Source organism: Mobilisporobacter senegalensis, from assembly GCF_003752155.1.
In the GTDB taxonomy this organism is placed as follows: domain Bacteria; phylum Bacillota; class Clostridia; order Lachnospirales; family Lachnospiraceae; genus Mobilisporobacter; species Mobilisporobacter senegalensis.
Genome location: NZ_RJVG01000006.1, coordinates 230686 through 288356, shown reverse-complemented (window position 1 = coordinate 288356; position 57671 = coordinate 230686). Strand labels below are relative to the sequence as shown.

General features: G+C 34.9%; 36 protein-coding genes and 1 riboswitch (2 of these 37 only partly in view). Of the genes, 31 read left to right on the top strand and 5 right to left on the bottom strand.

The genetic code is table 11. From position 1 onward, the window contains the following. The 5 genes from EDD66_RS11720 to mutY all read left to right on the top strand — a co-directional run. A protein-coding gene (locus EDD66_RS11720; RefSeq protein WP_123609771.1) for an LCP family protein crosses the window boundary here: on the top strand, positions 1 to 20 show its 3' portion. Its footprint begins 1135 nt before the window's first position; 20 of the gene's 1155 nt are visible here — the last part of the coding sequence; the start codon falls outside the window, past its left edge; the stop codon is at positions 18 to 20. A gap of 258 nt (positions 21 to 278) precedes the next feature. Next, a complete protein-coding gene (ilvN, locus tag EDD66_RS11715) occupies positions 279 to 782 on the top strand; it encodes an acetolactate synthase small subunit (RefSeq protein ID WP_123609770.1) in 504 nt (167 codons plus the stop codon). Between the two features lie 89 nt (positions 783 to 871). After that, positions 872 to 1882 carry a ketol-acid reductoisomerase gene (ilvC, locus tag EDD66_RS11710; protein WP_123609769.1) on the top strand — a complete coding sequence of 337 codons (1011 nt, stop codon included), beginning with the start codon at positions 872 to 874 and terminating at the stop codon, positions 1880 to 1882. Between the two features lie 316 nt (positions 1883 to 2198). Further along, positions 2199 to 3983: a methyl-accepting chemotaxis protein gene (locus tag EDD66_RS11705; RefSeq protein ID WP_123609768.1), complete on the top strand. Its 1785-nt coding sequence runs from the start codon at positions 2199 to 2201 to the stop codon at positions 3981 to 3983. A gap of 118 nt (positions 3984 to 4101) precedes the next feature. Further along, positions 4102 to 5145, top strand: a complete 1044-nt coding sequence (gene mutY / locus EDD66_RS11700) for an A/G-specific adenine glycosylase (RefSeq protein ID WP_123609767.1) — start codon at positions 4102 to 4104, stop codon at positions 5143 to 5145. Between the two features lie 90 nt (positions 5146 to 5235). Here the strand turns inward: mutY and EDD66_RS11695 are convergent, their stop codons facing one another. Next, positions 5236 to 5838 (bottom strand): TetR/AcrR family transcriptional regulator, encoded by a 603-nt coding sequence (locus tag EDD66_RS11695; protein ID WP_123609766.1) that lies wholly within the window; start codon positions 5836 to 5838, stop codon positions 5236 to 5238. A gap of 156 nt (positions 5839 to 5994) precedes the next feature. On the opposite strand from EDD66_RS11695, the gene EDD66_RS11690 reads away from it, so the two are divergent. Both EDD66_RS11690 and EDD66_RS11685 read left to right on the top strand, forming a co-directional pair. After that, a complete protein-coding gene (locus EDD66_RS11690; RefSeq protein WP_123609765.1) occupies positions 5995 to 6897 on the top strand; it encodes an ABC transporter ATP-binding protein in 903 nt (300 codons plus the stop codon). A 2-nt stretch (positions 6898 to 6899) separates the two neighbouring features. After that, positions 6900 to 8507: an ABC transporter permease gene (locus EDD66_RS11685; protein ID WP_123609764.1), complete on the top strand. Its 1608-nt coding sequence runs from the start codon at positions 6900 to 6902 to the stop codon at positions 8505 to 8507. Between the two features lie 134 nt (positions 8508 to 8641). Here EDD66_RS11685 and EDD66_RS11680 read toward each other — a convergent pair whose 3' ends face one another. Beyond that, positions 8642 to 9544: a LysR family transcriptional regulator gene (locus EDD66_RS11680; RefSeq protein WP_123609763.1), complete on the bottom strand. Its 903-nt coding sequence runs from the start codon at positions 9542 to 9544 to the stop codon at positions 8642 to 8644. 137 nt (positions 9545 to 9681) lie between these two features. Here EDD66_RS11680 and leuC point away from each other — a divergent pair, with 137 nt between their 5' ends. The 6 genes from leuC (at position 9682) to EDD66_RS11650 (ending at position 16141) form a co-directional block, all read left to right on the top strand. After that, positions 9682 to 10947 carry a 3-isopropylmalate dehydratase large subunit gene (leuC, locus tag EDD66_RS11675; protein ID WP_123609762.1) on the top strand — a complete coding sequence of 422 codons (1266 nt, stop codon included), beginning with the start codon at positions 9682 to 9684 and terminating at the stop codon, positions 10945 to 10947. A gap of 45 nt (positions 10948 to 10992) precedes the next feature. Continuing rightward, complete coding sequence (gene leuD, locus EDD66_RS11670) at positions 10993 to 11481, top strand: 3-isopropylmalate dehydratase small subunit (RefSeq protein ID WP_123609761.1); 489 nt, start codon at positions 10993 to 10995, stop codon at positions 11479 to 11481. A 392-nt stretch (positions 11482 to 11873) separates the two neighbouring features. Continuing rightward, on the top strand, positions 11874 to 12266 hold the full coding sequence (locus tag EDD66_RS11665; protein ID WP_123609760.1) for a hypothetical protein: 393 nt from the start codon (positions 11874 to 11876) through the stop codon (positions 12264 to 12266). 24 nt (positions 12267 to 12290) lie between these two features. Continuing rightward, complete coding sequence (locus EDD66_RS11660; protein WP_123609789.1) at positions 12291 to 12632, top strand: MmcQ/YjbR family DNA-binding protein; 342 nt, start codon at positions 12291 to 12293, stop codon at positions 12630 to 12632. 219 nt (positions 12633 to 12851) lie between these two features. Continuing rightward, complete coding sequence (locus tag EDD66_RS11655; protein WP_123609759.1) at positions 12852 to 14072, top strand: response regulator transcription factor; 1221 nt, start codon at positions 12852 to 12854, stop codon at positions 14070 to 14072. Between the two features lie 62 nt (positions 14073 to 14134). Continuing rightward, complete coding sequence (locus EDD66_RS11650; RefSeq protein ID WP_123609758.1) at positions 14135 to 16141, top strand: methyl-accepting chemotaxis protein; 2007 nt, start codon at positions 14135 to 14137, stop codon at positions 16139 to 16141. A 68-nt stretch (positions 16142 to 16209) separates the two neighbouring features. On the opposite strand, the gene EDD66_RS11645 is transcribed toward EDD66_RS11650, so the two are convergent. Then, positions 16210 to 16818, bottom strand: coding sequence for a uracil-DNA glycosylase family protein (locus EDD66_RS11645; protein ID WP_243115347.1), 609 nt, complete (start codon positions 16816 to 16818; stop codon positions 16210 to 16212). Between the two features lie 373 nt (positions 16819 to 17191). On the opposite strand from EDD66_RS11645, the gene EDD66_RS11640 reads away from it, so the two are divergent. The 8 genes from EDD66_RS11640 (at position 17192) to EDD66_RS11605 (ending at position 40082) form a co-directional block, all read left to right on the top strand. Next, positions 17192 to 18223 carry an ABC transporter substrate-binding protein gene (locus EDD66_RS11640; RefSeq protein WP_123609757.1) on the top strand — a complete coding sequence of 344 codons (1032 nt, stop codon included), beginning with the start codon at positions 17192 to 17194 and terminating at the stop codon, positions 18221 to 18223. A 233-nt stretch (positions 18224 to 18456) separates the two neighbouring features. Then, positions 18457 to 19977, top strand: a complete 1521-nt coding sequence (locus tag EDD66_RS11635; RefSeq protein ID WP_123609756.1) for a sugar ABC transporter ATP-binding protein — start codon at positions 18457 to 18459, stop codon at positions 19975 to 19977. After that, complete coding sequence (locus EDD66_RS11630) at positions 19970 to 20998, top strand: ABC transporter permease (RefSeq protein ID WP_123609755.1); 1029 nt, start codon at positions 19970 to 19972, stop codon at positions 20996 to 20998. The genes EDD66_RS11635 and EDD66_RS11630 overlap by 8 nt, the downstream gene beginning before the upstream one ends. After that, positions 20995 to 21981, top strand: a complete 987-nt coding sequence (gene yjfF / locus EDD66_RS11625) for a galactofuranose ABC transporter, permease protein YjfF (protein ID WP_123609754.1) — start codon at positions 20995 to 20997, stop codon at positions 21979 to 21981. Before EDD66_RS11630 ends, yjfF begins: the two co-directional genes overlap by 4 nt. 125 nt (positions 21982 to 22106) lie before the next feature. After that, the gene (locus EDD66_RS11620) at positions 22107 to 23930 is read left to right on the top strand and encodes a sensor histidine kinase (protein ID WP_123609753.1); all 1824 of its coding nucleotides are present in this window, start codon (positions 22107 to 22109) and stop codon (positions 23928 to 23930) included. Further along, positions 23920 to 25779 carry a substrate-binding domain-containing protein gene (locus EDD66_RS11615; RefSeq protein ID WP_123609752.1) on the top strand — a complete coding sequence of 620 codons (1860 nt, stop codon included), beginning with the start codon at positions 23920 to 23922 and terminating at the stop codon, positions 25777 to 25779. The genes EDD66_RS11620 and EDD66_RS11615 overlap by 11 nt, the downstream gene beginning before the upstream one ends. 174 nt (positions 25780 to 25953) lie before the next feature. After that, a complete protein-coding gene (locus EDD66_RS11610; RefSeq protein WP_123609751.1) occupies positions 25954 to 31614 on the top strand; it encodes a PA14 domain-containing protein in 5661 nt (1886 codons plus the stop codon). Between the two features lie 230 nt (positions 31615 to 31844). Then, positions 31845 to 40082: a PA14 domain-containing protein gene (locus tag EDD66_RS11605; protein ID WP_123609750.1), complete on the top strand. Its 8238-nt coding sequence runs from the start codon at positions 31845 to 31847 to the stop codon at positions 40080 to 40082. Between the two features lie 156 nt (positions 40083 to 40238). Here the strand turns inward: EDD66_RS11605 and EDD66_RS11600 are convergent, their stop codons facing one another. Further along, on the bottom strand, positions 40239 to 40745 hold the full coding sequence (locus EDD66_RS11600; protein WP_123609749.1) for a hypothetical protein: 507 nt from the start codon (positions 40743 to 40745) through the stop codon (positions 40239 to 40241). A gap of 90 nt (positions 40746 to 40835) precedes the next feature. Then, a riboswitch (cyclic di-GMP riboswitch) is annotated at positions 40836 to 40945 on the bottom strand. A gap of 949 nt (positions 40946 to 41894) precedes the next feature. Between EDD66_RS11600 and EDD66_RS11595 the strand changes: the two genes are divergently transcribed. After that, entirely contained in the window at positions 41895 to 42365 is a 471-nt protein-coding gene (locus tag EDD66_RS11595) for a hypothetical protein (protein WP_123609748.1), read from the top strand. Between the two features lie 155 nt (positions 42366 to 42520). On the opposite strand, the gene catA is transcribed toward EDD66_RS11595, so the two are convergent. Further along, entirely contained in the window at positions 42521 to 43180 is a 660-nt protein-coding gene (gene catA / locus EDD66_RS11590; protein WP_123609747.1) for a type A chloramphenicol O-acetyltransferase, read from the bottom strand. 281 nt (positions 43181 to 43461) lie between these two features. Between catA and EDD66_RS11585 the strand changes: the two genes are divergently transcribed. From EDD66_RS11585 to EDD66_RS11545, 9 genes are all read left to right on the top strand, one after another. Next, positions 43462 to 45852, top strand: coding sequence for a GH36-type glycosyl hydrolase domain-containing protein (locus EDD66_RS11585; protein WP_123609746.1), 2391 nt, complete (start codon positions 43462 to 43464; stop codon positions 45850 to 45852). A gap of 25 nt (positions 45853 to 45877) precedes the next feature. Then, complete coding sequence (locus tag EDD66_RS11580) at positions 45878 to 47293, top strand: phosphoglucomutase/phosphomannomutase family protein (protein WP_123609745.1); 1416 nt, start codon at positions 45878 to 45880, stop codon at positions 47291 to 47293. Positions 47294 to 47600: 307 nt separating this feature from the next. Continuing rightward, positions 47601 to 50021: a glycosyl hydrolase family 18 protein gene (locus EDD66_RS11575; protein ID WP_123609744.1), complete on the top strand. Its 2421-nt coding sequence runs from the start codon at positions 47601 to 47603 to the stop codon at positions 50019 to 50021. A gap of 185 nt (positions 50022 to 50206) precedes the next feature. Then, a complete protein-coding gene (locus tag EDD66_RS11570) occupies positions 50207 to 52069 on the top strand; it encodes a sensor histidine kinase (protein WP_123609743.1) in 1863 nt (620 codons plus the stop codon). A gap of 179 nt (positions 52070 to 52248) precedes the next feature. Next, positions 52249 to 53577, top strand: a complete 1329-nt coding sequence (locus EDD66_RS11565; protein ID WP_123609742.1) for an ABC transporter substrate-binding protein — start codon at positions 52249 to 52251, stop codon at positions 53575 to 53577. Positions 53578 to 53783: 206 nt separating this feature from the next. After that, the gene (locus EDD66_RS11560) at positions 53784 to 54665 is read left to right on the top strand and encodes a carbohydrate ABC transporter permease (protein WP_123609741.1); all 882 of its coding nucleotides are present in this window, start codon (positions 53784 to 53786) and stop codon (positions 54663 to 54665) included. 11 nt (positions 54666 to 54676) lie between these two features. Further along, positions 54677 to 55525: a carbohydrate ABC transporter permease gene (locus EDD66_RS11555; protein ID WP_123609740.1), complete on the top strand. Its 849-nt coding sequence runs from the start codon at positions 54677 to 54679 to the stop codon at positions 55523 to 55525. A 33-nt stretch (positions 55526 to 55558) separates the two neighbouring features. Next, the gene (locus tag EDD66_RS11550) at positions 55559 to 56344 is read left to right on the top strand and encodes a response regulator transcription factor (RefSeq protein WP_123609739.1); all 786 of its coding nucleotides are present in this window, start codon (positions 55559 to 55561) and stop codon (positions 56342 to 56344) included. Between the two features lie 52 nt (positions 56345 to 56396). Then, positions 56397 to 57671, top strand: partial view of a methyl-accepting chemotaxis protein gene (locus EDD66_RS11545; protein ID WP_123609738.1) — the 5' portion only. Its footprint extends 852 nt past the window's final position; only the first 1275 of its 2127 coding nucleotides appear in the window; it begins with the start codon at positions 56397 to 56399; its stop codon lies off the right edge, out of view.

Genomic DNA, 57671 nt, shown 5'->3' with positions numbered 1-57671 from the left:
ATAGTAATTTAAATCAATAACAAGAGATTATATTAGATATGACAAATTAGTATAGCTTATAATAAAGTAGATAAAATATGAAAAAATGAGGTAAAATAAAGGTTTACCTCATTTTTTTATTGTTTACTCCTTGTACTTAAGCACTTTAATTTGCTAAATCGCAGCTTGACAAAAGAAATGTATATTGATACAATACAAACAATCAATTGCCCCATTACAGGGAACTGTAGTGAAGGGCTTTTTGCATATGGATCATAGTCTTGAAAGGAGAGTAAACCATGAGAAAGATGGTATTATCTATATTAGTTGACAATACTTCAGGTGTTTTAAGTCGAGTTGCGGGTTTATTTAGCAGAAGAGGATATAATATTGACAGTTTAACAGTTGGTGAAACACAGGATCCGTCTCTTTCAAGAATGACAGTAGTCGTAAATGGTGATGATCAGATTCTGGAGCAGATTGAAAAACAACTTAATAAATTAGAAGATGTACAAGAGATTAAGGAACTGGTGGAAGGTGAATCTGTCTGCAGGGAACTTGTATTAGTAAAAGTAGAGGCAGATGTAGCACAAAGACAATCAGTCATTGCAGTGGCAGATATTTTCAGAGCAAAGATTGTAGATGTTGCAAAAGATTCCCTGATGGTGGAATTAACCGGTAATCAGGCTAAGATTGATGCATTCATTAATCTATTAGATGGTTTAGTAATTAAAGAATTGGTGAGAACAGGAATCACAGGCCTCACAAGAGGATCTGGGGATATTTCAGACTACATAGATTAGTTTTACTTTACACGAATGGAAGAAATTAAAATAAATATTTCTTTCGATTAGTCAATAGTATATAAAAATTATTTTAGGAGGAAACAAAAATGGCAAAGATTTTTTATCAGGAAGATTGTAACCTATCATTATTAGAAGGTAAGACAGTAGCTGTCATTGGTTATGGTAGCCAGGGGCATGCACATGCACTTAATGCAAAGGAGTCAGGTGTTCATGTTATCATAGGTCTTTACGAAGGAAGTAATTCATGGAGTAAAGCTGAGAAAGCTGGATTTGAAGTATATACAGCAGCAGAAGCTGCAAAGAGAGCAGACGTCATTATGATTCTTATTAATGATGAAAAGCAGGCAAAGTTGTATAATGAATCTATAGCTCCAAACCTGGAAGCAGGTAATGTATTAATGTTCGCACATGGTTTTGCGATTCATTTTGGTCAGATTATACCTCCTAAAGATGTAGATGTAATTATGATCGCTCCAAAAGGACCAGGACATACAGTTAGAAGTCAATATTTAGAAGGTCAAGGTGTTCCTTGCCTTATAGCAGTTCATCAGGATGCTTCTGGTAAAGCTCATGACATTGGACTTGCATATTCTCTGGCAATCGGCGGTGCAAGAGCAGGTGTTTTACAGACTACATTCAGAGAAGAAACAGAAACAGACCTTTTTGGTGAACAAGCAGTTCTTTGTGGTGGTGTAACCCAACTTATGAAGACTGGTTTTGAAGTATTAGTAGAAGCTGGATATGAACCAGAAAGTGCATATTTTGAATGTATTCATGAAATGAAACTCATTGTAGACTTAATTAATGAAAGTGGTTTTGCAGGAATGAGATATTCTATTTCTAATACAGCAGAATACGGTGATTATATCACCGGACCAAAAATTATTACGGAAGATACAAAGAATGCCATGAGACAAGTATTAAAAGATATCCAGGAAGGTGTATTTGCCCGTAACTGGTTATTGGAAAATCAAGTGGGTTGTCCAAATTTCTTAGCAAAGAGAAGAAAAGAATCAGAACATCAACTGGAAACTGTAGGCGCAGAACTTCGTAAGATGATGAGCTGGACAAATAAAGATAAATTAATTAATAATTAATTGTATTAAGGGGACTGTCCCATTAACGATTGAAAAATCGTAGATGGGACAGTATTTTTTTGTCTATTTTTATAGTTTTTGTGAATAGCTCAGGTTACTAATGTAAAAAATGTGAAAAAAGTATGAATTAATATCAGAACTAAACGTATTATTATACAAGGAATTATGGAAAAATTTTGTATATTGTATAAAATTATACATAATTCCCCATAAAATTGTAGAAAATTTTGTATTTTTGTATATATTTGTTGATAATTGGCGAATATTCTGATAATATATACGTATAAATATTACGTAACATTAGGAGGAGATAGTTATGCTCAACAATTTGAAGGTTCGCAGTAAAATCTTTGTTCTAGTTATTCTATCATTTGCTTCAATTATTTTTCTTTCAATTTTTGCACTTATTTTAATTAATAATACAAATGAGTTTGCCATGAAAGAGATTGAAACAACGGTTAGAAGTGATTACGATGAATCTATAAAAGAACAGGTTACAAATGTAATTTCATTGCTGGATACAATATATGCTAAGTATGAAAATGGAGAATATACATTAGAAGAAGCTAAATTGATCAGTGCAGATATTATTCGTGAACTGCGTTATAAAGAAGGCGGATATTTTTGGATAGACACTGTAGAAGGTGATAATGTAGTATTGCTTGGGAACGATACAGAAGGGACAAACCGTTTAGAAGCTAAGGATGCTAACGGTAAACCAATGATAAAAGAATTAATTGCAGCAGCTAAAAATCCAGAAGGTGGTTATGTAGACTATGCTTTCCCAAAAGAAGGAGAAACAGAGGCATCACCAAAACGTGGTTACACAAAACTATTTGAACCATATGGATGGGTGGTTGGTACGGGAAATTATACAGATGATATTGATAATTTAATCTCTGATATGGCATCCCAGCAATCAGCTCAGCTTGCCAAATTTATAATGACATTGATTGCAGTACTTATAATTATTTTAGCTTTAATGATTATTTTATCAATTATTATATCAAGAAATATAGTAGTAGGATTGAATAGTGCTATGGGTGTACTTAAAAAAGTTGAGGTTGGTGATTTAACCAGTGAGATCAGCGAGAAAGACCTTAAGAGAAAAGACGATTTTGGTATATTGGCAAATGCTTTAAACAATATGCAATTATCAGTAGGGATGTTAATCAAGAAGGTTCAGGAAGAATCCAAAGTGATGCAGAATATAGTTTCAGACATAACAAAGAGTTATAATGAATTAAACAGTACTATTGAAAGTGTATCTGCAACCACAGAAGAGATAGCAGCGGGAATGGAAGAGACTGCTGCATCATCCGAAGAGATCAGTGCCACAGCACAGGAAATTGAATCTGCAGCAAGAAATATTGCAGTAAGAGCAGGCGAGGGGACAAATCAGGTAGTTGAGATAAGGCAAAGAGCCAGTGATACGAAAGATATGGCAGATCAATCACAGGTCAGAGCGAACCAAATAAAGAAAGAGATCGGGAGCAAGCTGGGGAATGCTTTAGAAAAAGCAAAAGTCGTGGAAGAAATCAATGTACTATCCGACTCTATTATGGATATCACTACCCAGACTAATTTATTGGCTCTCAATGCTGCAATTGAAGCAGCCAGAGCAGGAGAAGCAGGAAAAGGTTTTAGTGTTGTTGCTGATGAGATCCGTAATCTTGCAGAACAATCAAAAGGTAGTGTTTTAAAAATACAGGACGTTACAGAAGTTGTTGTAGGAGCAGTTAAGAATCTGGCAGATAGCGCAAAAGATTTATTAGAATATGTATCAGGAGAAGTAACGGAAGATTATAATAAACTTCGGGAAGTTGCAGATTCTTATAGCAGCGATTCTAATAATGTGGATGAGATGATCACTGAATTTAGTGCTACTTCAGAAGAATTGCTGGCATCTGTAAATAATGTACTTCAGGCAATTCATGAAGTTGCAAGAGCTTCTAATGAGGGAGCCCAGGGAACGACAGATATTGCGGAAAAGAGTATGGATATAACGAATCAATCCAATAATATTATGAGTCTGATTGAGCAGTCTAAAGAATCGTCAGATATGTTATATGAGGAAACTCAAAAATTTACTGTCAGATAGCTGAGAGAAGATTATTATATATTAAATAATTGATGGATTGAGGAAGATGGGGGCTTTCAATTACAAGTTATTATGTTAAAATTGGCTTACGAAGAAATATTAGAAATGAGAGAATGTAATGAGTTATAATTATTCAGAGATTACCAGTTACTTACTTGACTGGTATGATTTAAATGCAAGGATCTTACCTTGGAGAGACAACCCAAAGCCTTATTATGTATGGATATCAGAAATCATGCTTCAACAGACCAGAGTAGAAGCGGTGAAGCCGTATTTTGATCGATTTATTACTAATTTGCCGGATATTAAAGCTTTAGCCATGGCAGAAGAGGATAAACTTTTAAAACTGTGGGAAGGATTAGGATATTATAACCGGGTCCGAAATCTTCAAACGGCGGCTATCACCATAATGAACGAGTATGATGGTGTTCTGCCCCCATCTTATAATGAACTTTTAAAATTGAAAGGAATTGGTCCATATACAGCTGGAGCAATAGCCTCTATTGCATATCAGATTCCGGTTCCCGCCATTGATGGTAATGTATACAGGGTCACAAAAAGAATTGCAGGAAGTTTTGATGATATAACAAAAGCCAGTGTACAGAAAGAATTGGAAAAAGATCTGCTTGTAATTATTCCAAAAGACAGGCCGGGTGACTTTAATCAGGCATTAATGGAGCTGGGAGCGACTATATGTATTCCCAATGGAAAACCACTTTGTGAGAAATGCCCGGTGATGCATTTATGCAGGGGATTTCGGAATGGAACTATGTGCAGTATTCCTATCAAACCAGAGAAGAAAAAGAGAAAGCTGGAAGACAGAACAATTCTGGTAATAGAATATCAGGATAAGATTGCAATCAGGAGAAGAGAAAATAAAGGCTTACTTGCAGGATTATGGGAACTTCCAAGTGTAGATGGGAAATTAAACATCATAGAAGGAGAAGAGTATTCGTCAAAATATATTGGCAACATAAAAAGTTTAGAATCCCTTGGAGAAGAAAAGCACATATTTTCTCACATTGAATGGAGAATGGTTGGCTATCGTATACGTCTTAACAAGATAATGGAAGATAATAATCTTATATGGGTAACGAGAGAAGAGATAGAAGAGAAATATACATTACCCTCCGCATTTGAAGCATATATAAAGAAAATATAAATAAAAGAAAAGCAGCCTGTAAAAGTTGCTTTTCTTTTATTTATATGAAGTTATAAAAGCCTAAAAGGGTTTAAATATTTTTTGAAAAAATTATACCTTATCCTGAATAGGAGTTCCCGCTAATCCATATAGCATTAAATCATATAATTCTTTTAATAAATTTTTATTTCTATTCTTCAATATTTCAGGCTGCTGAACAACATCCTGATACATTTTTAGATAAATAGTAGCAGCTTCAATAGAAAGATCCCTGCGTATATAGCCGTCTTTATGTCCTTTTTCAATAAATTTTTCTACGATATAAGGATATCTGCGTTTATAAATATCATCTATCAATTTCTTAATTTCAGGATCAGTATTTAACAAAGCTTGTAGAAGAAGGTCCAGATTAGTATGTTCAATAAAATCATCCTGCATGGATATGGCACGTTTCATTAGCTCAGGAAAAGGCCGGTCAGACTCCCATAATTCCTTTTTGGCTTTCAAGCTGCTTTCCAACAGGTTTATGATGATATCTTTTACCATTTCTTCCTTACTCCCAAAATAGTTATAAATACTGGCAGGTGCAACTCCTGCCTTTTGGGCGATTTCATTAATACTTGTTTTATCTGTGCCATACGCACAAAAAAGTTCCAATGCAGCACTGCGTATTTTATCTTTTTTTAACTCTGTTCTGCGTTCATATCCGTTCATGTATTTCACCTCATTGTAATGATATCAAAAGTTTTATAATGAGTCAATATAAAACATATAAAACTTGTTGACAAAAGTTTTTCAATAGAATATTATAGAGATATTATAACATATTATTATAAAACATATAAAATATATAAAACAGGAGGAATGAATATGGATATAATTGATATTCAAAAGCTGACTAAATCTTTTGGTACGACACAGGCATTAAAGGGAATCAATCTTACAGTTAAGCAAGGAGAAGTACATGGATTTATTGGTCCTAACGGCGCTGGTAAATCAACAACTATCAGGATCTTACTAGGCATTTTGCGAAAAACATCAGGAAAAATCACACTGCTTGGCAAAGATCCGTGGAAGGATGCAGTAGAACTCCATCGTCAGCTCATCTATGTTCCAGGAGATGTAACACTATGGCCGGATTTGTCCGGAGGGGAAGTGATTGACCTGCTTGGACGCATACATGGAGGGCTTAATGTTTCAAGGAAAAAACAGCTGTTGGAACGATATCAGCTTGATCCTACTAAAAAAAGCAGAACTTACTCGAAAGGAAACCGCCAGAAAGTAGCTTTGGTAGCAGCCTTTTCCTGTGATGCCCAATTATACCTTCTGGATGAACCGACCTCAGGACTTGATCCGCTGATGGAAGCAATCTTTCAGGAATGTGTGGCTGAAGTAAAAAAAGCCGGTAAAACAGTATTATTGTCAAGTCATATTTTATCAGAAGTGGAGACACTTTGTGATAGGGTAAGTATTATCCGCAAAGGTCAGATTGTAGAATCAGGAACCTTATCCGGGCTTCGTCATCTGACCCGGACTACCATTAATGTTGAGACAAAAACCTCTGTCCCAGGGCTTGAAAAAATCCATGGGATATATGATGTATCAAAAAATGGTCTGAAGTATTGCTTTTCTGTGGATTCTACTGCAATGGCAGAAGTGATGGAAGTATTGGTGCCCCGGGGAATCCAATTTTTGACTGCCGAGCCTCCTAGTTTGGAAGAACTGTTCATGCGCCATTATGGCGATGATATTAGTGAAAAAGGAGGGATTTAAAGATGCGGGCCAGTGATTTTACAGGTACTAAAACATTGTTTAAATTATTTCTGCGCAGGGATCAGTTCTTACTTCCAATATGGATATTGGTTCCATCCATTCTTGTTTTTATAACTGCAGGAACTTTCGCTGCCATGGCTACTCAGGGACTTGACAGTGTTCTGACTGAATTCAATAAAGACCCTTTGATTTCTGCACTTCTTGGCCCTGCGATTTCTATTGATCTTTCAGGAGCCATTGTATGGAGAGGAACCTCCCAAATTGCCCTTGTCCTGGGGATTGGCAGCCTGCTCACTGTAATTCGGCACACTCGTACAGATGAAGAGACAGGCCGCAGTGAATTGATCCGTGCATATGTAATAGGTCCTTTTGCCAATTTGACGGCTGCAGTGGGGTTGACCGTTATTGGAAATCTGATAGCAGGGATACTCATTGGGTTAAGTATTATTATTCTTGGCGGTGAACCCGCAGGCTCTTTTTTGTACGGAGCAACTATGGCAACGGTTGGTTTCTTTTTTTCCGGATTAGGTGCTTTAGGAGTTCAGCTCAGGGAAAATAGTGGAACAGCCAGAGGGATTGGGATAACAGCCCTTGGGCTTGGGCTGGCAATGGCGATTTTGAATAATTTCAGAGGTGGGGATACTTTCTTAAAATGGATCAATCCCATGGCATGGCAGCGCCTTACCCAGCCATTTGCCGGAAATTATGGCTGGAATCTATTATACTTTATTGCCATTGGAATGATATTTACAGTGATTGCTTATATACTTTCCATTCACAGAGATTTAGGAGCAGGTATTCTGACCGCACGTTCTGGTCCTTTTGAAGCACCGCCCCATTTTTCCGGTCCACTGGCATTGGCTTGGAGGCTTCATAAGAAAAGTTTCATAGGCTGGATAGTGGGGACAGTATTATATATCGCTGCATTTTCGGCTATTTCACCAGGGTTATCCAGTACGGGGGGAATGAGCGACTGGCTATCGAGTCTGGGAGGAACAAACTGGTCTAATGAGGTAGGTCTGGGATACGTCTTTATTAGCATCAGTATCTATCTGATATCACTTTTTGTGTCTTTTTATGCTATGAGTGCCGTATTACAGTTAAAAAAAGAAGAAAATGAAGGCAGAGTAGAAATGTTGGTAGATAAACAGATTGGCAGGATTCGATGGATGGGCAGTCATTTAATCATAGCATATCTTGGTTCTGCCTTATTGATGGTTATCATGGGTGTTGCAGGGGGATTTACTTATGGAATGATTGCAGGGAATTTAAGGAATGAATTCTGGCATATTTTTGGTATGTGCATTTCAAAAATACCGCCTGTGTGGATACTGTTAGGGGTAACAGCCTTATTGTATGGAGCATGTCCTAAAATAACAGCCTTAGGGTGGGGAATCTGGTTGTCATTTACCATCTTGGAATTTGCATGGGAAGGGCAGATTATTGATTGGTCAATAATGTGCATTTCTCCTTTCTCCTATGTCCATTATACTATTAATATTTTAGAGCTGCCACTAATGCCTCTGTTTTGGATGATCTGTATTTCAGTTATATTAACAGGTATTGGATTACTTGGATTTAGAAATAGAGATATTTTGACAAAAGCATAGCCGAATATATCAAACTAAGATATAAGGAGCTGGCCTACTAAATTGTAGGTCGTCTACATAGAAATAGAATGTTTATCACATCAATATCTAAAATGTGATAAACGTCACTAACGTAGAAAGGGCGCCGCACAATTTTAGTGCGTCAGCCCTTTTTTATAAAATTGAATAAATTTTTCCATGGAATTGGAGAGAACGGCTTTATTGGAATAAGCAAATCCGATTTCTCTTTTCTGAATAGGAAAATCTAATGGAATCTCTATTAAGGTACCTGACGCCAGGTCTTTTTTGACAAAGTCTTTAATGACACAGGCAATGCCGAGGCCAATTCTTGCAAATTCAATCAACAGATCCATATTACTGATTTCCAGGGCATTATTTATCTGGATATTATTTCGATAGAAATAGTCATCAATATAGTGTCTGGTAATGTTTTCTTCATCTAACAGAAGAATATTAGCTGTCTGAAAAATATCAGCATGATCATTTAATTCTCTTAATTTTAGATTCTCAACATATGTCTTTGTGGCAACAAAAACATCTTCGATCTCATCAATGGAATAAAAATCAAGTTCTTTTAAATTATCAGGTTTGCCTATTAATCCAATATCAATTTTATTCTCTTCCAGGAGTTTCATTGTGTGAAATGTGGATTGGCAGCTGATACTTATTTTTATATGTGGATTATCCTTGATAAATTTCTTAAGATACGGCAAAAGAATATATTTACATAAAGTTGTGCTCACACCAATGCGTATATGGCCAATTTCTAATTCATTAATCTTTCGGATGGTATCTTCCCCTTTTATGAGGGAATCAAATGCTTTTCTTGTATGTTCATATAGAACTTTTCCCTCATCAGTCAACTTTACCCCTCTGGAGTTTCTTATGAAAAGAGGAATATCGAGATTTTGTTCGAGTTTACTAATTGCTTTACTAATAGCAGGCTGGCTTATATAAAGTTCTTTTGCTGCTTTTGAAATATTACCTGTCTCTGCAACTGTATTAAAGATATGATATAGAGATAAATTCTGTTCCATAGTAAACTCCTTTGAGCTGATGATTATCAGCTTTCACTTTATAACCTGAATTCATAGTAATCATTCATTATATGTATTTCTATTATAACAAAGAATATGCTATAATATCAACATAAAGTTTCTAGGAGGAATAATCTATGGGAATGACCATGACACAGAAGATATTGGCTGCTCATGCAGGTTTAGACCAAGTGCATGCCGGGCAATTAATCGAAGCCGATTTAGATTTAGTTTTAGGAAATGATGTTACTGCTCCAGTGGCAATCCGTGAGATGGAAAAGATGAATACAAAAGGTGTATTTCATAAAGATAAGATTGCATTAGTTCCTGATCATTTTACTCCCAATAAAGATATAAAATCAGCAGAACATTGTAAGTGCGTACGTGAATTCGCAAAAGATCATGATATTACAAATTACTTTGAAATTGGTGAGATGGGGATAGAACATGCTTTGTTACCAGAAAAAGGATTGGTTGTTGCTGGAGATGTAGTGATCGGTGCAGATTCCCATACTTGTACTTATGGAGCTCTTGGAGCATTTTCAACCGGAGTGGGAAGTACGGATATGGCAGCAGGTATGGCAATAGGAAAAGCATGGTTTAAAGTACCTAGTGCCATCAAGTTTATTCTTACTGGGAAACCGGCTGAATGGGTAAGCGGTAAAGATGTGATCTTACATATTATTGGAATGATAGGTGTGGATGGTGCACTCTATAAATCCATGGAGTTTGTTGGAGATGGAATTAAAAATCTATCTATGGATGACCGTTTTTCTATGGCTAATATGGCAATCGAAGCCGGTGCCAAGAATGGAATCTTTCCAGTAGATGAGCAGGTAATAGAATATATGAAAGAACATTCAACCAAAGAATGCACAGCATATGAAGCGGATGAAAATGCAGTGTATGATGAAACTTATACCATCGACTTATCCCAGTTAAGACCGACCATTGCATTTCCCCATCTTCCTGAAAATACAAGATCCATTGATGAAGTAGGAGAGATTGAAATTGACCAGGTTGTAATTGGCTCTTGTACCAATGGACGTATTGATGATTTGAGAATTGCGGCGAAAGTATTAAAGGGACGGAAGGTTGCAAAAGGGATGAGAGTTATTATATTCCCGGCAACACAAGCAATTTACCTCCAAGCTATGGAAGAAGGGTTATTAGCAACTTTCATTAAAGCAGGAGCAGTTGTGAGTACTCCAACTTGTGGACCGTGCCTGGGAGGGCATATGGGAATTCTAGCCGCAGGAGAACGGGCAGTTGCAACTACCAACCGTAATTTTGTAGGTAGAATGGGTCATGTAGATTCAGAAGTTTATCTTGCCAGCCCGGCTGTAGCGGCAGCCAGTGCGGTAACCGGTAAGATTTCAGGTCCAGAGGAATTAGGTCTATAGATTTGGAAAGAACAGCCTTACAGAATATATATTAGGAGGTCATATATGAAAGCACGAGGTATAGTACACAAATATGGTGATAATGTGGATACGGATGTAATCATACCAGCTAGATATTTGAATTCATCAGATCCGGCAGAACTTGCGAAGAAATGTATGGAAGACATCGATAAAGATTTTGTAAATAGAGTAAAACCAGGTGATATCATGGTTGCCAATAAAAACTTTGGTTGCGGTTCATCAAGAGAACATGCTCCAATTGCTATTAAAGCAGCAGGGATCAGCTGTGTTATTGCCGAAACATTTGCAAGGATCTTTTATCGCAATGCAATCAATATTGGTCTTCCCATTATCGAATGTCCGGAAGCTGCCAGAGACATTGAAGCTGGAGATGAAGTTGAAGTCGATTTTGATAGTGGTATCATCTATGATAAAACCAAAGGAACAGAGTATACAGGTCAGGCATTTCCGGAATTTATGCAAAAGATAATTAAAGCAGAAGGACTGATTAATTATATTAATGAGAAGAATTAATGTAGAAATTGTCTTTAGTGTATAATTTGGTAGCTAAATATATTATAAATTACAGTTCAGCCATAAGCTCGATTTTGCTACGCTGCATCTCGTTTAGGCAGAGCGCCATATAGAAATCAACTTAGAAATTACCCTTAGTGTGCGATTTAGTAGCTAAATATATTATAAATTACAGTTCAGCCATAAGCTCGATTTCGCTTTGCTGCATCTCGCTTAGGCAGAGCGCCATATAGAAATCAACTTAGAAATTACCCTTAGTGTGCAAGCACCCACGGGCTATTTCTAAGTTGATTTCTGCATGGCTGAACTGTATCAAAATATAATAGATTGTTTATAGTTTTTTTATGGAATAAATCCTCAGAATATTGTATATTGGACATGAGGTGAAGAAAATGAATCGGTTTAGACAGTTTATGTCTGGTAGATATGGTTTTGATCAGTTTTCCCAAGGGTTAGTAATTCTTTCATTGGTAATTTCTCTTATTGGAACTCTGACTCGTAGCAACATATTAATTACAGTTTCTTATATTCCTTTTATATATGCCATTTATCGTATTTTATCCAAAGATATTAATAAGCGTATGAAAGAGAATTATCAGTATACTATGTTTATAAATACTGTAAAGGGCAAATTTCTAAAGGGTAAACGAAATGTGACCGGAACGAAAACTCATAAATATTACACTTGTCCGAAATGTAAGACAACCATACGCGTACCCAGAGGCAAAGGTAAGATCTGTATTACTTGTCCAAAGTGCAGAACAGAATTTATAAAGAGGACATAATCAAAAGTGTTAGTAGGTGTAAGTATGAATACCAGAGAGGATATAATTAAATATTGTCTTTCTTTTCCTGGCACTTATGAGGATTATCCATTCCACGATAGTAATGTAACGGTGATGCGCTGCTTTGGAAATAAAAAGACATTTGCCATGGTTTTTAACAGGTCTGATTATTTATGGATTAATATAAAATGCGATCCGGAATGGATTGATTTTTGGAGAAATGCTTATTCATCTATTATCCCAGGCTATCATATGAATAAAAAATACTGGAATACCATAATCATGGATGGTTCAGTTCCAGATAAGGATATAGAAAGATTATTGTTGGAAAGTTATGATTTAGTCAAGCCAAAGAAGAAAAAATAAATATATCTCATTGTGAAGGGAGTCATTCAGACTTCCTTTTTTGTATATAATTAAAATGGTTAAGCAAATATTTAAACACTAAAGTTAAAATTTTGCAAAGCCTTTATACTGAAATCAATGATATAATTAATGTGTTAAATATGGGCAGATCAAGATTCACTAGCAATACTAAAGTATTAATTAAGTATTGGCATGTATTAGGGTTAGGGGGATTGCACAATGACTTATAGAGCATTAGTGGCTGATGACGAAGATATTATTCGCAGAGGAATTATAAGGCTATTGAAAAAATATGACACAATAGAAGTAGTAGCTGAAGCTGAAGATGGAGAAATTGCATTGGAAATAGCAGAAAAAACACAGTTAGATGTATTATTTGTGGATATTAATATGCCATTTCTGAATGGATTCCAATTTATCGAGAAATTAAAAGAAATTCAACCCAATGCTGTAGTGATCATAATAACCGGATATGATGATTTCGAATATGCCAGGCAGGCTTTAAGGCTCGGTGTGAATGAATATCTACTAAAGCCCCTTATGGAGGAGACTTTTAATTATTCACTTGATAAAGTGATCAAAATAATAGAAGAGAAGAATTCCGGGCAAAAGTATATTGATCAGGCTAAAAAATTATTGAATGACAATAGTACAAAGATTATTACAGATACCATCAATAAATGGTTAAAAGGACATTACAGTAATATAGATTTTTTAGAAAAGGCAGACTATTTATCCATTAAATTACCGAATCCATTTCTTATCACTTTAATTCATTTAGAATATATGGAAAATGGAGAGGTGGAGGATAAATGGGATAACGATTTATTATATTACGCAGCGGAAAACATAGCAAAAGAAGTTTTTGAAGAATTATCACCTATTTATTCATTCCGGGATAGTAATAACAATCTGGTATTAATATCAGAAAGTATAAATAGAAGTAATTTAAATGAGATAAATAATAAATACTATGAAACAGTTTCTGCATATTTACCGGCGAAGATCATAATGCTTCAGGAAGTCGGGGGAGAATACCAGGAAATTCTAAGTCATTACAGAGTTCTTACCAGAAATATGAATGAAATTGTAAAATGTCCAAATCCAATTAAAATTGCGAAAGAGTATATTGAGAAAAATTATAATAAGGAGGACTTTTCTTTATTAGATATGGCAGATTATATGAATCTGTCACCACAGCATCTAAGCAGGCTCTTTAAAAAAGAAGTGGGAATTACATTTGTTGATTATCTTACAAGAGTCCGCACCCGTAAATCCATTGAATTACTATGCCAACATGACATGAAAATATATGAAATTGCAGAAAAAGTAGGATATTCTTCCCAACATTATTTCAGCAGCGTTTTTAAAAAGGAAACGGGAATGTCACCAGTTGATTATAGAAAAAATGTATTAGATAAAAATATAAATTATAATTAAAAAATTATAGACCAAATACTCAAAAGATAATTGATAAATAATACAAACGAGGAGGATATAATTTGAAACGGTTACTAAAAGATAAAAAGAACAGCAGGAAAGATCTAAAGAGTATTAGAACAATCATACGAAAGAATACAATTTCTATATTAACAATAGCAATTCTCTTAATTAGCGGCTGTGCAATTATGGCTAACTATTTTGGTACGATTAATCTGCTTGAAAAGAATATGACAGTGACAGCCCAGATTGCAGCTGATGACGTATCCAGCAAACTTGAAGGGTATCTCAATATGATTTCTGAATTGGCATATGATAGTACTTTTGATACGGATTATGTGAATGCAGAAGATATTATATGCAGGAACCGTTTAGAGAGATTTGTAAAGCGGAATGGATTTATTTCTGCCACTTATTGTGATGCAAACGGTTTATGCAGTAACGGCAGTGATGTCTCAAAGGAACAATATTTTATAGATTCTAAAACTAATTTAAAGCCAGAAGTGGCAGATCTTATCATCTCAAAAGAAACTGGAGAATTATCAACGGTTTTTACTGCACCCATTGTAAAAGACGATTTGTTTAAAGGGATGATAATTGTAGTAGGGGATGCGACAATATTAAGTGATTTAGTAAAACAAATCAATATTGGGAAGACAGGCAGTGGTTATATCATTAATAAAAATGGTGATATTATAGCCCACAATGACATAGAGAAGGTTCTGGAGCAACATAACCCCATTGAATTATCAAAAAAGAATCCTTCCTATAAGAAAATAGCATCTATTCAGCAAAAGATGATTCGGGGCGAAAAAGGTTTTGAACAATATTATTCAGATGGAAAGAGAAAAATAGAATCTTATGCACCAATTTTGAACTCAAATGGATGGAGCATAGGTGTATCTGCTTCTTCCTTTGAATTTACTCAAAGTATATATTTAACAGTATTTATCATTATATTAATAACGTTAGCAATATTGTATCTTGTGAATTTGGCAGTCAGGAAGATGGCTGGTATCATTACTGCACCAATTACTTTATGTACTGATCGTATTAAATTGTTATCTGGTGGAGATCTGACAACAGAGATCCCAACCATTACGTCACAGGAAGAAGGAGCAATACTTGCGGCACAGATCGCTAAAACAATTGAAGAACTACATAATGTGATCACAGATATTAAATATTGTTTAAAAAGAATGTCAGAAGGTAATTTTGATATCAGTATCACAAGGGAATATAGTGGGGATTTTGCACCAATTAAGATTGCAATTTTAGATATTGTGAATGAGCTGAATAATACACTGCGGCAAATACAAAATTCTTCTGAATCAGTCGCAAAGAATTCAAATCAGGTATTAGAAGGAGCACAATTTCTATCTGAAGGAGCAACTGGGCAGGCAATCTCCGTATCAAAGGTTAATAATACCATTAATAATATCACGTTGCAGATTGAGAGTAACTCAAAAAGTGCCCAGAATGCAACAGAAATGGTAAACAATGCACGAGAAGTTATTGAGCAGGGGAAAACCCAGATGATGGAAGTTGTCCAATATATGCATCAGATAGATGAAGCTTCCACAAAAATAAGTTATATTATAAAAGAGATTGAGGAAATTGCTGATCAAACAAACTTGCTTGCTTTAAATGCTGCCATAGAAGCAGCAAGAGCCGGAGAAGCAGGAAAAGGATTTACGGTTATTGCAGAGAATGTGGGGCAGCTTGCCGCGAAGAGCGCGCAGGCAACAAAAACGACAACAGAATTAATCAGTAATACCATCTATTTATCACAGAATGGAAATAAAATAGCGGATAATGCCACAGAATCACTTGGCAGGATAATTGAAGCAACGAGCAACATAACAGAATATGTGAATAAGATTACCGGTGATTCTATGAAACAGGCTCAGGCAATGGGCAAAGTATCAAAAGAAGTGGAAGAAATATCAGCAATTGTGGAAGAAAATGCTGCAACAGCAGAAGAAAGTTCCGCAATTAGTGAACAATTAACAGATCAAATGAATCATTTAAATGATTTAGTTATGAAATTTAGTTTAAAAGAAGTATAGAAAGATAGCACCTGACCTTAAGGCCAGGTGCTAAATTTTTATTCTGGGTATCTAATCTTTTCCTTCTGCTATAAATTTAATATTCTAAGCCCCTTTTGAATGTCTTCAACTATCATAGTCACTTTACTTTTCTCAATTAGAAGATTAGGCCCTGTCATGATATAAGAAGGGATAACTTGTATGTCCTTATAAAAGAAATCATCCTGTCTGATCTTATAGGTAGCAATTGAAGGAATGACATTCTTTTTTGTAGTACGTTTCGAAATCATATTCATGGATTTTTTGGCTACATCCCCCATTAACATTATTACCTTTAAATTTGGGAATAACTTAAGCTCTTCTTCTAATAGAAAAGAATGTTCTTTTATAATTGTACCCGGAATGATAGAATCTTTCTTTGGGCATTTTACAGCGCTTGTTATATAAATTCCCATATTAAGAATATCATCTATTTTATTTACCTCTTTGCCGGCTTTATTAAAGAGCTCAACTGCTGCACATGCAAATTCTGCTGTTTTCGCCGGGCTATAAAAATAATCCTCAATATTATCAGGCATTGCTTCATTAATCATTATCATTTTAATTTGTTCTGCCTTTACATCAACATTTGAAGGCATAAACTCTGGATGTTCCGGCAAACTGTTTACTACTTTTGCTAAATATTCATCAATTATCACTTTATATCATCCTCTCATATTCGTTCGTTATATCTGATATTTACCAACTATTTAGAATTATTGTACTATATTAAAAATTAAAAAACTACCATTTTCTAACACATTATAAAAGAGAATTTGCCCTAGTAATATTTCGTACAGTTCAGCCATGCAGAAAATTGTTTAGCTGTAACAATACTTTTGAAAGATATTTCTCCCCCTTGGCTCTAATACTCCCAGGGCAAAGCGTCATATATGATATATCATTATATACCTAACCCCAGTGCTAAATATTTGTAAACTATTCTCATCTTTTCGTAAAGACTTTAAAAAGGAATATCACTATAATGAGTTTATCAAAGGTAGAAATACCCAAAATAAAGGAGGATATTTTATGAAGAAAAAGTTATTAAGCATCCTATTGTGTACTTCAATGGTAGCAGCATTATTTGTTGGCTGTGGACAGAAAGAAACTCCTGTCTCTACAGAACCTGAAACTAAGGTAGAGGAAGAAGCGGAAGCACCAAAGGAAGAAAAATCCGGGAATGATAAATTAGTGGTCGGCTTCGCTCAAATTGGACAGGAATCTGGCTGGCGTGATGCTGAAACAGCATCTATTCAATTCTATGCAGGACAAAATGTAGATACTATCGATTTAAAATTTGCAGATGCTCAACAAAAACAAGAAAATCAAATCAAAGCAATTAAGTCATTTATTGAAATGGGTGTAGACGTTATTGGTTTAGCTCCAGTTGTTGAAACAGGATGGGATGCGGTATTTACAGAGGCAAAAGATGCAGGAATCCCAATCGTATTAGTTGATCGTATGGCTAAAGTAGATGAAAGCTTATATTCAACATTTATTGGTTCAGATTTCATTGAAGAAGGTAAGAATGCAGCAATCGAAATGGCTACATTACTTGGTGATGAAGGTAAAATCGTTGAACTTGAAGGTACGGTAGGTGCTTCTGCAGCAAATGACCGTAAAAAAGGTTTTGATGATGAAATTGCAGCAAATCATCCGAATATTGAAATTTTAGAATCACAGACCGGTGATTTTACAAGAGCAAAAGGAAAAGAAGTTATGGAATCTTTCCTAAAGACATATGGCTCAGATATTAAAGGTGTATATGCTCATAATGATGACATGATGCTTGGTGCTATTGAAGCGATTAAAGAAGCTGGGCTAAAACCTGGTGTAGATATTAAAACGGTATCCGTCGATGGCGTTAAAGGTATTTTTGAAGCTATGGCAGCAGGAGAAGCAAACGTTACTGTAGAATGTAATCCATTATTAGGAGAACAATTCTTTGACACTTGTAGAAAATTAAAGGCAGGGGAAACTGTTGATAAATGGATTAAATCGGAAGAAGGAATTTATCGCCAGGAAACAGCTGCAGATGATTTGCCAAATCGTAAATATTAATTTGTTCAGTGACAATGGAAAGTGGCTTGCCACTTTCCATTTTAAATACCAGGGTGGTTTTCCAGCTTGACAAAGAGTTTACACATAAAGTGAAACTTGATTCAGGTGTGGTTTTTATCACATCTGAATCTTAGTTGAACTTATCTAGGGACGTAGCAGCTGTTATCTCCCACTTTAAAAGCGGGAGTTTTACAGCTGGTAGTCATCAGATAAAATGGAAAGGTAGGTATTATATGAGTACACAAAACTATTTATTAGAAGCGCATCATATTTCTAAAAGTTATACATCAGCTGTAATTGCCTTAAAAGATGTCAGATTCCAATTACAAGGTGGAGAAATACATGCACTCCTTGGAGAAAATGGGGCGGGAAAATCTACATTAATTAAAGTTCTTACTGGTGTTGAAGAACGGGATACTGGATTAATCACCCTTGAGGGGAAAGAGATCTATCCCAAAACTCCTCAGGAAGGGCAAAAAATTGGCATTAGTTCTGTTTATCAGGAGGTAAATTTGTGTCCAAATCTATCAGTAGCAGAAAATATTTATATTGGAAGGGAACCAAGAAAAAAGGGACGAATCGATTGGAAAACCATTTATGTCAATGCAAGAATCCTATTAGAAAAATTTGATCTGGATATTGATGTCACAAAGGATCTGGATCAGTATTCTGTTGCAATCCAGCAAATGATAGCTATTGCAAGAGCATGTGATATTAGAGCAAAAGTATTGATTTTAGATGAACCGACTTCCAGCTTATCGACCAATGAAGTTAATAAATTATTTGAAATCATGAGGCGCTTAAAGAAGGATGGAATGGGAATTATATTTGTTACACATTTTATCGATCAGGTTTATGAAATCACTGACCGTATTACAGTACTTCGAAATGGCGAATATGTAGGCACTTATGAAACAGCAAACTTACCAAAAGTGGAATTGGTAGGGAAAATGATAGGAAAAGATTATGCTCAGTTGAATAGAACGATGGTCAGTTATGAAGAAGAATACAATAGCGGTGATACATTCTTAGAATTAAAGGAAGTATCTGGTCTTGGAACAATAAAGAACCTGGATTTAAGTATCAGGCAAGGAGAAGTATTGGGGTTGTCAGGATTACTTGGTTCAGGACGTTCAGAAATTGCAAGAATAATATTTGGAATTGATTCCTTGGAAAAAGGGACGATTGAAATCAAAGGGAAGAAAATATTCCTAAAAAATACTTTAGCTGCTATAAAAAACGGAATTGCTTTTTGTCCTGAAAATAGAAAAACCGAGGGAATTGTCGGAGACTTATCCATTCGGGATAATATCATTCTGGCCTTACAGGCAAAACAAGGTTTATTCAAGTCTATTTCAAAAAGAGAAGCAAGTAGAATTGCAGATGAGTATATTGAAAAATTAGAGATAAAAACTCCATCCAAAGATCAAAAGATCAAGAATCTCAGTGGAGGAAATCAGCAGAAAGTAATTCTTGCCAGATGGCTGGCCACTGATCCGAACCTGCTAATGTTAGATGAACCTACCAGAGGAATTGATATTGGTACAAAGGCAGAAATCCTCAAGATTGTTATTGATCTGGCAAAGCAGGGAATGGGAGTGATATTTATTTCTTCTGAAATAGATGAAATGTTAAGATGCTGTGGACGTATGGTTATCTTAAGAGATATGAGAAAAGTCATGGAATTAAAAGGAAGAGAAATTTCTCAGGCAGCGATTATGCATCATATAGCAGGAGGCGATAAGGATGAATAAGAGTAAAATAACAAAAAATCAAGCTTTTTTACCATTTGCTATATTTGTGGCGATTTTAATATTTAATACTATTATTTCCGGAGGGACTTTTCTGGAGATGAAAATCGTAGATGGACATTTGTACGGAAGGATTATAGATATTATCCGAAATGGCAGTAAACTTATGCTTCTGGCAACTGGAATGACTATGGTCATCGCAACCGGTGGTACGGATATTTCAGTAGGTTCTGTTATGGCGATCAGTGGAGCTGTAGCATGTAGTATCGTAAGTGGAGCTATTCTGCCGGGATTGGGCGGAAATGTTGTAGCAGCTATTATTCTTGCACTTTTAGCAGGAGTTTTATGTGGGATCTGGAATGGTATTTTAGTTGCACAAATAAAAATTCAGCCGATTGTAGCCACCCTGATTCTTATGGTTGCAGGAAGGGGAATTGCCCAGCTTATAACAAAAGGAAAAATAGTGACTGTAAGTTCGGATACTTACTATTTCATAAATGGTGGTTATATCCTGGGAATCCCATTTCCTGTATATGTAGTATTGTTCATTGTAATAATCACATTACTTTTTACCAAAAGAACAGCATTTGGATTATTTTTAGAAGCCACTGGGTGCAATTCCGCTGCCAGTAAATTTGCAGGTATCAATGTAGGTCTGATTAAACTTTTAGTGTACGCCGTTTCCGGAACTTTGGCTGCGGGAGCCGGGTTAATTGAAAGTGCAGGAATTAAAGGGGCTGACTGTAATAATGCAGGTCTGATGATTGAGATGGATGCAATCCTTGCAGTTGCAATTGGTGGAACTTCACTAAACGGAGGTAAATTCTCTATTCCGGCCAGTATCTTTGGTGCGTTGATTATTCAAAGCATTACTACCATGGTATATGCTTTGGGAGTTGCTCCTGAAATAACCCAGGTAGTGAAAGCGATTTTGGTTGTTATTATCTGCCTGTCACAATCGAAGGAATTTAAGGACACAGTCATAAAAATATTCAGAAGAGAAAAGGTGGTGGCTGGAGCATGAAAAGCAGAATAAAAGCAAAAGGAGAGATAAGCTTTAGTAATGTATCTCTCTTAATAACAATCATTTTATTTCTAAGCTTATTTATTGGGGGCTCACTTCGATATGATAGATTCTTTTCTTTGTCAACTTTTTTTAATTTATTTAATGATAATGCCTATTTAATAATAGCTGCGGTAGGTACAACTTTTGTATTGCTGACAGGAGGTATTGATATATCTATAGCCTCTACTATTGCATTTACCTGTGTATTATCAGCAAGTTTACTAAGAGGAGGAGTTCCGGCAGTTGTTGTAATCCCCATTGTGTTATCTATCGGGCTTGGCTTAGGATTAGGTATGGGAAGTATCATCCATTATTTTAAATTACAGCCTTTTATAGTAACGTTAGCGGGACAATTTCTTATGAGAGGATTGTGTGCGGTGATTAGTACAGAATCCATTCCAATATCAAATGAATTTTACAAAGCGGCAGCCCTCAATAAGATTCTCATTGGCAGGGCAAAAATCTATTACTATGTATTTATTACATTCATAGTAATTGGAGGCGCTTACTATATTTTGAAATATACTAAATTCGGAAGGAGTGTATATGCCCTGGGAGGCAATGAGCAATCAGCTGTTCTTATGGGACTTCCGGTTGCCAGAACGAAAATTGCAGTGTATGGAATTAATAGTTTTTGTGCAGCCCTTGCAGGAGTTATTTTTAGTTTTTATACACTGGCCGGTTATTCTTTACAAAATATTGGTCTGGAATTAGATGCCATATCTTCTGCGGTTATTGGTGGAACTTTACTGACAGGCGGCGTTGGAACCGTGATTGGAACTACAATTGGTGTATTGATACAGGGAATTATTCAAACGATTGTTACATATGAGAACCTGAATACCTGGTGGACGAAAGTTACAATTGCTGCATTGCTTTGTATATTTATAATCATACAAAGAATCATATCAATTAAAGCAGAAAAGAAAAAAGGGAAATAATTGTAATTACTTTCATTATATAATATAATTACACATATATATTTGACCCAGATTATGTACATACTTAAGTCTGGGGGCAGATACAGTGATTACCTAATAGATTAAATTTTATAGGGGGTGGGTACATGAAATGGATAAAGAATAAAATTATGAATTGTACAATTCGTAGTAAGATTATTCTCTCTTATCTATTCATTGGACTCATTCCTTTTTTGATTTTTGCCATTATTAGTACTCTGGTTTATACAAATCAGGTACAGAACAATATTTCACAGCATACCAATCAAATGCTTGGACAAGTAAAAACTGCAATTGAAGTATATATTAATTCTCTGGATAAGTTAACGAACTATATTAATAAAGAAGTTGATTCTGTTGATTTTAATAAGATCTATACAGAAGATGATATAGAATGGAAATTTGAGAAAGAAACAATTTCTGACATGCTGTATAATATTGCTGATACCCATCCAGAGATTGGAGGGATTTTAATTGCAACAGAAAATGATATGTATATAAGTACTGGAATGACAAGAATATCCAGAGATTCTTTTACCAAGGAAATATGGTATAAACAAGCGGTCCAGAATCAGAATGAAATACAGATCATTAGTAATGTGACCGGAAGAAATATTGTTACAAATGAAAGCTACAGTGTTGACGATGTGTTCTCCGTATCAAAAGCGATCATTAATAGAGATACAGGAGAGGTCTGTGGTGTAATACTCATGGATATACGTCATGATATCATTCAGGAGTCCATTCAAAGTATTACCATTGGTGAAAAAGGTTTTGTCTTCGTCATTGATGATAATCAACATGTTGTTTATACTCCTCTTAATCCTATTACATATCGCGTGAATCCTGATTGGTTTGAAGAAAACGAAGGTCAGCCCATTATTACAAGGATAAATTATGAAACATATCAGATACGATGTGAATATTCGGACTATACAAAATGGAAGATTGTCGGTGTGTTTTCCCAGGATGAGATAATGAGCAGCATGTATACCATGATGTATATTTTAATTGGAATATTATGGGTGGTCCTAATCTCTATCATCATATTCTCTTTAAAGATCTCACAAACCATAACAAAACCTATCATAAAGCTGAAAAAGATTATGAAGAAGGCAGAATCGGGAGATCTATCCGTCAGGTTTAATGCGTATTACCAGGATGAAATCAGTGAGCTTGGAAGAAATTTCAATCATATGATCATGAGGATTGAAAAATTAGTACAGTTAGTTTATATAGAACAAAGAAATAAAAGGAAAGCAGAGTTAAAGGTCTTACAAGAACAGATAAAACCACATTTTCTTTATAATACTCTGGATACCATCAGCTGGATGGCAAGAGAATATGAAGCGGATGATATTGTAAAACTTGTGGATGCATTGACGAACATGTTCCGGATTGGTTTAAGTCATGGAAATGATTACATAAAAATAGCTGAAGAAATCAAATATGTATCTAATTATTTGTATATTCAAAAGATACGCTATCGCAGCAAGTTAAATTATCAAATAGAAGTAGATGAAAGTATTGAGAATTTTGAGGTGCCTAAATTAATTTTGCAGCCTCTTGTAGAGAATGCAATTTATCATGGAATAAAAACGAAAAGAGGCGAAGGGAATCTATTAATAACAGCCCTAAGATTAGATAGAGATTCAGTCAGATTCTGTGTTGAAGATGATGGCTCTGGAATGGAAGAAAAAACAGTAGAAGAATTAAACCGTTTATTAAACCAGCCAACAAAATTAGATGATAATCAAAGTTTTGGATTATTTTATATTAAAGAAAGACTTAGGATCAGATATGGCGATTATTTTAGTGTAAAAGTAGAAAGCAGGATCAATGAAGGCACCAAAATAATTATCACCATCAGGAACATAATGCTTTATAATATGTCCAATGCAGAAGGGGAAAATATTTACCATGAAAAGTAAAAGAGTAAAAATCATATCATTATTACTATTGTTGGGTTTTTCTGGTGCATTATATATAGGATGTAATCTAAGAAGCTCTTCTTATCAAGAAATTGATTATGTAATCGGGGTATCACAGGCAAATATGAGAGAACCATGGCGCCTGGTATTGATGAATGAGTTGAATGAAGAAATTAGTAAACATTCTAATATTCGTTTAATTACTACGGATGCAACTTCTAATTCAGAAAAACAGAAAAAAGATGTGAAAAAATTGCTGGATTATGGGATTGATCTGCTGATCGTATCCCCAAGCGATGTGAAAGAAATGACCCCCGTTATTAGTGAGGTTTATGATCAGATTCCGGTCATTGTTATGGATAAGGCAGTAGAAGGATTTGATTATACTTTATTTATCGGACCGGATAATAAATTAATTGGAAGACAGGCAGGAGAAGATATTATTAAACATTTAGGGAAGGACAAAGGAGCTATTCTGGAATTATGCGGAAGTCAGTTGTCCCAGGCAAGTAAGGATAAGAGCTCCGGATTTGAAAGTATTATCTCAAAATATCCGAATGTACATATTAAAAGAGTACGTGTAGAGTCAGAGCTAAGAGATGAAGCAGAAGATATGGTATTGTCTATGGGAGAACAATTAAAAGATATCGATATTATTTTTGCTCATAACGACTATATGGCTTTAGGTGCCTATAATGCAATTAATAAATTAGGATATGATATAAAGATTGTGGGTATTGACGGATTTAATGGAGAAAATGATGGAATCAACCTTGTGAAACAGGGAAAGATTGATGCGACCATTGCCTGCTCAACCGGAGGAAAAGAAGCCATTCAATATGCAGTCGATATTTTAAATAAAGTAAGCGGTGTACCCAAACAAGTTATTTTGAGATGTCATAGTGTAAATCAGAAAAATGTTACAGCCTATGTAGAAAATCAGAATAAGCCGCGGAATGAATATAAAGAGATCATAGATGTCGGTTATTCACAGCTGGGAAGTGAAAGTGCATGGAGGCTGGCTAATACAAGATCTATTAAAGAAGCAGCAAAAGATTTGGGAATTAACTTGATTTATGAAGATGCTGATCAGTCCCAGGAAAAGCAGATAGCTGCTATAAGGAAATTCATAGATATGAAAGTAGATGTAATTGTGATTTCCCCTGTTGTTGATAATGGATGGAATGAAATATTACAGGAAGCTAAAGATGCAGGAATTCCGGTTTTATTATCAGACCGAAAAGTTGAGGTTGAGGATGATTCTCTTTATTCAACCTACATTGGTGCGGATTTTATTGAAGAGGGCAGAAGGGCCATGCGCTGGATCAAAGAGAATGTTCCGGCAGAGGAAGAGGCTGTTAATATACTGGAGATACAAGGTACATTAGAGGCTTCCCCTACGGTAGAAAGAAAACAGGGATTTGAAGAAATATTAAATAATAACTCAGGCTATGAGATAGTTTATTCAAAAGGTGGAGATTACACTTATGCAGGGGGAAAAGAAGTGATAGAAGAATACATGAAAACACACGAATGGGATATCGATGCAATCTTTGCCCATAATGATGATATGGCACTTGGAGCAATAAAGGCATTAGAGGCATATGAAATAGAGCCTGGCAAAGATGTAAAAATAGTTTCTGTGGATGGCACAAGAAAAGCATTTGAAGCTATGATAGAAGGGAAGTTGAATTGTGTAGTAGAGTGCAGTCCATTGCTTGGACCACAACTTATGAAGGCGATACAGGATCTGATGGATGGAAAAGAATTACCACTGCGTATTATTACAGATGAAAAAATATACACCCAGGACGAAGCAAAAGATGTTTTAAGCAGTAGAAAATATTAAAGATAAATGCTTTATAAAGCCTTGATGGAATTATAATCCGTCAGGGCTTTTTTAAAACACATAATTGTTAAAAATTTACAAATAATCAACACAAGATTGTAAAGATATATTTGTAAAAAATTGTATAATTTATTTAGACATATTATATGTCAAGAAATATAAGGAGGAGTAATCATGAGAAATATAAGGAAAAGTATACTAAGTATCGGAATTATTTTGAGTATGATTTTTTCATTAATGCTAAATGGAACTTTATTAAATGCACAGCAAGAAATTATATCAACATTAGAAGCCCAAGCTGGAATATTAGCAGAATACTTTCACACCAATGCATACAGAGGCGGTCCAATGGAACTTTATAATTTTGAGAATAAGACTGGCGAGAAGACTTTAAATGTATTAAATGGTTCAGATTTAAGACCGGATTTTCAGTATTTTAATGGTAGTGGAGACTATGGTACTGCTCGGTTTACAAGTAGATTAAAAATAGATAGACAGGGATTATATACTTTTTATGGATTTGGGGATGATGGATTCAGAGTATGGATTGATGGTGAATTAATCATTGATTTTTGGAAAGGAGAATGGGAAGTCTGGCAGCAAAGTGAACCGATTGAATTAACAGCTGGTTTTCATGATGTTAAGATTGAATATCTTCAAGGCTGGGGAGGAGCCATGCTTCAGTTTTACTGGGAGTCAGAAGAAGCTGGTATATCAAAGGCAATGATTCCAGCAAGTGCTTATTTTCAGCCAGAAGATAGACAAGATTTAGGCCTCACTGCACAAATTTATAAGTGTAAAGAATATGCGAATAATATCATAGATTATAAATTTGAAGGAGAGCTAAGCAAAACTGTTTTAGAGAGTCTGGATGGTTCAGATCTTTCTGCGGTTTTACAAAATACAATTGGAAGAACAGAGTATGCCAGTGGGATTATACATGGTTTTATAGTTCCAGAAGCAACAGGGGATTATAAATTTGCCATGAGTGGTGATGATGCTTATCGATTATGGATTAATGACCAATTAGCAATTGATTCATGGAAATTAAATTCTACGAATGAACTAATTAGTAATAGTATTCACTTACTAAAAGGGAAATTATATAAAATCCGGATCAACTATGCTCAAGCAAAAGATAACTCAAATTTGAAATTATCTTGGAAAAATGGAGATGGCCCTCTGGAAGTAATTTCTACTAGTTGTTTACGTCAGGGCAATAAAGAGTTACCAGATGATAATACTGTTATTCATGGACTATTAGCAGAAATTTTTAGCGGAACTTATTTGGATGAGAAAAAAGGTGAAAAAGTAATACCTGAAATTAGTAAAGGTTTTGGATGGAGTAATTTATTTAAAGAATTTAATGGTTCTTCTGAATATGGTTCAATTCGTTTTACCGGCCAATTAAAAGCAGAGCAAGAGGGTGACTATACTTTCTATATGATTGGAGATGATGGATTTCGTTTATGGGTTAATGGTGAGTTAATAATTGATTTTTGGGAAGCAAAATGGGATATACAAAAGGAAAGTAACGTAATTCATCTAAATGAAGGAATGAATGATATAAGAATTGAGTTTTTCCAAGGATATGGTGGAACTTATCTTACATGGGAATGGTCACAAACTGGTTTTGAAAATAGAGTTATTGTACCATCTGATTATTTATATCCTGCAAGTACAGAGCATGGATTAAGAGGAGAAGTATTTGCATGCAATGAGGATGGAAGCAATGAAGTAAAAACAGGTGAAATTTTATCAGAGCAATTAAATTATAATAAGGAAGATATTGATACCTTATTAAACCTATGCAATTCTGATACTAAAAATAGTAAGATAAAATGGTCAGGAATAGTGATACCTGCTAAAACAGGAGAGTATAAGATATCCTTGGGCACAAATGGCACTTATCGTGTTGCTCTAGATAGTGAGGATATAATAAGTTTTGAAAATGCAATTGATTATGTAGAAACAATGAGTGATTCAATTACACTCACCAAGGGAAAAACTTATCATTTATTAGTGGAAGCTATACTGGAAGAAAATAGAACAAATCTGGATTTGTTTTGGGAGCTGGAAGGGAAGAAAGAAGTTATTCCTGCAAGTGTACTATACTCACCAGATAGTATTTGGTATGACAAGACTTTAGTACGTAATGAGCTATATCAAGTACTTATAGATGCTATGATTCTAAATAACAATACAACAGTGGGAGAAGAAGTTGGACAGACAAATACAGAAGCAAAGTATTCCTTTGAAACTGTGATTTCTATGGCGGCCATAACTTGGAAGGATTTTGATGAATCATCAGAGAATCTAAAATTAATGACAGCAACACTTAACAATGCAATTGCAGCATTTAAAGCAAATATTGTAATGCCTAATGATGGAACTGAATTAACTCAATTTAATAATGCTCTTTATCAAGGCCAAGATCCATTTATTACATATCATGATGGATATTATTATTTTGTTTCCTCAAGCAATGATCCTGGGCATAATAAAATGTATGTGTCAAAATCTAAATCGCTGTTAGATCAGGGTGAAAAAGTAATGGTTTATGACTCAGATGGAATAGAATCAAGATTATTTGCACCTGAACTCTATTTTATTGATGGAAAATGGTATATATATTATTGTGCAGATGTTGGACTTAGTGGTTACAACTGGAGGCATATGGCATGTGTATTAGAATCAGTTACTGATGACCCTCAAGGGGAATGGATTGATAGAGGTGTATTATATACAGGAACAAATGGTGTGAATCAACAAGCAAATGATTTCAATGTATTTGAATATAGAGGACAGTTATATGCATGCTGGGGCACCTTAGAATCAGGGATTGGAGGGCCAGCTTTAGCCAGAATGGAATCTCCTATCAAAATATCTGATGATAGAAGTTTCTTGCCACCAGATGGAGGAGAGGGACCCAGGGCAATTGTAAATGGTGATAGATTATTTATTACTGTATCCCATGGCAATTTTAAATCAACAGGATATCATTTAGGTATGTATACTTTTGATAATACAAAAGAAGATATATTAAATCCAGACAATTGGTCTAGTAAACAGGATGTATTTCATGGAACAAAGGAAGTATATGGTCCGGCTCGTGCTTCTTTCTTTAAGTCGGCAGATGGAACAGAGAATTGGATGGCTTTTCATTCAAAAGTATATCCGACCAATAATAATGCCTGGAGACAAGTAAGTATCAAACAATTTACATTTAATGAAGAGGGTACACCAAACTTTGGTACACCAGTTTCTCCATATGAATTCATTAATTTGCCATCAGGGGATCCTGGGCTTGGATTAATATACCAGTCAGAGGCAGCAGTGAATGAAGGTGGAGCTTCCAAAGACTATTTTAGTAAGGGTTTCCAAGGATCTGGATATGTAAAAATTCCAGCAATAAATGGAGCTAAAGTTACATTCAATGTGAATGTAGAGAATGCTGGTGATTATTTTATCCGTGTTCGTTATGCCAATGGTGTAAAAGCTTCAATTAGCAATACGGATCCCAGAGGTGAATGGGAAGCTGAAATACCTGATATTACACCAAAGAAAGGTACGTTAGTACTTAATGTTAATGGAATAAGAACAGCTGTAGTAGGCTTTGATAAAACAGAAACAGATTGGCAGCATTGGATGTATTCATGTAATCGAGTTACTTTAAATGGAGGTAGTAATGAAATTACATTTATAAAAAATGAAGATGTAAGTGGTGATATTTATATTGATTATATTGGGGTACAGGAAGCACATCAACCTCCAGAAGAGAAAACAAAAAGAACTCAGGCAGAACTGAATACTTTAATTAATGAAGCACAGGAAAAAGAAGAAAGTTTATATTCAATAGACAGCTGGACATTATTTGCATCATCTTTAGAAACTGCCAGAAAAGAAAATCCTTCTGATTTAGCTTTATCTATTCGATATTTATCCCTGAAGACAGCTATGGATGAATTATCAGCAAATACTTTATTAACGGTAGAAAATTCTTCTGTAAAGGATGCAGCTCCTGATAATAGATATGAAATAGGAAAAGAAATAACTGTTACAGCAATTGCTCCAACTGGAATGAAGTTCATAAAATGGAATGCCAAAGGTGTTACATTAAGTGAAGAAGATACCATAAATGAAGTAATTACATTCATTATGCCTCGTAACAGAGTAACTTTGATTCCTGAATTTGAAATAAATACGTCAGAGCCAGATGCCCAAAAACCATCAACTCCAACCAATATTATAGTAACGAATATTGGAGCTGCTCAAGGAACATTATCATGGAACGATTCAACGGATAACGTAGGTGTCATAGGATATATGGTAACTTTGGATAAAGATGATCAGATTCGGGTGGTAAGCGGCTCAAGTATTCAATTAATAAATTTATTTGAAGATACAGAATATACGGCTTCAATTATTGCCGTAGATGAAGCAGGAAATCAATCAGAGCCTGGAATAATAACATTTACTACAGCAAAAAATGGGGCTCTAATTGATCGTGAGAAACCTTCAATTCCAGATAATATTATAGCTTCAAATATTGAAGAGACTACAGCTTTATTAACATGGGATGAATCAACGGATAATGTAGGTGTTACCAGTTATCAAGTAAGTTTAGATAAAGATAATCAGATTCATATAGTAAGCGGTGCAAGCATACAATTGAATGGTTTGGGTGCTGGTGCCAAATATACCGCTACAATTATTGCAATGGATGCAGCAGGAAATCAATCGGATCCAGGTATCCTCTCCTTTATTACAAAGAATGCCAGTATACCAAGTTATCCTACTGACCCAGTTGATCATGGTAATAATAATAGTAATACCAATACTTCCAGGACTATAACGAAAGAAGATAATAATACAAAAATCGTCACCACAATAATTGTTAAAATCCAAGAAGGTGGAAGCAAGGTAACAGAGATAGAAAGTGTTGTTACAGACAAAGTAATAGGAACTAAAATTACAACTAAAATAACAATTGGGGCAGACGGGAAAATTATATTATCTATCATGGATATTTCTTTTGAAAAGTCAGTAACTAATCTGGAGAAAGAGAAAGCCAGCCTAAGAGTAAAAATGGAAGAGGAAATCTTAGCAAAGATGGCTGAACAATTAAGTGAAGTGATAAAAGATGCAACAAAAGTTACGTTAAAAGAGATTCCATTTGAAGTAACAATAAATATTTCTAAGAAAGAAGCAATAGAATTAATTTATAAGGATAATATTAAAAACATTATTTTTAATGTGGAAATTCCAGAGAATAGCTTTTTGACTATTCATAAACTCATATTAAGCAAAGAGATTCTGGAGGCAGCCAAGAAAGATAAAACATCAATAATAGTATCCCTGGAAGATACAAAGGGAAAAGAATTGTATTCTATAAGTATAGATGGATCTTCATTAAATGCTTCAAAGAGCTTAGTAACAGATCTTAACCTGGCATTACAAATAGCCCCAACTAAATCAAAATTAAGAGAAAAGGATTTTATTGTTAAAGTAATACAAAAAGATAAGAATAATTCTGTACCAAAAAGCGTAGTGCTTACCTTTAATCATAAAGAAGAATTTCCAGTTCCAGCTAAAGTAAGAATTTATGCTTTAACAGATAGTTATATTAAGCCAAGTAGTAAAGTATATCTTTATTCCTACAATCACAAGATTAAGAAATTAGAAGAACTACCAAATAATAGTTATAAAGTTGGGAAAGATGGATATATTACTTTAGAAGTAAATAAAGGCTCTGATTATGTCTTGCTTCCAAAGGAACCTTCTAAAGATGTTATGAAAGCTTTAGCAAAGGGTAATATTAGTAAAGGTAAATAAAATATTAACTTAACTGTAATAAATAAATAAAGCATAGTTGTAAATAAAAAATTGTGGCATTATCCATTCGCTGATGGTGCTGCAATTTTTTACGTTCTATAAATTGTAAAAATATGTTAAATAAATATAAAATCTTGTTTCATTATTGTAAATACAAAATTTACCAAGGGTTTATAATGAAAATGATAGAGGAAATCTCTATCAGGTAAAAAAGAAGAAGGAGGAAAAAAATGAAGCATAGGGTCTTTAGTGCATTGTTAGTGGTCGTATTGATTTTAAATACGATAATGGCACCTCAGGTGGTAAATGCACAGGAAGATAAAACTATGGTTGAATCTGTAACAGAGCCTGGATTAAGGGCGGAGTATTATCGTTTAGATGTAGCAGATTTAACATTAGAAGAAAAAACGAATGAAAAGACAGAAGGAAATATCAATTATCCTTTGGGAAATAATAATTTAGCCACTGTATTGAAAGAGCAAGCAGGGCAATCGAATCATGTGGGAATAAGATGGTCCGGTAAACTGGTCGTTCCTGAAACAGGTTATTACACATTTTACACATTTACAGATGATGGTTCAAAACTTTGGATTGATGGAAATGTGATAATTGATTATTGGAAAGTGTCCTGGGAAGAGGAACAGACCAGTGAGAAAATTTATTTAGAGCAAGGAGAAGAGTATGACTTTCGCTTTGATTACATGCAATATACAGGGGGACAATGTGCTACTCTTAGCTGGTCTAATGACGTAAGTATCAGTACAAAGACAATTATACCTCAAGAAGCATTTTATCAACCGGATCCTGTTGTTGTAGAACCGGAACCTTTAAAGACGGAATACAATGGCTTACAGGGAGAATATTATCGGCTTGCACCATCCGGAACAACAGGGAAAATGGATGTAATAGCATTTGGCGAATTAATGACTACTTGTGTAGATGATAATATTTATTATAATTCCATGGAAAATATATTATTGGAGCAAACAGGAGTGAAAGATAAAGCAGGCGTCAGATGGACTGCTAATCTGGTTGCACCTGCAGATGGCTACTATACATTTCATGTATACTCAGATAATGGAATTAAGATATCCCTGGATGGGAAACAGATATTAAGCTGGTGGAAAAATGAATGGGACAAATGGCAGCAAAGTTCGGAAGTATATTTAAATGCCGGAGAAGCATACCCTTTTAAATTTGACTATTTTGAGTGGGATGGTGGTTCCCATGTAGAGCTGCTTTGGAGTATGAAGGCAAACAAAGGAGATGCAACAGGTGAAAAAGAAAAGATTCCTGATGAAGTGTTCTATCTGCCAAATACTTATAAAGGAGCAATTGTAAATTCCATAGATACAACCGGGGCAGTTCTTAATATTGATGATGGCTTATCTGGAACAATGGATATCTTAGGAGCAGGATTTAGTGAAGAAAATGATATAAAAGTGGAAGTAATATCCTCCTCCGGAAGTGTACTTGTGAATCGTGTTATGTTAACTGTGAAAGAGATTACAGAGAATAGGATAACGGTTGAAGTACCAGATAACCTTAGGATCGGAAGATACAGGCTTAAAGTTTCATCCGGTAATGTTACAGTCAAAACAAAAGGAGCAGAGGGTATTTTTTCTGTCATTACCAATAATAAGACATATAGTGACAGACCGGAATTTCCAAATCCTGAATGGTCCAGAAAAGATGGGTCGGGAGCAGATGATAATTGGCTTAGCCTAAATGGGTTATGGAATTTTGAATTTGATCCGGCTGAAGTGGGTCAGGCAGAGAACTGGTATAGTGTTGAAAAGGAATTTTCAAGGGAGATCAATGTACCATTTTGTTGGGAATCTCCATATAGCGGAATTACAGATACATCTTATCGCGGCCAGGCATGGTATCAGAAAGAAATCACACTGAATAGAAGGGACTGGGAAGGAAAACAAGTAATACTTAAGTTTGGTGCAGTCGATTGGAAATGTAAGCTATGGGTAAATGGTCAGGAAGTTGGTGTACATGAAGGGGGATATACTGCATTTGAAATGGATATAAGCAAGTATATTAATCTTGATGCAACCAATATTATTACATTATGGGTTGAAGATAAATCTTCATATGGAGATAATAGTTATCCCGCTTTAGTGGGAAAACAGGGGTGGAATGCACCTTGCGGTTATACTCATACAAGTGGTATCTGGCAAAGTGTTTACCTGGAAGGAAGAAAGAGTAAGACTACAATTGAATATGCACATGCAAACCCTGATATTGATAATAGAACGGTGCAGTTCAATCTTAAAATTAATAACGCTGAGAATGAGGAATTTACAGTTGAATATGATTTTAAGAGTATATTATATGATCAGGAGTTAGAAAAAGATATTGAAACAGGTTCTGTCTTTCGCGGAGAGCAGACAATAAATATAAAAGCAGATGGGTCTGTTGTAGCTCTTGATCCAATACATATTGAAAATCAAAAATTGTGGGATTATAACGAACCCAATCTCTATGAAGGAACGTTTATCCTTAAGAATTCAGCTGGTATAGTTTTAGATAAGGTTTCTACTTATTTTGGACAGCGAAAAATATCAACCGGCTACTATACAGATAAAGTAGGAGCAAAATATATTTATTTAAACAATCAGCCAGTTTATTTATCAGGTCTTCTGGACCAGGGTTTCTGGCAGGAAGGTGTCTATACAGCTCCTAGTGAAGCCGCTTTGAAATTTGACATACAAAAAATGCGAAGCCTGGGATTTAATATGATCCGTAAACATTTAAAGATTGAAGATCCTCTTCAATACTATTGGGCAGATAAACTTGGAATGTTTATATGGCAGGATATGCCTCATGCAACAGCCATGTGTCCGACACGTGAAGGAGCGGATGCACCGGGACGTGATTGTTACGAATATGCATTAGAGAGTATGGTCAATAAAAATTATAATCATCCATCTATAATAGCTATCATGCTATTTAATGAGACATGGGGATTACAAGAGGCATATTTTAATAATAAACAGGAAGTAAAAGCCAGAGATGGGCTCAATACACTGGAATGGGTCAGAGCCATGTATGATAAAGTTAAGGGGATCAATCCAAATATTTTGGTAGAAGATATGAGTCCTTGTAATTTTGATCACATCCAACCAAGTGATTTGAATACCTGGCATATGTATCCTAAGGGATATGCAAGTTCCAAAGACTTTGTAGACCGTTTTGTGACAAATACGTTTGAAGGTTCTAATTACAATTATAAATTTGGATATAAAAATGATGGAGATCCTTTCTTAAACAGTGAATATGGCGGAGTTGCAGCCTATGATGGTGACTGGGATGTTTCCTGGTGCTTCAAATACCAGACGGACATTCAAAGGCAATATGATAAGTTAAGTGGATTTGTATATACGGAACCATATGATATTGAATATGAAAGAAATGGTGTCCTTACTTATGACAGAAGAGTCAAAGTATTTGGTTACGAAGAGATTGCTTACGGCGGTGATATGTCTATTAAGGATTTATTACAGGAAGAATATATAGGTCTGGATGTTGATCCTGCCAAAGTAATGAAACCAGGTGCCATTTATACCGCACCGGTTATTACAATGAGATGGTCACCAGAAAATCTGACAGGGCAGCATAGTGTGAAATGGAGATTTGATGGTACGGATGTCTATGGTAATAATATTACAACAAACCTTTCAGGTTCCTTTAATATTGATTTTAAACCATACACAAGAGAATCCAATACTATTAAATTTAAGCTTCCAGGTGAAGAATGTGTTGGAACAATTACAGTATGGATTGAAGATGAAACTGGAAAATCCATCGCCAAGAACTTTGTAAATGTGATTGTATCTGATAATAAGAGTTTAACAGGAATTGAATCTGTAGATGAAGATACACTGGTACTTCGAAGTGAAGTCAAAGAAAATGAAGTGAAGTCTGCAGGCAAATTAAATTTCACATATACATTACCAAGTGAATTTGATATAACCAGGTTAAATTCACTCAGAATCATTGCTGAGGCATCTTCTTTAAAAGGAGCCACCTTAAACAATTCAGCCAATGCCCAGACTACCATAGGCAGTGAATTACCATCGGATGTTACAGTCAGTATCAATGGTATTGAGGTAGAAACAGTAGGTCTTAAAGATAATCCAAGGGATATTCGTGGAACTTTAACGTTACCAAAGGGATTAAATGGTGGTTCCAGTGCAGGTAATTATGGATATCTGATCAATTTAAATGCAGCAAAAGATCAGGTGAAAGCAATTCAGAATACTTTAGTAAGTAATAATCAACTGGTTGTAACTTACGAAGTTAAGGAAAATGCTGCAAATCCTAATGGTGTGCGTATTTATGGTGATAATGAAGGAAGATATGCGGTTAATCCAACCATTATTTTAAATCCGCAAGATAATTACGTAAAGGATATCACCGTCAATAATGAAACAAAAGAAATCATGGTCATGGAAAATAATAATTATAGTGTTGAAGGTCAATTAACGGATAGAACAGGTATCATTGCACGTTATACCGGAACGAATGGCTATTATGTCCATCTGGAGGATAATGGAACAAAATTAGTTCTATCAACACTTGACGGTACTGAACTTGGCAGGAAAGAAGAAATAGCCATGGGCAGCCATTATGTAAAAGTTACTTTATTTGATGATCATATTAAGGTATTTACTGATAATGATCCGGAACCAGTGATAGATATCTATGATTATAGCAAATTTACCGGTAATGTAGCAGTAAAGGCTTTAACGAATACTACATTTGAAGAAATCGTGATCAGCCCTGAAACTTATAAGAAAAATGATACTATAGTGAAAGGGCAGGCGGATATTCAATTTGTGGATCATTTTAATACGGAAGATACGTTTACAAGACGTTATGAACCTATGGGTGATGATATTAAAACATCTACAAAGAATGGTATGTTGGAGTTAACTGCCAATCTGGGAGATAAAGTTATATTAAGAGAGATAGAAGCACAAGACCTGGTATTAGAGGCAGATGTTTCTGTAACAAGCACAATCTACGATGGTAATATTGGGTTCGTATTCAGAGGTACCGAGTGGAGTGTAGGAAGTGATGGTGCCAAAGGCTATTATGCAGGTTACGGCATTGATGGTGAAAATGGATTCATAAATCTGGGAAGAATGGATGGAGGAAGCTGGAAACAACTTGGAAGGGTTACTATTGGCAAAGAATCCTATGGAACGATCCATCGGCTTAAAGTTGCAGCAATTGGATCTAGAATTTGTGTTTATCTGGATGATGAAACGACTCCAAGAATTGATGTATATGATTCCTATTATAATAGTGGAGGAATTGCATTAAGAGGATTCAAGGCAACAGGAGGTTTTGATAATGTTGTTGTTTCTACCGCACCAAGATATCAGTCTGATTTTGAAAAGGATCGTCTGGATGAATGGCAGACATTGGGTGACTGGAGAATTGAAAATGGCAGTTTAACTGGAGCAGCTTCCGGTTCAGCAATCCTGGTCGGCAATGGAAGCTGGAATGATTACCAGGTATCATCTAATATTACTTTAAAAGAGGGAGCTATTCCTGGTATTGCAGTCCGGGCTGAATTAAAAGACGATAAATTTACCGGATATAAGGCAGTCTTAGATCAGACTAAGAATAAAGTGCAATTATTATTAAGCCAGCAAGGAAAAGAAGATAAGCTATTGGCATCAAAGAGCTATGATTTACAAGTGGATAACAGCTATGACGTTACTGTGCGTACTATCAATAGCGATCTGTATGTATTAATCGATGGAAAACGTGTGATACATATGGAAGACAACAGCCTGAGTCAGGGAAAAGCCGGTTTTATCTCAAATGGTGGAAGTGGAGTATTTGACAATATTATAGTGACTGAAAAGTTTTTATATGAAGAAGATTTTGCAGAAGGCAGTTTAAATGGCTGGAACATTATTGAGGGTGATTTTTCAGTAAATGACAATACTTTATTCATACCTGAAGGGAAAGGCTTAAAGATGGTAGATGGATATGCTACCTGGGACAATTATGTTCTCTCTGCAAAAATCAAACTATCTGCAACGAAAAATGTAAAATCCAATGCAGGTTTTGTATTCAGAGCCTCTGATTTTACTACCGGAGCTGATAATCTACGTGGATTTGTAGCAGGTGTAAATTATAATTCCAATCTTAGTGATATTGAAGGTGCAAGTGGTGTTGAATTAGGTGACCTTCATTATGGATGGAGGCAGATAAAGAATCAAAAGCAGGTAATGGAAAATAATCGCTGGTACGAATTAGAAGTAAAAGTGAATGGCAATAAGATCACTGTTTCACTGGATGGAACTTTATGTTATGAGGTAGAAGATAATGCCTATAAATATGGCATGTTTGGTCTTCGTAATTATCAAACAGATGCTTATATGAAAGACTTAAAAGTGGTGCCTTTCGATTTATATGGAATTATTGAAGAAGATCCCGAAGAAGATGATATAGAAAAACCATCTGCACCAACGGATATTATAGTAACTGACATCACAGAAACATCTGCAACTGTAAGGTGGAAGGAATCTACGGACAATGTAGGTGTCATCGGATATGAAGTCAGTGTCACCGGAGATTATCCAAATCAGGTAGTAAGCGGTGCCGGAATAGGTCTTAATAACAGTATTGATGTAATAAGTGGTTCCAGTATAACACTCAACAATTACACTGAAGTGGTAAGCGGATCAAGTATTTACCTAAACAATTTGCTAGAAGGAACGGGATACACAGTTTCTATTAAAGCCTTAGATGAAGCTGGAAATCAATCGGATCCGGGTATTGCTGAATTTACCACGAAAAGAGCAGAAGAGCCGGTGGATACTGAACAACCTTCAACACCAGACAATTTGTTGGTATTTGACATCACAAAGACAACAGCAAGAATAAGCTGGGATGAATCTACAGATAATGTAGGAGTTGCAGGGTATGAGGTAAGTTTGGATAAAGATGGCTGGAGCCAAGTCGTTACTGCAAATACAGTAAGTCTGAATAATTTAAGGCAAGGAACAGAATATACCGTAACTATTGTTGCATTAGATGGAGCAGGAAATCGATCAGCCGCGGGTTCAATATCCTTTGTCACACAGAAAGATAATCCTACAAATCCAGGTAACGGATCAGGCTCAGACCCACAGGATAATAATAATTCCAATGTTCCTAAGTCGATTATTTATGAAGATACGAACTTAAGAGCAGTTACAACAGCAATGATAAAGTGGAAAGATGGCATTAGAATAATAGAAATAGAAAGTATGGTAACGGATAAACAAAGAGGTGTTATATTTAACTTAAAAGTTACACTTGATATGGATGGAAGAGTACTCTCATCCGAAAGTAATATAACATGTTCTATATCTGATTCTAAAGCAGAGAAAAATAAAACTCTATTGGGCATAAATATTGCTGAACAAGTTTTAGATAGGACAATAGAACAACAGAATCAATTACTAGGAGAGTTCAGTACTATTTCTATTAAAGATATCCCGATTGATTTAACCATAAAAATTACGAAAAAAGAAATTATGGAAATCATCCAAAAGAGAGATATCAAAAATATTATACTGGATATACAGCTTCCTGAAAATGAAACACTGCCTATAAAGAATTTAATTTTAGACAAAGAAATTATAAATGCCCTGAATCAAGCCAATTCAGTTTTTGTAATATCAATTAAGGATATAAAAGGCAGAGAATTATATTCATGGAATCTTGATGGAGCTAAGTTAGACGATAAGGATATAGCAAGATCCGATCTAAATCTGATACTACAACTGGGATTAGCAAGATCATTACCGGAAAATAAAAATACATTGTTGAGTGTATTGAAAAAAGATAAGAATAATTCCATAAATAACAGTTTAGTATTAAGCTTTAGCACTACAGATGATCTTATAGGTTTTTCTAAGCTTAGAATCAATGTTGCTTCAGATAGTTTAAAAGCAGGAAGTAAGTTGTATCTTTATGCGTTTAATGAAAAGTCAAAGAAGCTGGAAGAACAGACAAATAACAGCTATATAATTGATAAAGATGGATTTATAACAATACAGATCAAAAAAGGTGGAGATTATGTATTATTATTGAAGAGGCCATCAAACACAATTACTACAACCTTATTAAGTAAGGTAAAAATGTCTGTTGATAATGTTTCAGCAAGTAAAAAGACTTTATATCTTAGAAGTAAAAAAGAGAAAACTGCAACGATTAAAATAACTCTTCCAGGCACGTTATTAAAAGTAAATAAATTTAGCAAAACAATCAAGGATGGATGGAAAGAGGAAGTAAAAATCACCTTTACCTCCAGTAATAAATCAGTTGCTGCTGTGTCATCAAAAGGTGTTATTACTGGCAAGAAGAAAGGAAAGGCAACCATTACTACTAATATTTTATTGAGGAATGGTTCAAAGAAAACTTATAAGACTATAATTACAGTGAAATAATATCAGGGGCGTGCCGCATCGTAGACTTAAAGGTCTGTTTTACGGCATGCCCTTATTTAATGCCCTGTTTATCATAGTAGTATCATTTGCCTTTGGTCAAGAATTGAAGAATAGGACTGAACTAAGTAATTCATAGGAGCAAAATACTTCTCCCCACTATTCTAAATAACTCCACGAAAGATACAGTTCTACGAATTCCTTGGAATTATAAAGATCTAACCCCACATTCATAATATTTATGCTTTCCATTTCATTCCTGTCAATCTTTTTAAATTTCATTAAAACTTCACTTATTTGCTCACTTCCTTCATCATTAAACTTCGCTAAATATTCTTTTGCAAATTTTATGTTTTCCTTTGTCAGACCCTGTGGCTTATGAAATATAATACGAAGATGCCATTCACCAATTCCATTGTTTCCATAGACATCAGGTGAATATTCAGAAGGGATAACTGTTATATGTATTCCATATGGAACATCTTCCTCAACAATTCCCTCTTTTGGGGTTTCAAAAGAGGAGTAATCAATCTCTTTTAATTCTTTATTGTTTAAAATATATACAGTCAAAATTATTCCGAAAATTATTATAACTGAAAACAAAAAATGTATCCTTTTTCTACTTACTTGCAGGATATACTTCTCATTCTTTTTTTCATCCTCCAAAGCTCTTTCCCCCTTTCACTTTAATTAAGAATTAATACAACAAAATTTGCTATAAAAAAAGCAACAAAGACAAGATTATAAATCCTGTTTTGCTGCAACCGAACTATCTAAGATTGTTTTTATTTACAAATATAAAAATTAATCTTGTGCGACTTCTAGCTTTGCGTCCTTATATTTCTATAAGTTTGCCCCATATTTTACCTATAGTAAAATTATATACATTATCCATATTTTGTAAAGTAAAATCTAATTTTGTAAATAGCAGACAGATTTATTTGTAATGATATCTCCCTGTCATTCATAGCAGGAGGCAGAGATGAATGCGATTCATCCATCTGCACAGATTCAGATTCTAAAAGAATTAATCGATCAGTTTAACTTAGAAAATAATCAATAATAAAGAGTTTTCTACGAATCACAAAAAACCCCTCGGTTTTATCCGAGGGATTTTTAATAAAAAAGGCAGAGGAGAAGCCTAGCAGTTGGGGAAAGGGGTAACTGCTAGGCTAATTTATGAAAAAAATTATCTCGCTAACGATGTTAATGTGCCAAGCAATCAATTTAGTTTTATGATTACTATGAGTTTATTATAAACAAAAGATATGATTATAGTATGGATAAATTATGAACAGTTTGTGAATTTTAATTACAGTTCAGCCATGCAAATCTTCAATCAAATGTGCAGGAAAAAAGCTTGCTTTTGTATGCACATTTGATTGAAGATTTATAAGGCGCTCTGCCTAAGCGAGATGAAGCGAAGCGAAATCGAGCTTATGGCTGAACTGTAATAAGTTCTTGTATTATAAGAAGAGCAGGAAAAAGCTTGCTTTTGTATGCACATTTGATTGAAGATTTATAGGGCGTTCTGCCCAAGCGAGATGAAGCGAAGCGAAATCGAGCTTATGGCTGAACAGTAATAAGTTCTTGTATGATAAGAAGAGCAGGAAAAAGCTTGCTTATGGCTGAACTGTGACAATTTTTAAAAAATAAAGTTAAAACTTATTGAACCAAATATTGCTATCATTGTTTCATTAGTTTAAATCCATAATATAATAATAATAGGCATTAATTTAATAATAGTTTTTACAAAATTGACTATTATTATTTTTTAATTTAAAATGCCTTTAATGATAAAGGTTGGTGAAAAATATGGCTAGCGTGTTTCAAAAGTTAATCAGCAAAGAATTTGGAGAAAGTAAGTATCATAAATACTTTTATATCTATCAAAAGAAAGTGATCGATAAGACGTATGATTATAAAAATTTAAATAATGAAGAAATTTTCAATGACATATATGAAGAATTAAAAGATATAGATGTTATACAATTAAAAAAGAGAATGGAAAGATTATCAGATGCTATGTATATGGCATTACGGATTAGCAAAAATTATATTTTTATATTAATTTTTTATCTCGTTGGTGCTTTATTCTTAGTAAGTTTAGATCTTCAACTTATTATAACAATAGCTGGTTTATTCTTAATGAGCATGACTTTCATTTATAAAACTTATGAGTTTGTGGTAAATAAATTCTGCTATATTGATGCCCATATAATAATCGTTTATAAATCGGTTCTAGATGAATTATTACAGATAAGAAGCGGTTTTTTCAGCGAATAGGGAAACTTTACTTATGAAGGAATATGATTAATTATCTTTAAAGGTTATGTTTTAGAATAATGTTGCAAATTTATCAATTTTCAAGGGAAGCCATTTGACTTCCCTTGTTTTGTTGTATAAGAATAATACATTCTAACTATAACTATCTAATATTCCTATTTATGTCTTAACCATTCCTGAGTATTTAATGATAATTCTTGTACTTCATTAATAAATCTGCTGATATGGTAACCATCACAAACTGCATGATGTACCTGTATGGATATAGGAATAAATATTTTATTATTTTGCTCAAAGTATTTGCCCATAGTGAAAATAGGAATTAAATACTTTCCATCATTGTACACATTTAGATTAAATCCGGTAAAACTCACCCATGGGATACTGGATACAGGGAATGTATTGGCTGGCTCATTTAATTTCGGAGCAAATTTCATAATGCCTTCGTAGTTCTCCATATCATCAAGATACCCTCTGTAAAAATATGAAAAACTTTCGTGATACTCTGTCCAGATACTTGAAAATGTTTCATTTTCCTTATGAAAGATAGTGTAACTCGGACTCATACTATCCCAGTAGCCTAAATTGCCATTTTCATCAAAACAAGTACGGAATTCCTTATGACTATTAACCACAGTTGCTATGATATAAATAAGTGTTGGATACAATTTAAGTTTTTTAAGTTTGATATCATTCAACAAATTTGTTATGTCTATATTTGTTGTCATACTGTAGGTACACCTAACGGAATTCAAATAGTGTTCAAAGTATGGCTTTCTGCTCCAATGCTCAATATCTATTAAATTAAATTTCATAATCTTGGCCTCCTAAAAAGTTTTGTTATCTTATTTTAGAAGGCTAACTTAATTGAAACGATCATTTTACAACCTCCAGATATATATAATATGCTCTTCAAGCCCGCATATATGGCTTAATTATAGCATGCCGACAATAATATATCAATTTTCAACATTCATTTAAAACATAGCTTCAATTTTTAGGACAATAATAAACAAATATTCACACTCCTAGCAATACCTATCATAAATTGGAATGTTTATAATAAAAATAAACAATCTAGGAGGTGTAGTTACATATGAAGTATGGCTATTTTGACAATGAAAGAAGAGAATATGTGATAGAGAAAGTAGATCTGCCTACATCATGGACGAATTATCTTGGGGTGAAGGACATGTGTGGGGTAGTAAATCATACAGCTGGAGGATATATTTTTTATAAATCTCCGGAATATCATAGAATCACCCGTTTTCGAGCAAATAGTATTCCGATGGATAGGCCGGGACATTATGTCTATATAAGAGATGATGAAACGGAGGATTATTGGAGTGTATCCTGGCAGCCGGTAGGAAAATCCCTGGAAGATGCAAATTATGAATGCCGCCATGGATTATCTTATACGAAGTACTCCTGTGAATACAGTGATATTAAAGCAGAACAGACCTTATTTATTCCAATAGATGATCCGGTGGAAATTTGGGATGTGAAGATTAAGAATAATGGAACCAGACCAAGAAGATTAAGTACTTTTTCCTATTTAGAATTTTCCTATCATCATATTGATATGGATAATCGTAATTTTCAGATGAGTAATTATGCTGCCGGTTCGTCTTATGAAGATGGTATTATTGAGCACGATTTGTTCTATGAAGAGTTTGGTTATCAGTATTTTACATCTAATTTTGAACCAGATGGATTTGATTGTTTAAGAGATAAATTTATAGGGCTGTATCGAACGGAAGATAATCCTGCTGCAGTAGAAAAAGGCCAATGTAATTCCAGTTTTGAGAAAGGGAATAATCATTGTGGTTCTTTACATAAGAAGTTAATCCTCCAACCAGGGGAAGAAGTAAGATTAATATATTTACTGGGAGAAGGAAACAGAGCAGAAGGCAGAAAGATCCGCGAAAAGTATTCCAATCTAAATAATGTAGATAATGGATTGAAGCAATTGGCAGATTATTGGAAGCTCAAAATAGATAAATTACAGATAAGTACTCCAAATGAGGGTATGAACACATTAATCAATACATGGACACTTTATCAGGCAGAGATTAATGTTATGTTCTCAAGATTTGCTTCTTTTATAGAAGTAGGAGGAAGAACTGGACTGGGATACAGAGATACGGCACAGGATGCAATGACAGTGCCTCATTCCAATCCATCCAAATGCCGCCAAAGACTGGTAGAATTACTTCGCGGCTTGGTTTCAACAGGATACGGTTTACATTTATTCCAGCCGGAATGGTTTGATCCTGATAATACTGTAAAACCATTTAAATCTCCTACGGTAATTCCAACACCAAATAAGGACGATATGATTCATGGAATAAAAGATGCATGTTCCGATGATGCTCTTTGGTTAGTAAGTTCAATAGTAGAATATGTAAAAGAAACCGGAGAATTTTCCTTTATAGATGAAGTAATAACCTATGCAGATGGTGGTAGTGGAACGGTTTATGAACATATGACAAAAATACTTGATTTCTCTAATGAACAGGTAGGGAAAACCGGTATCTGCAAAGGGCTTAGAGCAGACTGGAATGACTGTTTAAATCTTGGCGGCGGAGAAAGCGCAATGGTTTCTTTCTTACATTACTGGGCATTAGGAAATTTTCTGGAACTTGCAAGTTACCTTGGAAAAGAAGAGGATGTTAAGAAATATACAGCAATGCAGACGAAAGTCAAGAAAGTATGTGATGAAGAACTTTGGGATAAAGACTGGTATATCCGGGGTATTACAAAGAATGGTAAAAAAATTGGAACAAGTGAAGATAAGGAAGGTAAGATTCATCTGGAATCCAATGCATGGGCAGTATTATCCGGGGCCGCATCAGAGGAAAAAGGTAAGAAGGCGATGGATTCTATCGACAAATATCTTTATACACCTTATGGAATCATGTTAAACGGACCATCGTATACAGTTCCGGATGATGATATAGGATTTGTGACAAGGGTATATCCAGGGTTAAAAGAAAATGGAGCGGTCTTTAGTCATCCCAATCCATGGGCATGGGCAGCAGAATGTGTATTAGGACGTGGAGATCGTGCCATGAAATTTTATGATGCACTAAGTCCATATAATCAGAATGATTTAATTGAAATAAGGGAAGCAGAACCATATTCGTATTGTCAGTTTATAATGGGGAAAGACCATACAGCCTTTGGAAGGGCAAGGCATCCATTTATGACAGGAACCGGAGGATGGGCATACTTTTCAGCCACACGTTATATACTAGGAATCAGGCCAGGGTTAGACTCTTTGATCATTGACCCATGTATTCCTTCTGATTGGAATGAATTTCAGGTTCACCGTGAATGGAGAGGTGCATCCTATCGCATTCATGTTCAGAATCCAGATTCCGTCATGAAGGGTATAAAAGAGATACAACTTAACGGTAAAACAGTAAGAGAGATACCAGTGCAGCCAGAAGGCAGTGAAAATGATATTACCGTAATCATGGGTTAAGCAGCAGATCGAAAGGGGCATTAAAATGATTAAATTTGGTACAGGTGGTTGGAGAGCCGTAATCGGAGAAGATTTCACCAAATACAATATACAAAAACTTGCAAAGGCATTAGCAGTAAAGATGCAGGATGAGGGAGTCGTTGAGAATGGCATCGTTCTTGGCTATGATAGAAGATTTCTCTCTAAGGAAGCGATGAAATGGGCAGGAGAAATATTTGCTGCGGAAGGCATTACGGCTTATTTAATTAACCGTTCTTCTCCAACTCCATTAATAATGTATTATGTCTTAAATCATAGAATGCATTACGGTATGATGATTACTGCAAGTCATAATCCAGCTATTTATAATGGGATAAAAGTATTTACTTATGGCGGTCGTGATGCAGATGAAACACAGACGCGAGATATTGAAGAGTATATCAATAATATTGATGATTGTTCTATCGTAGCCATGGAATATGAAAAAGCACTCTGCAGAGGGCTGATTGTTGAAATCAATCCTCTGAATGAATACTTAGATAATATTATCAATTCAGTAGATATGCAGGCCATCAGACAGACAGGGTTAAGAGTTGCCTTAGACCCTATGTATGGGGTGAGTGAAACTTCTCTGAAGACAATTCTTTTAACAGCCAGATGTGATGTATATACAATACATGAAAGACACGATACTTTATTTGGAGGGAAATTACCATCTCCATCCGTACATACATTAAGAAGTCTGCAAAATTATGTGATTGATCATAATTGTGATATTGGTATTGCTACCGACGGTGATGCAGACAGGATTGGTGTAATCGATGATACGGGAAGGTTCTTACATCCAAATGATATCTTAGTATTACTATATTATTATTTAGTAAAATATAAAGGATGGCATGGACCGGTTGTTCGTAATATAGCTACAACTCATATGTTAGATAAGGTTGCCGATAGTTTTGGAGAAAAATGTTATGAAGTTCCGGTTGGATTTAAACATATTTCAGCCAAAATGAATGAAACAGATGCAATTATTGGTGGAGAATCCTCGGGCGGACTTACCGTTCGCGGACATATTAAAGGAAAAGATGGCATTTATGCAGCTGCACTTTTAGTAGAAATGATAGCATTAACTGGTAAAAAACTTTCTGAGATAGCAAAAGATATTGAAGAAGAGTATGGATCGATCTATATGGAAGAAAGAGATTATAAATTCAGCCAGGAGAAAAAAGAAGATATCTATCAAGTGCTTTTAATTGATAAATACTTGCCGGTGCTACCTTTTGATATTGAAAAGATATCCTATCTTGATGGCTGCAAGATATATTTTAAAAATGGTGGCTGGGTCATAACAAGATTTTCCGGAACCGAACCATTACTTCGCATCTTTTGTGAAATGCCAAGAAAAGATGATGCAAGAATTATTTGTGAAATATTTGAAGACTTTTTAAAAATTAAATAAAATCCATAAAGGGGCTTTTGCAAAATATACTTTTCTTCTTATGTATAGAGAATCTTATGTTTTTGCAAAAGCCTCTTTATGGTTTCTTTTCGGTATATTCTACATTCGTAACAAAACCCTTTGATAAAATCAGTCCAGCTTGGGACAAGAGCACAAAAGCAGACAAATAATCGCAAGAGATGAGATTGACTTAATTACAAAATATGACAAAATGGAGTTATAGAATTGGTTATATTTTCAAGTTTAATACAAAAATTGGATGATTTATACTCAATTCTATGCAAAAACTATATAAAGGAGGAATAAGATGAAAAGTAAGAAGCTATCAACCAATGTGAAACGGATATTAACAGTTATCACAACCACAACGTTACTATTAACTACAATTCTGACACCAGGAGTAACTGTATTGGCATCAGCACAAAGCAAGGACTTACCAGATTTTTCTCCGTCAAATGGAACATTACGAAATGTAATGTACTATGGAGACTGGTCTATATGGGGAGGACAAGGAAACTTTTATCCAAGCGGAATCCCGGCAGATCAGTTGACCCATCTTAATTTTGCATTCTTAGACTTTGATGCAAATGGAAATCTTATATTTACGGATAAAGATGCGGCTGTGGGTGCACCTGTTGGTATGGCTGAGGTACAGTGGGGAGCAGCAAATGCCGGTATTTTATCTGCATTACAGGAATTAAGAGCAGCAAATCCAAACCTGAGGATAGGGGTGTCTATTGGTGGATGGTCCAAGTCCGGTGATTTTTCTACTGTAGCGGCAAATCCGGGAACTCGTGCCAGATTTGTTGAAAATGTCATGAAATTCATAAAATATACTAATATGGATTTTGTGGATATTGATTGGGAATATCCAGCTTTGCCTCGTCAAGCAGATAAAGTTGATAATCAAAATGACGAAGGAACTCCACTTGCAACTGCTGCAGATAAGGAGAACTATATTCTTCTGCTGCAGGATTTAAAAAATGCATTAAATATACAGGGGGAACAATTAGATCGTACTTACGAATTATCAGTGGCTATTCCAGCTTCTAAATCACAACTGGAAGCAGGTGTTGATATTCCTCGTTTGTTCCAAACTGTAGATTTTGCAAATATCATGACATATGATCTGCATGGTGCATGGGACTCTGTCAGTGGACATCATACCGGATTGTATACAAATCCAAATGATCCAAATGCTGGCTCAGGGTTATCAGTAGATGCATCCGTTTCTTATCTGTTATCTAAAGGAGCACCATCCAATAAAATAGTTATTGGTTCTGCTTTCTATACCAGAGGATGGGAAAAGGTAAGTATGGGCAGCAATCCGGCAACACCAGGTCTATTTGGTGAAGCACAAGTTTGTACACAGGATGCGGATCAAACACCATCCCGGGGTGCTGCGAATGAAGCTCCTCTTAAGTCAGGAGAGGGCGGACGCCGTAGTGGTGTATGGAACTATGGATCTTTACAGAAATTAAAAGCAGCATATCCAGGTCTTAAAGAATATTGGGATGATGCGGCAAAAGCACCTTATCTTTATGATACTAATACGGGAGCATTTTTTACATATGATAACCAGCGCTCTATCAGAGAAAAAGCAGCATATGTATTAAATCATAATCTTGGCGGAATGATATCATGGGCTGCATCAGGGGATGCTGTTACTTCAAATCCATCAAAAAAGGATGAATTAACAAAAACAATTAAAGATGCATTGTTTGGAACTGGCGCCCTTCCAGAGTATGAAATTGGAAAAGCCAGTATTGATGCCAGTGTAACGGTTACCCCATACAGTGACCAAGCATCCAAAGGGTTTGAAATCACCATCAAAAATAATGCAGCAAAGAATGAAACTGGAGAGGTTCTGAGCCTGGTTGAACTTGCTGGAGAAACGATTAAATTACCTAAAATTTATATAAAGACAAAGAGCGGCGCTAATTTTAGTTCCGGAGGTTATGGAAGTGGAACTGTAACCAATGTAAATGGAATTGGTGTTGCTGATCTTGCAACAGTTTATGATAACCAGACAATTGGTCAGGGAAGCAGCTGTACATTTAAACTTGCCACCACAGGCCCGGCAACTTTAGAAGATATTATAAGTATCGAACTTTCACAGCGGATCATTAAAAGCGGATCAGAAATAAGCAGGCAGGTATTATATGGTGATGATACTACGAACCCTGATCCTGGCGATAATGCAAAGCCTGTGATATCAGGTGCAGGTAATATTACAATTAAGGTAGGAGATATCTTTAATCCACTTACCGGAGTTACTGCAATGGATGAGGAAGATGGAAATCTGACATCCGCAATCACAGTCAGTGGTACTGTGGATACCTCTAGGGAGGGAACATATACACTTATTTATTCAGTAACAGACAGTAAAAATGCAACTACAACAATTTCCAGAATTATAACTGTAGAAGCAGACAATCCAACGAATGATACATATGACCCAAATAAAGTTTATGTTAAAGGTGATATAGTTGTTTATAATGGTAAAACCTATATATGCAATTGGTGGACACTTGGGGAAAATCCGGAAACTTCCGCTGCCTGGTCTCTTCAGGTAACCCCAAATCCAGATGGTTCATCTGATTATATACCGGGTCATGCATACTTAGGAGGAGATTTAGTATCTTATAATGGTAGTATTTATGAGGCTCAATGGTGGACTACATCTGTACCTGGATCTGATGCTTCATGGAAATTAATTTCTAATTAATTTGATACTACTCAGTTTAAAATCATTCACTTAGTATAATTGAAGATACTATTCAAAGTATGGATTAATAGTGGATTTTATGGTAAAATAAAAAAGTGGATCAGGGCTGTTGCAAAACAAGCAACAGCCCCTTTTTAGATAATATGAATTAATGAATTTATATTTTAACAGGAGGCAATTGCAGGATGAAACGAAATGCCAATATATTTTTTAGATTCAAGGATAAAAAAGACAAACCAATTTCATTAAGAAGAAGGCTGCTCTTCTTAATCGTGATTGCCTGGATTGTACCGGTTTGCATCATATTTATATTCATATCCATGTCTTATCGTAACAATATTATTGACAAGACAGAAACATTAATGGAAGAAAGTCTTAAGAACTTTACATCATTTCACGCTCAAAAATTGGACGAGGCCATAACTATTTCTAAGAAAACGTCTTATGAATTAGTGATTGAAAAAGCCTGGAGAAAATTTCATGTTGGCAATATGACTAAAGCTGAATTTTATAAAGAAGTGATCAGTAATTTAAAAAGTAAATATTATAATGATAATCGTTTTGTTATGTCGGCCTTTTATCTGAGTGATGAGCCGGAACGTCTCTATTATACCTCCAGAAAGCCTAAAAGTTACATCGATACTTATTATGAAAAAGTACATAAAGTAGCAAATGAGATAACAGAACAGGAGACAACAGATGCTCATGTTAAAATAGTTGATGGCAAGATTTATATCATTCGAAATTTATATACAACAACAAACTATACTAAATTTGGAACTTTAGTAGTAGAATTAAATAAGAGTAAACTTTTCGATGGATTGGCCCTTAATACAGACTATGAATTGGGCTTTTTTATAGATGATTCAGAATCTATGATAGTTTATGACAGTACGCTCAGTGAAGAAAGCAGGACTTCCATCGTTGATAAATTAAGAAGCCAGTATTCCAGGACCATTAACCGGGAGATCATGAAAGTAGATGGCAGCATCTTTACCGGATTAATATATCAGCAGAAGTTTGATGATTATCATTTTGGAGCAATCCTGGTAGCGGATAAAAGTAAAATCTACAATGAACTTACTACATTGATTTATATTATAATGATTATCATTTTAATTGTAATCCCTGTATTCATATATATGTTATATTTTATTGCAAAGCATATTACTGCACCAATGGGAAGAATGATGAAAGCATCCAAAGAAGTTGAAAAAGGGAAAATCGGTATGCAGATTATTGGTGAAGAGATGCCAAATGCAGAATTCTCCTATTTAATGGATTCCTTTAACCGTATGTCGGCAGAAGTAAAATATCTCTTCGACTATGCATATAATGAAAAACTGGCAAGAAAAGAAGCTAAGATCATAGCCTTACAATCACAGATCAATCCTCATTTTCTAAATAATACATTAGAGATGATGAACTGGCAGGCGAGAATGGCAGGAGACGTAGCAGTGTCTAAGATGATTGAAGCTTTAGGCACATTATTGGATTATAGTATGGACCGTAATAATAAAAAACTGATTAATCTATCAGAAGAGCTAAGATGTGCAGATGCATATTTTTATATTATATCAATGCGTTTTGGGCAAAGACTCAGAGTTGAAAAAGAAGTAGATCCTGATCTATTACAATTACAGGTGCCTCAGTTAATTTTACAGCCTATCTTGGAAAATGCGGTTGTTCATGGAGTAGAAGTGGTTAAGACTGGAACAATCCGGCTTAAAGTTTATAAAGAAGAGGATAATGTTATTCTACAAGTCACCAATACAGGAAAAGCAATGACAAGTGAAGATGTGACCAGAGTACAAAGGATATTAAATGGAGAAAAAGACAGTATTGCAAATGGAAAAGGCAAACATGTATCCCTTGGTATACGTAATGTAAATGAAAGAATTAAATTAATTTACGGAGAAGACTATGGTCTTACTATATTACCAGTGGATGATGAAGAAACAGCATCTACGATAACCATACCTTATGAGATGGTAGATGATACGGAAAAGAGAAATTTACTAAAAAGTCTATTGGATAAATCGGAATAAAATATACTTTTACTGTGCTAAATATGTATGAAAAATAAAAGGTAGCAAGAATGAACAAATAATGTCAAGATGAACTAATGATATTTGTAAAATGTGTCTGTATAATTAGAGTATACCAAGTGAGATAAGTAATCTTCATGAGGTTGCAAAAACTATATTATTTCAGGGAGGATTTATTTATGAAAAAAATGAAAAGAATTCTATCCATGGTTTTGACAGTTGTATTAGTATTTTCACTTATGACTGCATGTGGAAAGAAGGAAGAAACAAAGGAAGCTGCAAAGGATTCCGCCTCTACAGAAGAAACTACAGATACAGAATCAACAGAAGCAACAAAAAATCCAGTTACATTAACAACAGTATCCATGCATGGTGGTACTGATCCTAACGCTGGTAATTATCAGGCAATTAACGAACAATTTATGGCTGAAAATTCATACATAACTTTAGAAGATGATTCACAATCTGCAGATCAGGACTGGAAGACAAAAATCGCAGCTGATTTTGCAGTAGGAAATGAACCAGATGTTATTCAATATTTTACAGATGCTAATGCAAGTGATGTATTAGCAGCAGACAAATTCGTATCTATCGATGAAATCAAAGCTGAATATCCAGATTATGCAAAAGATACTCTTGATACAGCATTAAAAGCAGCATCTAACCCAGACGGAGTTCAAAGAGCAGTTCCTACTACAGGATATTGGGAAGGTTTATTCTGCAATAAAGACCTTTTTGATAAATATGGTCTTGAATTACCAACAGATTGGGATAAGATGACAAAAGCTATTGAAACTTTTAAAGAAAATGACATTGTTCCTATCGCTGTTTCATTAAATAATGTACCTCATTATTGGGTTGAGTTCTTAATGCTTTCATCTGCTGGTCCAGATGGATATGCGCAAGTTCCAACGGAAACCCCAGAAGATTGGGCAAAAGGTCTTTCAATGTTCAAAACTTTAAGAGATATGGGTGCATTCCCAGCAGATACAGATACAATTGATAATGAACTTGCAGGTGAATTATTCAAGAACAAACAAGCTGCTATGCAATTAGATGGTTCATGGTATGCTGGTGGAGTTACAGATCAAGACAATACAGTAGTCGTTGCATTCCCAACAATTCCAGGTGGAAAAGCTCAGGCTGGAGCTATGGTTGGTGGAATCTCTTCAGGTTTCTATATTACAAAGAAAGCATGGGAAGATCCAGACAAGAGAGATGCAGCCGTTAAATTTGTAATGGCACATACGAACAAAGAATCTGTTACAAAATATTGGGGTGGCAATGGTCAGGCAGCTTGTGCTGTAGATCCACTTGATACTATGACACCACTTGGTGTATCTGGTCTTGAATACAGTAGTGCAGCTACAAGTATTTCATCTCCAACAGATGCAAGAATTTCTCAAGAAGCTTATAATACTTTAATTTCAGGTATTGTAGAAGTTTCTACAGGAGCAAAAGATCCTAAAGATTTACTGAAAGAAGTTTTAGAAATCAATAACAAGTAATTAAATTATTTTGGCAGAGGGGTTATGAAGTGAAACTTAATTCAGATGTGGTTTTTACCACATCTGAATCTTAGTTGAACTTATCTAGGGACGTAGCAGCTGTTATCTCCCACTTTAAAAGTGGGAGTGTTACAGCTGGTAGTCATCAGATAAAATCCGCCCCTCTGTTTTAATATCAGAATATAGGAAAGAAAGGCGAGATATTAATGCTTTATAAAAAGAAATTACCTTTATTTATATTCTTGCTTCCAGGCTTTATTTTAATGTTAGTGTTCTTATATGAACCATTTGTTGAAAATATAATTAACAGTTTTTATGATATGACATCATTTGTAAAAATGCCGGGAAAAGAGTGGAAGTTTATTGGATTGGATAATTTTGAAAAACTTTTAACTGATCCTAAAATCAAAATATCATTAGTCAATTCTTTTAAAATGATGGGATTGACAATTGTTTTCCAAGTAGGTATTGCATTTATACTCGCAATTTTGGTGAATTCAATTAAAAGGGGACAACATATTTTCAGGACAGTATATTTCTTCCCAATCGTTATATCGGCAACAGCGATAGGTTTGATCTTTAAATTGTTCTACAATTATAATGGTGGTATGTTGAACCAATTATTAAAGGCACTCGATAAAGAGCCAATTAACTGGCTGGCTCCTTCCATTGCTTTTATTATGGTATCTATACCGACTTTATGGAGTTATGTAGGATTTTATTTTGTAATTATGCTTACCGGACTTAGCGATATATCAGAAGATGTTTTTGAAGCAGCTGCCATTGATGGTTGTTCAAAATTTAAACAGGTATTTTATATAACCATTCCTCTACTCAGGGGTGTAATCTGTACCTGCATTACCCTGGCTGTTACCGGTGCGTTAAAAGTGTTTGATTTACCATGGGTTATTGTTCCCAAAGGAGCTCCCCAGGGTGTAACACATTTTTTAGGTACATATATGTATGAACAGACATTTACGATTGGTAATATCGATTACGGCTCTATTATTGCATTATTAATCGTAATACTGGGAGTAGTGGTCTCTGGAATTGTATCTAAGATTCTAAAACCAGATGCCAATCTTTAGGAGGTGGGAAAATGACGAAGCAAACAAAAAGAAAGAAAAGGATATCTATATCGCAAATTATAATATATATCATATTAAGCCTATGGGCAATCACAACCATTTTTCCATTTGTCTGGGTAGTGAATAATTCATTCAAACCTTCTAGTGAAGTTGTAAATTCTTCCTTTGAATTACCGAAAGAATTTACTCTTGATAATTACACCAATGCATTTGACAGACAGAATATATTAGTATCATATAAAAACAGTTTAATTATATCTGGAAGTGTTACCATTGCAGTTATGATTTTAGCAACTATGATGGCTTTTGCATTAACCAGATATACATTTAAAGGCAGGGGAATTGTACAGTCTTTAATTATATCCAGTTTGATGTTCCCTGCTTTCTCAACAATTATACCAGTTTTTAAGATGATGACGGGAATGGAGTTATTAAACAATCCAATCAGTGTAATACTACCTCAGATTGCAGGTAACTTAAGTTTTGCTGCAGTCATAATGATGGGATTTTTACGTGGTCTGCCTCTTGAAATGGAAGAAGCAGCTTATATGGAAGGTGCAAAAGTAGGTCAGGTATTCACAAGGATCATTATTCCCCTATGCAGACCATCTTTAGCAACAGTAGCAATTTTTTGTTTTTTATGGTCATATAATGATTTATTTACCCAGCTTATTATGATCCGAAGAAGAACCATGTATCCAATCAGTGCATTATTAAATGAAATCAGTTCAAAATATGGAACGGACTATGGACTGATGGCATCCTCTGTAACACTTATTGTCATACCAGTCTTAATCGTATATATCTTTTTACAAAAGAACATTATTAAAGGCTTGACAGCTGGAGCGATCAAAGGCTAGAATCAAGTTATTATATAGATTGGGGATAAGTGTATGTATAAAGTTGTGATTATTGATGATGAACCGATTATAGTAGAAGGCATATCCAGAATGGTACCATGGGAAAAGTATGGCTGCCAGATTGCAGATACTGCAAATGATGGAATGGAAGGTCTTGAGGTTATAAGGAAACAAAAACCACACATTGTTTTTACAGACATTGCAATGCCAGGTTTAGACGGTCTTAGTATGCTTGCCGGACTAAAGTCCGAATTTCCAGAGATGGAGATTAGTATATTGACCGGCTATCGTGACTTTGATTATGCACAAAAAGCTATCACTTTAGGCGTAACAAGATTCTTGTTAAAGCCTTCTAATATGAATGAGATTGAAGAGGCAATAGAAGCAATGGTCTCTAATCTAAGAACTAAAAACATATTATCGGAAGTAGAAGATACAACAGGTGTGGAGAATTGTAAAACAGATAATGCAGCAAGCAGTTTCATTGTTAATAATGCAATTAAGTACATAGAGAATAATTATGCACATAAATTGACTCTATCTGAAGTAGCAGAGAAAACTTATATCAGCCAATGGCATTTAAGTAAATTACTGAACCGTCATATGGGACAGAATTTTTCGGAAATATTAAATAATATAAGAATAAAAGAGGCTAAGAAATTATTAAAAGACCCATCGCTTAGAATCGGGGACATCGCAGAAAAGGTCGGCTTTGTAGATATGGCTCATTTTTCAAGAGTTTTTAAAAAGATAATTGGAATTTCAGCAAATGAGTATCGTAATTCAATCTCAGCAAATGATATTAAGTCAGACGAATAACTGTTAGAGAGCTTCCACTATCATTTCGTCTGGACTAGGAAAAGAGAGTGTGATGAAAATGTGGAAGAGAAGTACTGGGGTTAAAGTTTTAGAAGATAAAAAAGAATTCAAAGGGACGAGAAAAAAAACAGAAAAGAAAGATAAGAAAAATAGTAAACCAGGTTTTAACAGTATTAAAATAAAATTAATTGGTTCATTCATTATTCCGGTTCTATTCATCGTATTACTTGGAATTATATCTTATAACAAAGCATTAGAAGGTATGGTCAGTAATTATGAAAGGGCCGTTGGAGAAACCATATCAGCAACAGGAAAATACTTTGATTTAGGATTCAAATCCATTAGTGGAACGGTAACCCAGCTTGCAGTGGACGATAAGGTTAAGGAACCTGAGGAATACGGGGCATATAAAGGAGTCCATAAATCTATCATTGCAAAACTGGCAGGAGATGAATTGTTAAGCAATATACATATTTTTTCTGGAGCAGGTGCGGGAATTTCTACAAAATCCGGAGTATTAAAAGAAGATATTTATAATGAATTTATAGAGTCAGAGGATGGAGCTTATTTTAAAGAAGATAACATTGATATGGTATGGGTTGGAACTCATCCTTTTATTGATGATAAGTTCCAGACGAAAGAATCTGAGTATAGTTTATCCGTAATTAAAAAAATAACGGATTCCAGTGGCTTCTCTGGTCAGGGAGGCAAAGCAATTGGTTATATTGTAACAGATGTAACAATGGATGCTATAAAAAATGTATTAAAGGAATTTGACTGGGGAGAAGGAAGTATTAGCGGATTTATTACTTCTGATGGGAGAGAAATAGTATCGATTGATAAAAATGAGAATGTATTCCTCTCACAAAATTTTTATGAAGATGCAATAAAAAGTGTGAAAAAAACTGGTGCTGACTATGTAACTTACGAAGGCGCCCAGTATTTATATATCTATTCAAAAATAGATTCTGTTGGAGCTTTGGTCTGTGGATTAATACCAAAGTCCATCATTATAAAACAGGCGAGTGATATTAAACAATTAACAGTTATGCTCGTTATCTTTGCATGTATTGTAGCAATTATAATTGGGACTATTATGGCTGCAGGGATCGACAGAACCATTAAGATTATGGTTAAGGCACTATCCAAAGCAGCGGCTGGGGATTTAACAACGAATATCACTGTAAAAAGAAAAGACGAATTTCGTGTATTGGCAGATACCGTTAATTATATGATACATAGTATGAAACTATTAATCAAAGAAGTAAGTAATGTCAGCGATACAGTTACTACTTCAACAGGGGATGTTTCAGATACTTCAAGGGCA

What these genes read in the sequence shown, in the direction of transcription:
- EDD66_RS11595 (WP_123609748.1), top strand. Translation starts at nt 41,895, where the DNA reads ATGGCTAGCGTGTTTCAAAAGTTAATCAGCAAAGAATTTGGAGAAAGT.
- yjfF (WP_123609754.1), top strand. Translation starts at nt 20,995, where the DNA reads ATGAAAAGCAGAATAAAAGCAAAAGGAGAGATAAGCTTTAGTAATGTA.
- EDD66_RS11615 (WP_123609752.1), top strand. Translation starts at nt 23,920, where the DNA reads ATGAAAAGTAAAAGAGTAAAAATCATATCATTATTACTATTGTTGGGT.
- ilvN (WP_123609770.1), top strand. Translation starts at nt 279, where the DNA reads ATGAGAAAGATGGTATTATCTATATTAGTTGACAATACTTCAGGTGTT.
- EDD66_RS11640 (WP_123609757.1), top strand. Translation starts at nt 17,192, where the DNA reads ATGAAGAAAAAGTTATTAAGCATCCTATTGTGTACTTCAATGGTAGCA.
- EDD66_RS11550 (WP_123609739.1), top strand. Translation starts at nt 55,559, where the DNA reads ATGTATAAAGTTGTGATTATTGATGATGAACCGATTATAGTAGAAGGC.
- EDD66_RS11690 (WP_123609765.1), top strand. Translation starts at nt 5,995, where the DNA reads ATGGATATAATTGATATTCAAAAGCTGACTAAATCTTTTGGTACGACA.
- leuD (WP_123609761.1), top strand. Translation starts at nt 10,993, where the DNA reads ATGAAAGCACGAGGTATAGTACACAAATATGGTGATAATGTGGATACG.
- EDD66_RS11655 (WP_123609759.1), top strand. Translation starts at nt 12,852, where the DNA reads ATGACTTATAGAGCATTAGTGGCTGATGACGAAGATATTATTCGCAGA.
- EDD66_RS11575 (WP_123609744.1), top strand. Translation starts at nt 47,601, where the DNA reads ATGAAAAGTAAGAAGCTATCAACCAATGTGAAACGGATATTAACAGTT.
- EDD66_RS11560 (WP_123609741.1), top strand. Translation starts at nt 53,784, where the DNA reads ATGCTTTATAAAAAGAAATTACCTTTATTTATATTCTTGCTTCCAGGC.
- EDD66_RS11665 (WP_123609760.1), top strand. Translation starts at nt 11,874, where the DNA reads ATGAATCGGTTTAGACAGTTTATGTCTGGTAGATATGGTTTTGATCAG.
- mutY (WP_123609767.1), top strand. Translation starts at nt 4,102, where the DNA reads ATGAGTTATAATTATTCAGAGATTACCAGTTACTTACTTGACTGGTAT.
- EDD66_RS11685 (WP_123609764.1), top strand. Translation starts at nt 6,900, where the DNA reads ATGCGGGCCAGTGATTTTACAGGTACTAAAACATTGTTTAAATTATTT.
- EDD66_RS11635 (WP_123609756.1), top strand. Translation starts at nt 18,457, where the DNA reads ATGAGTACACAAAACTATTTATTAGAAGCGCATCATATTTCTAAAAGT.
- EDD66_RS11580 (WP_123609745.1), top strand. Translation starts at nt 45,878, where the DNA reads ATGATTAAATTTGGTACAGGTGGTTGGAGAGCCGTAATCGGAGAAGAT.
- EDD66_RS11585 (WP_123609746.1), top strand. Translation starts at nt 43,462, where the DNA reads ATGAAGTATGGCTATTTTGACAATGAAAGAAGAGAATATGTGATAGAG.
- EDD66_RS11555 (WP_123609740.1), top strand. Translation starts at nt 54,677, where the DNA reads ATGACGAAGCAAACAAAAAGAAAGAAAAGGATATCTATATCGCAAATT.
- EDD66_RS11610 (WP_123609751.1), top strand. Translation starts at nt 25,954, where the DNA reads ATGAGAAATATAAGGAAAAGTATACTAAGTATCGGAATTATTTTGAGT.
- EDD66_RS11695 (WP_123609766.1), bottom strand. Translation starts at nt 5,838, where the DNA reads ATGAACGGATATGAACGCAGAACAGAGTTAAAAAAAGATAAAATACGC.
- EDD66_RS11620 (WP_123609753.1), top strand. Translation starts at nt 22,107, where the DNA reads ATGAAATGGATAAAGAATAAAATTATGAATTGTACAATTCGTAGTAAG.
- leuC (WP_123609762.1), top strand. Translation starts at nt 9,682, where the DNA reads ATGGGAATGACCATGACACAGAAGATATTGGCTGCTCATGCAGGTTTA.
- EDD66_RS11680 (WP_123609763.1), bottom strand. Translation starts at nt 9,544, where the DNA reads ATGGAACAGAATTTATCTCTATATCATATCTTTAATACAGTTGCAGAG.
- EDD66_RS11630 (WP_123609755.1), top strand. Translation starts at nt 19,970, where the DNA reads ATGAATAAGAGTAAAATAACAAAAAATCAAGCTTTTTTACCATTTGCT.
- EDD66_RS11660 (WP_123609789.1), top strand. Translation starts at nt 12,291, where the DNA reads ATGAATACCAGAGAGGATATAATTAAATATTGTCTTTCTTTTCCTGGC.
- catA (WP_123609747.1), bottom strand. Translation starts at nt 43,180, where the DNA reads ATGAAATTTAATTTAATAGATATTGAGCATTGGAGCAGAAAGCCATAC.
- ilvC (WP_123609769.1), top strand. Translation starts at nt 872, where the DNA reads ATGGCAAAGATTTTTTATCAGGAAGATTGTAACCTATCATTATTAGAA.
- EDD66_RS11570 (WP_123609743.1), top strand. Translation starts at nt 50,207, where the DNA reads ATGAAACGAAATGCCAATATATTTTTTAGATTCAAGGATAAAAAAGAC.
- EDD66_RS11565 (WP_123609742.1), top strand. Translation starts at nt 52,249, where the DNA reads ATGAAAAAAATGAAAAGAATTCTATCCATGGTTTTGACAGTTGTATTA.
- EDD66_RS11605 (WP_123609750.1), top strand. Translation starts at nt 31,845, where the DNA reads ATGAAGCATAGGGTCTTTAGTGCATTGTTAGTGGTCGTATTGATTTTA.
- EDD66_RS11705 (WP_123609768.1), top strand. Translation starts at nt 2,199, where the DNA reads ATGCTCAACAATTTGAAGGTTCGCAGTAAAATCTTTGTTCTAGTTATT.